This is a genomic window from Aequorivita vitellina (assembly GCF_022008365.1).
In the GTDB taxonomy this organism is placed as follows: Bacteria; Bacteroidota; Bacteroidia; order Flavobacteriales; family Flavobacteriaceae; genus Aequorivita; species Aequorivita vitellina.
On sequence record NZ_JAIRBA010000007.1, the window covers coordinates 1 to 57671 of the forward strand.

Annotated in this window: 65 protein-coding genes (1 of these 65 running past the window's edge); 14 read left to right on the plus strand and 51 right to left on the minus strand. The window is 38.2% G+C overall.

Annotated elements, in window-relative coordinates; translation table 11 throughout:
* Positions 1-204 precede the first annotated feature (204 nt).
* The 3 genes from K8089_RS05135 to K8089_RS05145 all read right to left on the minus strand — a co-directional run bounded on the left by K8089_RS05135 (position 205) and on the right by K8089_RS05145 (position 3710).
* Positions 205-2451 (minus strand): DUF7619 domain-containing protein, encoded by a 2247-nt coding sequence (locus K8089_RS05135; protein WP_237602217.1) that lies wholly within the window; start codon positions 2449-2451, stop codon positions 205-207.
* Positions 2448-2699 (minus strand): hypothetical protein, encoded by a 252-nt coding sequence (locus K8089_RS05140; protein ID WP_237602218.1) that lies wholly within the window; start codon positions 2697-2699, stop codon positions 2448-2450. The genes K8089_RS05135 and K8089_RS05140 overlap by 4 nt, the downstream gene beginning before the upstream one ends.
* Before the next feature lie 270 nt (positions 2700-2969).
* Positions 2970-3710, minus strand: a complete 741-nt coding sequence (locus tag K8089_RS05145; RefSeq protein WP_237602219.1) for a hypothetical protein — start codon at positions 3708-3710, stop codon at positions 2970-2972.
* Between the two features lie 317 nt (positions 3711-4027).
* Between K8089_RS05145 and K8089_RS05150 the strand changes: the two genes are divergently transcribed.
* The 3 genes from K8089_RS05150 to K8089_RS05160 all read left to right on the plus strand — a co-directional run bounded on the left by K8089_RS05150 (position 4028) and on the right by K8089_RS05160 (position 6429).
* Positions 4028-5785: a T9SS type A sorting domain-containing protein gene (locus K8089_RS05150; RefSeq protein WP_237602220.1), complete on the plus strand. Its 1758-nt coding sequence runs from the start codon at positions 4028-4030 to the stop codon at positions 5783-5785.
* Between the two features lie 116 nt (positions 5786-5901).
* Positions 5902-6129 (plus strand): hypothetical protein, encoded by a 228-nt coding sequence (locus K8089_RS05155; protein ID WP_237602221.1) that lies wholly within the window; start codon positions 5902-5904, stop codon positions 6127-6129.
* Positions 6130-6429, plus strand: coding sequence for a type II toxin-antitoxin system RelE/ParE family toxin (locus K8089_RS05160; protein ID WP_237602222.1), 300 nt, complete (start codon positions 6130-6132; stop codon positions 6427-6429).
* A 2-nt stretch (positions 6430-6431) separates the two neighbouring features.
* Here K8089_RS05160 and K8089_RS05165 read toward each other — a convergent pair whose 3' ends face one another.
* Entirely contained in the window at positions 6432-7502 is a 1071-nt protein-coding gene (locus K8089_RS05165; protein WP_237602223.1) for an RluA family pseudouridine synthase, read from the minus strand.
* Positions 7489-8115 carry a PASTA domain-containing protein gene (locus tag K8089_RS05170; RefSeq protein WP_237602224.1) on the minus strand — a complete coding sequence of 209 codons (627 nt, stop codon included), beginning with the start codon at positions 8113-8115 and terminating at the stop codon, positions 7489-7491. Before K8089_RS05170 ends, K8089_RS05165 begins: the two co-directional genes overlap by 14 nt.
* Positions 8116-8322: 207 nt before the next feature.
* Here K8089_RS05170 and K8089_RS05175 point away from each other — a divergent pair, with 207 nt between their 5' ends.
* The 4 genes from K8089_RS05175 (at position 8323) to K8089_RS05190 (ending at position 13611) form a co-directional block, all read left to right on the plus strand.
* Complete coding sequence (locus K8089_RS05175; RefSeq protein ID WP_237602225.1) at positions 8323-9297, plus strand: D-alanine--D-alanine ligase; 975 nt, start codon at positions 8323-8325, stop codon at positions 9295-9297.
* Between the two features lie 184 nt (positions 9298-9481).
* Entirely contained in the window at positions 9482-10597 is a 1116-nt protein-coding gene (lpxB, locus tag K8089_RS05180; RefSeq protein ID WP_237602226.1) for a lipid-A-disaccharide synthase, read from the plus strand.
* Positions 10598-10641: 44 nt separating this feature from the next.
* On the plus strand, positions 10642-11226 hold the full coding sequence (locus tag K8089_RS05185) for a C40 family peptidase (protein WP_237602227.1): 585 nt from the start codon (positions 10642-10644) through the stop codon (positions 11224-11226).
* 360 nt (positions 11227-11586) lie between these two features.
* Positions 11587-13611 (plus strand): ComEC/Rec2 family competence protein, encoded by a 2025-nt coding sequence (locus K8089_RS05190; RefSeq protein WP_237602228.1) that lies wholly within the window; start codon positions 11587-11589, stop codon positions 13609-13611.
* Positions 13612-13638: 27 nt separating this feature from the next.
* On the opposite strand, the gene K8089_RS05195 is transcribed toward K8089_RS05190, so the two are convergent.
* The 4 genes from K8089_RS05195 to K8089_RS05210 form a co-directional block, all read right to left on the minus strand.
* Positions 13639-14172 (minus strand): thioredoxin family protein, encoded by a 534-nt coding sequence (locus tag K8089_RS05195; RefSeq protein WP_237602229.1) that lies wholly within the window; start codon positions 14170-14172, stop codon positions 13639-13641.
* 84 nt (positions 14173-14256) lie between these two features.
* Positions 14257-16047 (minus strand): peptide MFS transporter, encoded by a 1791-nt coding sequence (locus K8089_RS05200; RefSeq protein ID WP_237602230.1) that lies wholly within the window; start codon positions 16045-16047, stop codon positions 14257-14259.
* Between the two features lie 35 nt (positions 16048-16082).
* Positions 16083-17486, minus strand: coding sequence for a peptide MFS transporter (locus K8089_RS05205; protein ID WP_237602231.1), 1404 nt, complete (start codon positions 17484-17486; stop codon positions 16083-16085).
* Between the two features lie 26 nt (positions 17487-17512).
* Positions 17513-19693, minus strand: coding sequence for a S9 family peptidase (locus tag K8089_RS05210; RefSeq protein ID WP_237602232.1), 2181 nt, complete (start codon positions 19691-19693; stop codon positions 17513-17515).
* 480 nt (positions 19694-20173) lie between these two features.
* Here K8089_RS05210 and mgtE point away from each other — a divergent pair, with 480 nt between their 5' ends.
* Complete coding sequence (mgtE, locus tag K8089_RS05215) at positions 20174-21490, plus strand: magnesium transporter (protein WP_237602233.1); 1317 nt, start codon at positions 20174-20176, stop codon at positions 21488-21490.
* Positions 21491-21535: 45 nt separating this feature from the next.
* On the opposite strand, the gene K8089_RS05220 is transcribed toward mgtE, so the two are convergent.
* The 36 genes from K8089_RS05220 to rpsL form a co-directional block, all read right to left on the minus strand.
* Complete coding sequence (locus K8089_RS05220) at positions 21536-22450, minus strand: dimethylarginine dimethylaminohydrolase family protein (RefSeq protein ID WP_237602234.1); 915 nt, start codon at positions 22448-22450, stop codon at positions 21536-21538.
* Positions 22451-22511: 61 nt separating this feature from the next.
* A complete protein-coding gene (locus K8089_RS05225; protein ID WP_237602235.1) occupies positions 22512-23798 on the minus strand; it encodes a citrate synthase in 1287 nt (428 codons plus the stop codon).
* Positions 23799-23977: 179 nt separating this feature from the next.
* Positions 23978-25264, minus strand: coding sequence for a phosphopyruvate hydratase (gene eno, locus K8089_RS05230; protein ID WP_237602236.1), 1287 nt, complete (start codon positions 25262-25264; stop codon positions 23978-23980).
* Between the two features lie 79 nt (positions 25265-25343).
* Positions 25344-26465 (minus strand): glutamine-hydrolyzing carbamoyl-phosphate synthase small subunit, encoded by a 1122-nt coding sequence (carA, locus tag K8089_RS05235; protein WP_237602237.1) that lies wholly within the window; start codon positions 26463-26465, stop codon positions 25344-25346.
* Between the two features lie 137 nt (positions 26466-26602).
* A complete protein-coding gene (gene rplQ, locus K8089_RS05240; protein ID WP_237602238.1) occupies positions 26603-27100 on the minus strand; it encodes a 50S ribosomal protein L17 in 498 nt (165 codons plus the stop codon).
* A 147-nt stretch (positions 27101-27247) separates the two neighbouring features.
* Positions 27248-28240, minus strand: coding sequence for a DNA-directed RNA polymerase subunit alpha (locus tag K8089_RS05245; protein WP_237602239.1), 993 nt, complete (start codon positions 28238-28240; stop codon positions 27248-27250).
* Positions 28241-28261: 21 nt separating this feature from the next.
* Positions 28262-28867 carry a 30S ribosomal protein S4 gene (gene rpsD, locus K8089_RS05250; RefSeq protein WP_237602240.1) on the minus strand — a complete coding sequence of 202 codons (606 nt, stop codon included), beginning with the start codon at positions 28865-28867 and terminating at the stop codon, positions 28262-28264.
* Positions 28868-29011: 144 nt separating this feature from the next.
* Complete coding sequence (gene rpsK / locus K8089_RS05255; RefSeq protein WP_237602241.1) at positions 29012-29413, minus strand: 30S ribosomal protein S11; 402 nt, start codon at positions 29411-29413, stop codon at positions 29012-29014.
* 11 nt (positions 29414-29424) lie between these two features.
* Positions 29425-29799: a 30S ribosomal protein S13 gene (rpsM, locus tag K8089_RS05260; RefSeq protein WP_026452614.1), complete on the minus strand. Its 375-nt coding sequence runs from the start codon at positions 29797-29799 to the stop codon at positions 29425-29427.
* Between the two features lie 3 nt (positions 29800-29802).
* A complete protein-coding gene (gene ykgO, locus K8089_RS05265) occupies positions 29803-29919 on the minus strand; it encodes a type B 50S ribosomal protein L36 (protein WP_009779203.1) in 117 nt (38 codons plus the stop codon).
* Positions 29920-29963: 44 nt separating this feature from the next.
* Complete coding sequence (gene infA / locus K8089_RS05270; RefSeq protein ID WP_026452613.1) at positions 29964-30179, minus strand: translation initiation factor IF-1; 216 nt, start codon at positions 30177-30179, stop codon at positions 29964-29966.
* Between the two features lie 2 nt (positions 30180-30181).
* Positions 30182-31525: a preprotein translocase subunit SecY gene (secY, locus tag K8089_RS05275; protein ID WP_237602242.1), complete on the minus strand. Its 1344-nt coding sequence runs from the start codon at positions 31523-31525 to the stop codon at positions 30182-30184.
* Positions 31526-31536: 11 nt separating this feature from the next.
* On the minus strand, positions 31537-31989 hold the full coding sequence (gene rplO, locus K8089_RS05280) for a 50S ribosomal protein L15 (protein ID WP_237602243.1): 453 nt from the start codon (positions 31987-31989) through the stop codon (positions 31537-31539).
* Positions 31990-32001: 12 nt separating this feature from the next.
* Positions 32002-32181 carry a 50S ribosomal protein L30 gene (gene rpmD, locus K8089_RS05285; protein WP_237602244.1) on the minus strand — a complete coding sequence of 60 codons (180 nt, stop codon included), beginning with the start codon at positions 32179-32181 and terminating at the stop codon, positions 32002-32004.
* Positions 32182-32192: 11 nt separating this feature from the next.
* Entirely contained in the window at positions 32193-32717 is a 525-nt protein-coding gene (rpsE, locus tag K8089_RS05290; protein WP_237602245.1) for a 30S ribosomal protein S5, read from the minus strand.
* 8 nt (positions 32718-32725) lie between these two features.
* Positions 32726-33082 (minus strand): 50S ribosomal protein L18, encoded by a 357-nt coding sequence (gene rplR, locus K8089_RS05295; protein ID WP_237602246.1) that lies wholly within the window; start codon positions 33080-33082, stop codon positions 32726-32728.
* An 11-nt stretch (positions 33083-33093) separates the two neighbouring features.
* Positions 33094-33636, minus strand: coding sequence for a 50S ribosomal protein L6 (gene rplF, locus K8089_RS05300; RefSeq protein ID WP_237602247.1), 543 nt, complete (start codon positions 33634-33636; stop codon positions 33094-33096).
* A 15-nt stretch (positions 33637-33651) separates the two neighbouring features.
* Positions 33652-34053, minus strand: a complete 402-nt coding sequence (gene rpsH / locus K8089_RS05305; RefSeq protein ID WP_237602248.1) for a 30S ribosomal protein S8 — start codon at positions 34051-34053, stop codon at positions 33652-33654.
* A 96-nt stretch (positions 34054-34149) separates the two neighbouring features.
* On the minus strand, positions 34150-34419 hold the full coding sequence (gene rpsN, locus K8089_RS05310; RefSeq protein WP_237602249.1) for a 30S ribosomal protein S14: 270 nt from the start codon (positions 34417-34419) through the stop codon (positions 34150-34152).
* Positions 34420-34422: 3 nt separating this feature from the next.
* Positions 34423-34974, minus strand: a complete 552-nt coding sequence (gene rplE / locus K8089_RS05315; RefSeq protein WP_237602250.1) for a 50S ribosomal protein L5 — start codon at positions 34972-34974, stop codon at positions 34423-34425.
* Positions 34975-34976: 2 nt separating this feature from the next.
* On the minus strand, positions 34977-35291 hold the full coding sequence (gene rplX, locus K8089_RS05320) for a 50S ribosomal protein L24 (protein WP_237602251.1): 315 nt from the start codon (positions 35289-35291) through the stop codon (positions 34977-34979).
* 13 nt (positions 35292-35304) lie between these two features.
* A complete protein-coding gene (rplN, locus tag K8089_RS05325) occupies positions 35305-35673 on the minus strand; it encodes a 50S ribosomal protein L14 (protein WP_237602252.1) in 369 nt (122 codons plus the stop codon).
* A gap of 2 nt (positions 35674-35675) precedes the next feature.
* Complete coding sequence (rpsQ, locus tag K8089_RS05330; RefSeq protein WP_237602253.1) at positions 35676-35939, minus strand: 30S ribosomal protein S17; 264 nt, start codon at positions 35937-35939, stop codon at positions 35676-35678.
* Positions 35940-35954: 15 nt separating this feature from the next.
* Positions 35955-36146 (minus strand): 50S ribosomal protein L29, encoded by a 192-nt coding sequence (rpmC, locus tag K8089_RS05335; protein WP_237602254.1) that lies wholly within the window; start codon positions 36144-36146, stop codon positions 35955-35957.
* A gap of 11 nt (positions 36147-36157) precedes the next feature.
* On the minus strand, positions 36158-36577 hold the full coding sequence (gene rplP / locus K8089_RS05340; protein WP_237602255.1) for a 50S ribosomal protein L16: 420 nt from the start codon (positions 36575-36577) through the stop codon (positions 36158-36160).
* Positions 36578-36595: 18 nt separating this feature from the next.
* Positions 36596-37321: a 30S ribosomal protein S3 gene (gene rpsC / locus K8089_RS05345; protein ID WP_237602256.1), complete on the minus strand. Its 726-nt coding sequence runs from the start codon at positions 37319-37321 to the stop codon at positions 36596-36598.
* Positions 37322-37325: 4 nt separating this feature from the next.
* Entirely contained in the window at positions 37326-37736 is a 411-nt protein-coding gene (gene rplV, locus K8089_RS05350; protein WP_237602257.1) for a 50S ribosomal protein L22, read from the minus strand.
* 6 nt (positions 37737-37742) lie between these two features.
* A complete protein-coding gene (gene rpsS, locus K8089_RS05355; protein WP_111813945.1) occupies positions 37743-38021 on the minus strand; it encodes a 30S ribosomal protein S19 in 279 nt (92 codons plus the stop codon).
* A 3-nt stretch (positions 38022-38024) separates the two neighbouring features.
* Positions 38025-38849, minus strand: coding sequence for a 50S ribosomal protein L2 (gene rplB / locus K8089_RS05360; protein WP_237602258.1), 825 nt, complete (start codon positions 38847-38849; stop codon positions 38025-38027).
* Between the two features lie 26 nt (positions 38850-38875).
* Positions 38876-39166 carry a 50S ribosomal protein L23 gene (rplW, locus tag K8089_RS05365; RefSeq protein ID WP_237602259.1) on the minus strand — a complete coding sequence of 97 codons (291 nt, stop codon included), beginning with the start codon at positions 39164-39166 and terminating at the stop codon, positions 38876-38878.
* Between the two features lie 7 nt (positions 39167-39173).
* A complete protein-coding gene (gene rplD / locus K8089_RS05370; RefSeq protein ID WP_237602260.1) occupies positions 39174-39803 on the minus strand; it encodes a 50S ribosomal protein L4 in 630 nt (209 codons plus the stop codon).
* Positions 39803-40414, minus strand: a complete 612-nt coding sequence (rplC, locus tag K8089_RS05375; RefSeq protein WP_237602261.1) for a 50S ribosomal protein L3 — start codon at positions 40412-40414, stop codon at positions 39803-39805. Before rplC ends, rplD begins: the two co-directional genes overlap by 1 nt.
* A 200-nt stretch (positions 40415-40614) precedes the next feature.
* Positions 40615-40920: a 30S ribosomal protein S10 gene (gene rpsJ, locus K8089_RS05380; RefSeq protein ID WP_010181931.1), complete on the minus strand. Its 306-nt coding sequence runs from the start codon at positions 40918-40920 to the stop codon at positions 40615-40617.
* An 11-nt stretch (positions 40921-40931) separates the two neighbouring features.
* Entirely contained in the window at positions 40932-43061 is a 2130-nt protein-coding gene (gene fusA / locus K8089_RS05385) for an elongation factor G (protein ID WP_237602262.1), read from the minus strand.
* A 3-nt stretch (positions 43062-43064) separates the two neighbouring features.
* Positions 43065-43541 (minus strand): 30S ribosomal protein S7, encoded by a 477-nt coding sequence (rpsG, locus tag K8089_RS05390; RefSeq protein ID WP_237602263.1) that lies wholly within the window; start codon positions 43539-43541, stop codon positions 43065-43067.
* A 92-nt stretch (positions 43542-43633) separates the two neighbouring features.
* Positions 43634-44008 (minus strand): 30S ribosomal protein S12, encoded by a 375-nt coding sequence (gene rpsL, locus K8089_RS05395; RefSeq protein WP_014782632.1) that lies wholly within the window; start codon positions 44006-44008, stop codon positions 43634-43636.
* Between the two features lie 187 nt (positions 44009-44195).
* On the opposite strand from rpsL, the gene K8089_RS05400 reads away from it, so the two are divergent.
* The 5 genes from K8089_RS05400 to rlmB all read left to right on the plus strand — a co-directional run bounded on the left by K8089_RS05400 (position 44196) and on the right by rlmB (position 51885).
* Positions 44196-45893 carry a POTRA domain-containing protein gene (locus tag K8089_RS05400; RefSeq protein ID WP_237602264.1) on the plus strand — a complete coding sequence of 566 codons (1698 nt, stop codon included), beginning with the start codon at positions 44196-44198 and terminating at the stop codon, positions 45891-45893.
* 120 nt (positions 45894-46013) lie between these two features.
* The gene (locus K8089_RS05405) at positions 46014-49112 is read left to right on the plus strand and encodes a SusC/RagA family TonB-linked outer membrane protein (protein WP_237602265.1); all 3099 of its coding nucleotides are present in this window, start codon (positions 46014-46016) and stop codon (positions 49110-49112) included.
* A 20-nt stretch (positions 49113-49132) separates the two neighbouring features.
* The gene (locus K8089_RS05410) at positions 49133-50569 is read left to right on the plus strand and encodes a RagB/SusD family nutrient uptake outer membrane protein (protein WP_237602266.1); all 1437 of its coding nucleotides are present in this window, start codon (positions 49133-49135) and stop codon (positions 50567-50569) included.
* A 21-nt stretch (positions 50570-50590) separates the two neighbouring features.
* Positions 50591-51016 carry a hypothetical protein gene (locus K8089_RS05415; protein ID WP_237602267.1) on the plus strand — a complete coding sequence of 142 codons (426 nt, stop codon included), beginning with the start codon at positions 50591-50593 and terminating at the stop codon, positions 51014-51016.
* A 128-nt stretch (positions 51017-51144) separates the two neighbouring features.
* Entirely contained in the window at positions 51145-51885 is a 741-nt protein-coding gene (gene rlmB / locus K8089_RS05420) for a 23S rRNA (guanosine(2251)-2'-O)-methyltransferase RlmB (protein WP_237602268.1), read from the plus strand.
* 2 nt (positions 51886-51887) lie between these two features.
* Here rlmB and K8089_RS05425 read toward each other — a convergent pair whose 3' ends face one another.
* A complete protein-coding gene (locus K8089_RS05425) occupies positions 51888-52685 on the minus strand; it encodes a rhomboid family intramembrane serine protease (RefSeq protein WP_237602269.1) in 798 nt (265 codons plus the stop codon).
* Positions 52686-52775: 90 nt separating this feature from the next.
* Here K8089_RS05425 and K8089_RS05430 point away from each other — a divergent pair, with 90 nt between their 5' ends.
* Positions 52776-54053 (plus strand): replication-associated recombination protein A, encoded by a 1278-nt coding sequence (locus K8089_RS05430; RefSeq protein WP_237602270.1) that lies wholly within the window; start codon positions 52776-52778, stop codon positions 54051-54053.
* Here the strand turns inward: K8089_RS05430 and K8089_RS05435 are convergent.
* The 5 genes in view from K8089_RS05435 to K8089_RS05455 are tightly spaced (at most 49 nt apart) and all read right to left on the minus strand, a layout consistent with a single transcriptional unit that may run on beyond the window.
* Positions 54050-54835: a hypothetical protein gene (locus K8089_RS05435; protein ID WP_237602271.1), complete on the minus strand. Its 786-nt coding sequence runs from the start codon at positions 54833-54835 to the stop codon at positions 54050-54052. The two genes, K8089_RS05430 and K8089_RS05435, sit on opposite strands and share 4 nt — an antisense overlap.
* On the minus strand, positions 54832-56247 hold the full coding sequence (locus tag K8089_RS05440) for a DUF5723 family protein (protein ID WP_237602272.1): 1416 nt from the start codon (positions 56245-56247) through the stop codon (positions 54832-54834). Before K8089_RS05440 ends, K8089_RS05435 begins: the two co-directional genes overlap by 4 nt.
* A 3-nt stretch (positions 56248-56250) precedes the next feature.
* Positions 56251-56796, minus strand: coding sequence for a hypothetical protein (locus K8089_RS05445; RefSeq protein WP_237602273.1), 546 nt, complete (start codon positions 56794-56796; stop codon positions 56251-56253).
* A gap of 49 nt (positions 56797-56845) precedes the next feature.
* Complete coding sequence (locus K8089_RS05450) at positions 56846-57535, minus strand: YjjG family noncanonical pyrimidine nucleotidase (RefSeq protein ID WP_237602274.1); 690 nt, start codon at positions 57533-57535, stop codon at positions 56846-56848.
* A protein-coding gene (locus K8089_RS05455) for a DUF7033 domain-containing protein (protein ID WP_237602275.1) crosses the window boundary here: on the minus strand, positions 57525-57671 show its 3' end. The gene runs 1149 nt beyond the window's last position; 147 of the gene's 1296 nt are visible here — the last part of the coding sequence; its start codon lies beyond the right edge, outside the window; its stop codon occupies positions 57525-57527. The genes K8089_RS05450 and K8089_RS05455 overlap by 11 nt, the downstream gene beginning before the upstream one ends.

The window sequence follows — 57671 nt, forward strand, 5'->3', positions numbered from 1 at the left end:
CCCTTTTTAAGGGAGGGGTGCCCGAAGGGCGGGGTGGGTAATCCTGCAACAACTCCAACTTTAGGACAAAACCCCTTCCGGCCACCGATTCAAAACTATGATTAAAATTGAAAATTCGTCCGGGGGCCACCTTCCCCTTTTCGAAGTCTTGAACTTTTTATTTTAAATAATTTAGAAGGGGAAGGAGTTCACGGAGAGATATTTTTATTTCTTAACAACTCGCAGTACTCGGCTTCCATCCCCTACAACAACCCGCACAAAATAATTCCCAGCACTAAGCCCAGAAACATCTACTTGTTCACGGTTGCTGTTTCCTTTTGAAGTAAGTAAAGTCTGCCCCAGCACGTTCATTATTTCAATTGAAGAAATTGAAGCCTCAGCTTGAATGTTAAGAATATCACTGGCAGGATTAGGGTATGCAACAATCTTTAAAGTTTCAAAATCAGAAACGTCCAATTCATCAACAAATCTCGTGTAAACAGTATTGGTTACAATCGCAGCATTAAAGTCGAAGTAAATGTCTGCTTTATTCGCAACAACATCGTCCAATTGAACAGTGGGAAGCGGTTTTACCTTAAACGCAACAAATCCTTGGCTGCCCTCAGGATCGGACGAAGCCGTAGGCAAGTTGATGTCGTCAAATATAAAATCAATTGAACCATTTACAAGCTGGGTTTCCATAGCGTGGCTGGCATCGAGAATCTTAAATGTTGTCCAGTCCAGCTTTTCATCCAGCGCATCCTGTACTCGTACATTGATGGCACTTGCAGTTCCCATATTCTGAAAACGCACTACGTAATGTAAATACTCGTCGGCATCATCAATTAATACCTGATAACCTTCCAGCACTTGCTTATCGTTTGGATCAAAACTGTTTACTGCTATTTGGTTTAACTGAAAAACATTATCATCAGGCGCGGCATCACCACTCACGGGGTTTACTTTTGCAATATATGGCAGCACATCGCCTTCTTCCACTATCGGTGGCTGTTCCACCTCAAAAATCACTTCAATAGTTCGGGTTTCAAAAGGGTTTAAGTTGCTGTAATCCCAAGAAATGGTATTTCCGTTTATGGAAGTTTCCGCAGGGGTCGCCTCTGCGTAAGTTACCAAGGTTCCATCAAAATCCAGTTCCACATTGCCACTTAGTTGGGTGGTGCCCACATTTTCATAAACCAGTTTATATCGAGCCTCAAACCCAGGGCGGGCAGCATTTAACGGCACAAAAGTAACGGCAACGTCATTAGCGGTGGTTGTGGGCGCAATACAAAAATCTGCAATCTCTGTTTGGTTAAAACCTACAAAAGTGTCAACCTCTTGCGCCGGACTTAAGGTAAAATAAGGCGAAAGTCCCAAAACAGTTGTGGTATAAGTGTTCTCTGCAACAGTAAGATTATAATCACCAGTGTTTATAGTAGTAGTCGCAAAGTTGTTCGTACCATCCGTGGTGTTTACAAGCAAACCGTCAATCCCAGCATCGCCCCCATCGCAGCCGTTGTTTTCGTCATCGTATTTTACGGTGCCTGTTATATGGTTTAGGTCACCGTTGGCTATTGTGCAGTCTTCAACAAAGGTTGCCAGAGGTGGAATATCGGTAAAGGTTGCGGCGGCGTATTGGGCATCTTCTACGCAGATAAATTGGAGGTTGGGGTTGTTTAGCAATGATAAAGTAGAGGTTGAACAACTTCCACTAAAAATTTCGTTGTTGCCGTTTTTTAAATTGACATACGTTAAGCTTAGGTTATTTACACCTTCTACTTTACATAAATTAGAATTATTGCTTAAATCTATTTCTTGAATTAAGGAATTAGAAAACATAATCTCTCTTAAAACCAAGTTTGAAGAAACATCAATATTAGATATTGGATTATTGGAAATATTTAATACTCGAAGAGTATTATTCTGAGAAATATCAATATTAGTAATGTTATTTTGGTTGGCCCATAATGTATTGAGGTTTGAAAGTGATGTAATGTTAATTGATGAAATTTGATTATCATAACATGATAAGAAAAATATATTCGGATGTTGACTTAAATTCAAAATAGATATATTGTTTTTATGGCACGATAGCCATTCCAAATTAGTATTTTGACTTAAGTTTAATTCGCTAAGATTGGCCTCATAGCAATAAAGAAGATTCAAATCAGGGCATTGTGTTACATTTAAAGAATTTAATGGATTCTTTTCGCAACTTAACTCTAATAGATTTATATTTTGTGAAAAATCCAACTGTGTTATTTGATTATTAAAACAAATAACTTGTTCAATAAGAACATTTCCGGAAAGGTCAAGTTCCGAAATTGAATTATTAGCACAACTTAAAGTTATTAAATCTACATTTTGTAAAACATTTAATCCTGTCAATTGATTCCCCCCACAATACAATTCTTCTAATTGAATATTCTGCGAAATATCTAATTCAGTTAATAAATTCTGTTCAATGTTCAAAAAGTTAAATTTATAAATGCCTCAATTCCCGTCAAATTTTCTATTCCTTTATCTCTCAATTCGGTTAGGTAACCTAATTGTGTAACTACCTCCGCCTCACTCACCTGTATCTCCCCATCCCCATTGGTATCAATAACAGGGTTATGGTTTAGCAGCGCATTTTTAAAATTGGCATCGGGTATGTTTACTATCTGTGCGCTGGCAAAAAAAGAAGAAAGAAAAATCAGGGTGAGTAGTAGGTGTTTCATGTAATTATTGGGTTAGCGTTTAAATTTAAAAACAAAAGCCACAGACCCTTGTTTATCAGGCACAATATATATATATATATATACAAAATAAAAAACTTATTTTTTAAAAAAACCATCAACAAGGTTCCCCGCCCTGCAAGGGAGCGCTTGTCCCGAACTTGTTTCGGGAGGTGGCTGCGAAGCAGACGGGGTCGGTACAACACACAACGGAGAACTGAGAACCGAAAACTGAGAACCGAAAACTGAGAACTGAGAACCGAAAACCGAAAACTAAACAACCCCAATCCCAACAGCCCCCTTAGCAAACGACTTATAAAACTTATCTGATGATTTTTGATGAAACTGTACCTTCACAACCCCAAATATCAAACTCCCTTTTTTAGGCATCTCACCCACTTCAAGTACCAACTCACGCGCTTCATCCTCCTTTGCTACCACTAAAGTCTCTTCAGCGATGATAAACCGAAAGCTATCATTCTTTAAATCGTACTCCAAAACACCGTAATTAATAAAGAAATGAGTGCTTCCTTTCGGAAACTTCAACCTTTGAGGATCAAACGAACTAGCTTTTAACACCCCAGTGTTGGTGTCAAAAGCAACTCCTGATCCAAAAATATCCCACGAATTTGGGCCTTGTGTAAATCTAAACTCACTTAGCAGTTCTCTTCCCATATCACAATTAAGCCCACGCCCCGCAATCCGCTTCCCCTCAAGGGTTTCATCATAAGTCCTAATCTCCATAAAGAGCTGCATCAACCTCTGGTGCAATTCCCCATCTTCAATCTCCTTAAAAAAAGGAAACATCGCATCCTTAAATTTTTTGGTGAATTTACTGCATAAGGTCATCTCCTTATTTCTATCCCGAATCCCTTGCATTTTTGGATTATTTTTTATACTTTCACTTGTAAATCCACCCCCAGCTTTCCGTTGACACTGTTTTCCTTTTCGGATATAGTAGTTAATCCCGTTATACGTTCCTACTATTGGTGGAAACCCGTTTTTTGAAGCCATAACATATTAGTTTTAAGAGATACACATTACTTTTAACTATGTGAAAATAAAAACTTCTTACCAATTTTCCAAATATATATGTGGACTTTATATGGACTATATGTTAACAATATGTTGACTATATGTGGTACACACCCCTAGTATACCTCTACTTTATCCCTACTTTCTCCCTATCCACCTTCTCCCTTTCAATAACGCTTTCCTAATTAAAAAAGTAGCTGTATATCTTCAAATCATTAAGACAACCACGGCAAGACTCTTGAAAAACCCAATTTTTATCAATAGCTTTATAAAAAATAATTTCAAACAACAACCAGATGAAAAAAACAACTACCTTACTTTCTCTTTTATTCTTAGGAATAATTGCCACAGCCACCGCCCAGCAACAGGGCAAAAAAGCAAGCCTAAATGAAGACGGCACTATTGCCGTTGAAACTGTGACGCTACCTGAAAACTATCATAACAATGAACAAACACGAGTACTCGATAGAATTTGGCGCTTCGGCGAGCCGGCACATCCGAACATTAAAAACAGTCGCGGCGTAACCTTGGCCGATATAAACAACGACGGTATTGACGAAATACTCTACGGAATTTGGAATACCCTCTACGCACTTAAGGGCGATGGTTCCCTTCTTTGGGAAAAACCTGTTAGCGGTATCATCCTGCTTCCGCCATCAGTAGCAGATTTAGATGGTGATGGCACGCTCGAAATTATCTTAAACACTGGAGGCGTGCCCAATGCAGGCCGGGTTTATTTAATCGATCCCGTGGGCAACGATCTTCCCGGATGGCCCTTAAATTTTGACGACCACTGGATGATAAACGCCCCCGCAATAGCCGATGTAGATGGTGATGGCACACTCGACATCGTTACTGGTGAGCGCGTAGCTAGTGCGCAAGGTTTTGTTCACGCCATAAAAATGGACGGCACCCCCATCAATGCCAATTGGCCAGTGGAGGTACTTGCTACCCCTGCTTTTACCCCTTCAATTGGAGATGTTGATAATGATGGAAATGCAGATGTTGTTATTGCCGCGTCTTCCGCAGGTATGTATATTTTTGATAACCAAGGACAAGTTTTTCCCGGATTTCCGGTAGTTGACCCAAATGTGAAATATTCATACCAATCCCCCATGCTCGCAGATCTTGATGACGATGGCGACTTAGAAATTATAGGAAGCAATCACGGCGACAACCCTGGTTTTTACGTAATGGAACACGATGGTAGCTACAAAGCTGGCTGGCCAATTGCCACTAGCGAATGGACCTACTCTCCTTCCACCGTTTGGGACGTGGATAATGACGGAACTTTTGAAATATTTATGTCGGATAGAAATACCAGCGGCACACAGGGAGAAGAGCTTCCTGTTGTTTATGGGCTCGATCCCGATGGTAACAACCTTCCCAACTTCCCAATAGAAAAATACGGAGGTACTGAAGGGGTTATTTCCATTGCAGATGTTAACGCAGATGGCGACTTAGATTTAATCTTCCCAAGTATTATGACCGATGCAAACGGATTTGGTTATATTCATGCATACGCCATGGATGGCAGTGGCGAAATTGATGGTTTTCCGTTGCGCACTCGCGGCTTTACCTTTTTAAACGGTGCTGTTTTGGGCGATGTTGATAACGACGGACTTTTAGACTTGACGGCAAATAGCTACACTTTAAATTTTGGCGCGGGCGTTGATTCTACCTTCGTAAATGTTTACAATCTTAACGTGCCGTATAACCCAAATACTATTGTAAGAAATGGTTACAAAGGCAACAACACCCGCGATGGTTTTGTTGAATTAGGGCCCATTGCTGGGGTTTCGGATTTAAGCGCCGAAACTACAATTAGTATTTTTCCAAACCCTTCCGAAGGAATTCTGACATTTAAAATTCCGCAATCAATTTTAAATGCAAAGGTGAAAATCTACAGCATAGACGGAAAAGTGGTTTTTTCGGAAGAAAAAAACTTAGAAACAACTTCTAGTTATAACCTGAAACATCTAAAAGGCGGCTTATATTTCGTTTCCATTTCTGATGGGAAGAATACTTTCACTGCCAAATGGGTGAAGAATTAAATAGATTTAAATTATTTTAAAACACGAAGTCCCTTTTCCTTGTTTGGAAAAGGGACTTGTTTTTTAATGAAAACTACATTTTTAAATTTCTTATATTTGAATAAAACCACTTTGCCATGACCACAATCCACATTGAAGAAGAACTGAACTTAGATAAAACCTATTTTAAAACAATTGAGGAATTTCAGCTGTATTTGATGATGCGTGAAAAAGACCAACCTGAGAATTATTCACTAAGCGATGCGCATAAAAAGATACTTGATGATCGTGTTGCAGAAGCTGATGAAAATCCGGATGGTTATGTTTCTCTTCAAGAGTTTAAAAACTCTTTTAAAGAGAAGTAAATGTATCAATTGCGAATTCGAAATATTGCTCATGAAGATGCTAATGAAATCTTTGATTACTATGGCAACATAGATTCTACTTTAGCCATACGTTTTTTAAACTCGCTATATTCTGAACTTGATGCAATTGCTGAAAATCCAGAACTATTTCAGAATAAATATAAAAATATACGAGTCCGCTATTTACAAAAATTCCCTTTTGGCATTCATTATAGAATAGTTGACAAAGAAATAATTGAAATATTATCCTTTATTCACACCAGCCGAGACCCAAAAATTTGGAAAAAAAGAAATAGCTAATGCTACTCAATCACATGCTGCGAATAATTCCGCCACTTTTCAATACCAGCCTCCATATCTTCGGGAATTGGGCTTTCAAAACGCATAAATTCATTGGTTGTAGGATGCACAAATCCAAGGGTACGCGCGTGTAACGCCTGACGCGGCAAAACTTTAAAACAGTTATCTACAAACTGTTTGTACTTAGAAAACGTAGTTCCTTTTAATATCTTCTCGCCCCCATAGCGTTCATCGTTAAAGAGGGTATGCCCAATGTATTTCATATGCACACGGATTTGGTGCGTTCGGCCTGTTTCCAACCGACAAGAAACCAAAGTTACGTACCCCAAACGTTCCAAAACCTTGTAATGGGTAACTGCAGGTTTTCCCTTTTCTTCTTCGTCGTTTTCGTAAACGGTGTTTTGCAATCGGTTTTTAGGATGACGCCCAATATTGCCTTCTATTGTCCCTTCATCATCTTCCACATTTCCCCAAACCAAAGCTATGTATTCACGCTCAGTGGTTTTATCAAAAAACTGCTTGGCGAGATGCGTCATCGCTTCTTCGGTTTTTGCAACTACCAATAATCCGCTTGTATCCTTATCGATTCTATGAACTAGACCAGGTCTATTGCTTGGACCTGCCCCGAGGGGAGTCGAGGGGTTATTCGGAAGGTTTTCAAAATGATAGGTTAAGGCATTTATAAGCGTTCCGCTGTAATTTCCGTGGCCCGGATGCACCACCATTCCTGCGGGTTTATTTACTACAAGTACAGCTTCGTCTTCATAAACAATGTCTATCGGGATGTTTTCAGGAACAAGTAAAAACTCATACGGCGGATGCTCAAAAAGAACCGTAACCACATCATTGCCTTTTACTTTATAATTGCTCTTTACCGCCACGCCATTAACGTGAATATTACCTGCAACAGCGGCTTTTTGAATTTTGTTTCGCGTAGCTTTTTCAATAAGGTTCATCAGGTATTTGTCAACCCTAAGTGCGCCCTGCCCTTTGTCTGCCGTAAAGCGATAATGTTCGTAAAGATCATCACTTCCACCTGTTTCGTCCATTTCTTCTTCGTTAAAATTCATCATTGCCTTCTTCCTGAATTAGAGTATTCTCCGGCTTTATTTTTAAGGAATCCTGTTTCTGTATTTGGTTTTCCGATTGGTCACCCACTATTAGATCTATCACCGAAGTCTTTTGTATCAAGGTGCCGGGCTCGAGTCTTTCGCCTTTAAAACGCATTTCCAATACGTTGTCGCTAATATCGGGTCGATAACTTATTTTGCCAACTTTAAAACCCATCGCCAAAAGAGTGGGTTCAGCTTGACGACGCGTACGGCCCAAAATATTGGGGACTTCAATTTTTCGGTAGCCAGACGGATTTAAGGTTAAGTACAACTTCCTATTTTCCTTCACAAATTTACCCGGCTTCGGAATCTGTTCTATTACCGAATATCGCGGATAATCAGGGTTGTAATTCGCCGAATCTAAAATCTCATACCGAAGATCCATTTCATCTAACTTTTCCTCTACTTTGTCTAATGATAGTTTTGCCAAATTGGGCACTTCTATTTTTTCATTGTGGTTGGTACTCATGCGCAACCACCACAGGGTTAAAAATCCTAAAACAAGAATGGCAACGATAGCCAAAAGCAACTGCTTTAAAAATGCTTTGGAAAACACGAATTGGAAAAATGTCATAGGCTTATTTCTTTATGCACAAAAATATAAAGTTCAAAGGTAGTATCTTTTGGTGAAATCGATCCCGAAGCATCGGGAGAAATTTAAATGCTTTGTCAACATATAACTGATAACTCATAACAGACAACGCTAAGTTTTTAATACTTTTGTAAACGCAGTTTTTCCTCCTTTGCTATAAAGGCTTCGGTGGATAAATAATAATTTGTTATGGGTAAAAAACGTATTGCCGTAGCTATGGGCGGATATTCCAGCGAATTTGAAATTTCAATAAACAGTGGTGGCATCGTTTGTAACGCCCTCGATAAAAACAAATACAAAATATACCCAGTCCATATTCTGGAAGAAGGCTGGTATTTTGTTGCTGATGACGGCAAGAAACACCCTGTAAATAAAGCAGATTTCAGTTTTAATGACGGCACCGAAACCATTCGTCCCGATGCCGTTTTTAACACCATTCACGGCACCCCCGGCGAAGATGGTTATCTTCAAGCCTATTGGGAACTGCTGGGTATTCCACACACAAGTACCGACTATTACTCGGCAGCCTTGAGTTTTAATAAACGCGATTGTCTTTCGGTTTTAAAAAATTTTGGCGTGATTGCGGCAAATTCATATTTTGTAAATGAAGGCACTGCTATTAATGTGGAAGAAATTGTAATTCGAACAGGCTTGCCCTGTTTTGTAAAACCAAATAGATCGGGTTCTAGTTTTGGTATTAGCAAAGTGAACGAGATGTATGAAATAATGCCCGCAATTGAAAAGGCATATACCGAAGATTCCGAAATAATTATTGAAACAGCCCTGGTAGGCGTAGAAGTTTCTGTAGGTGTTTATAATAAAGGTGAAGAAGTAATTGCGCTGCCGGTAACCGAAATAGTTTCAGAAAACGAATTCTTCGATTACGAAGCTAAATATCTGGGGAAATCGCAGGAAATTACGCCCGCTAGAATTTCAGAAGAAGAAACCGAAATGGTGCAAAAAGAAGCCATCCGTATTTATAAATTATTGAATATGAAAGGCATCACCCGAAGCGAATTTATAATAGAAAAAGGAAAACCTTATTTTCTAGAAATAAACACCAACCCCGGACTTTCAGCAGAAAGCATTATTCCAAAACAAGTACGGGAAGCCGGAATGACGTTGACAGATTTTTTTAATATCTTAGTGCAAAATGTGCTATAATTGTTAAAGATTGCAGGTTTCAGATTTAAAAAAACTCGACAACTCATAACTGACAACTGACAACTCATAACTGATAACTGACAACTGAAAACTGAAAACTGACAACTGAAAACTGAAAACTGACAACTGAGAACTGACAACTGACAACTGACAACTGACAACTCATAACTCATAACTTTTTTGAATGAAATACTACCTCATCGCAGGCGAGGCTTCGGGCGATTTGCACGGTGCCAATTTAATGAAAGCTTTAAAAAACGAAGATCCCAATGCAGATTTCCGTTTTTGGGGTGGCGATTTAATGAAGGCAACGGGTGGGGTTGAAGTAAAACATTATCGCGATTTAGCGTTTATGGGCTTCGCCGAAGTTATATTGAATCTCGGCACCATTCTAAAAAACATAAAACTTTGTAAAAAAGATATTGCCGCCTATAATCCAGATGTAATTATTTTTATCGATTATCCGGGTTTTAATCTTCGCATTGCCAAATGGGCGCGGCAAAAAGGATATAAAACACATTATTATATATCGCCACAAATCTGGGCTTGGAAGGAAGGTCGTATAAAAGACATTAAACGCGATGTGGATGCCATGTACGTAATCTTACCTTTTGAAAAAGATTTCTACGAAAAAAAACACAACTTCCCCGTTCATTTTGTTGGCCATCCATTAATTGACGCAATTTATAAAAGGAAACAAGTTATACCCGAAACCTTTAAAAAAGAAAATGGCCTGGATGAACGGCCAATTATTGCGCTGCTTCCCGGAAGTCGAAAGCAGGAAATAACAAAAATGCTGGAGATAATGATTTCCGTGGCAAAAGATTTTAAAGAGTATCAGTTTGTAATTGCCGGTGCGCCAAGCCAAGAAAAGTCGTTTTACGAAACTTTCGTCAGCACCAAAAACGTACATTTTGTAACCAACAAAACCTACGATCTTTTAAGCATTGCAGACGCTGCATTGGTTACTTCGGGTACTGCTACTTTAGAAACGGCACTGTTTAAAGTTCCACAAGTTGTTTGCTACAAAGGCAATAGAATTAGTTACGAAATTGCTAAGCGCGTTATTAAATTAGACTATATTTCGTTGGTAAATTTAATTTTAAACAAAACGGTTGTCACCGAACTTATTCAGACTGAATTCAATAAAAAAAGACTGGCCGCAGAACTCACAAAAATTTTAGATCCCTACAATCGGGCTACCATGTTTTTGGATTATTACGAATTAGAAAAAGCACTCGGCGGACGCGGTGCAAGTGAAAACACGGCCAAACTTATTTATTCAGCAATCGAGAAGTAATTTAAATTTCATATTTTTAAACACTAATTCACAATGCTTTTTAAATGAAAAACCTGCTGCTTCTTACTTTTTTTGCATTATTCCTTATTTCCTGCGGAAGCACGAAAAATACAGGTAAAATTCCCGAAGCTATTATCGGCAAAAGCGAACCTTCAGTTAAAAAGGTGGCAATGCATAAAAACCACAAATTTGCTGGCAGAAAAACCAATAGTTCTGCGGAAACTAAAATAGTTGAAGAGAGCCCAAAGGAAATTAAAAAAGAAATTATTGCATACGCCAAAACCTTTCAAGGTACGCGTTATAAATATGGCGGCACTACCGAAGCTGGAATGGATTGCTCAGGTTTAGTGTGTACTGCTTTTGAAAAGGAAAACATTTCACTGCCACGAATCTCACGCGATATGGCAACCAAAGGAATTCTTATTTCTTTTAAGGATATTGAAGAAGGCGATTTGGTATTCTTTAAAACCAGCCGCAGAAATACAATAAATCACGTAGGTTTAGTAGTTGAGTCGAAACGCGGCGAAGTGAAGTTTATTCACGCTACTACAAGCGCCGGCGTTATCATTTCTTCGCTCGATGAAGCATATTGGAAAAAGGCCTTTGTAGAAGTAAGACGGGTTATATAAAATTGATTTTTGTATCTTAGAGTGCATTTTAAGCAATGGAAACTACAGCATTGTAAAAAAGTTGATTGCAAAAATCAACGACACCCGAAGCTATGACGTTCTTGAAAGCGTGCTGCGTTTGTTGTAAATTTACGACGAAGAAGGTGTGTCTGTTTTAAACGATGCACAAATAGCAACTATTGAAGAAACGCGCGAGGACTACAGAAATGGTCGCATTTTGACCAATGTAGAAGTAAAAAAAGAAATATAGAAATTGTTTAATAAATAATCTGGGACAGCAACCAAGACCCAGATTCCTAAAAATTGTAAATGCAAATTCCCCCCAGTTAATTTTAAGTATTCATCTTAAAATCTTGGGATATGAAATTCATAAACTTCGCAGTTGTAAAGTTTTCGACTTTCGTCGTACTGGGAATCCTTACGGCATACTTCTACCCTATTCCCGCTATTTTAATTTACTTTGTTTTAGCTCTTTTATTTGGGGTTTTTCTGCTTTGGTTCTGGACCAGAAAACAATTAATTCAAAATATTTATTTCGGAATTGCGGCTTATCTCTGCTTTTTTGCAATTGGGTATTTTAGCTATCAAATAAGGCTGCCACAATTTCAACCAAAACACTTTTCGCATCTAATTGTTGATGACAATCCTGAAATTATTCAGTTAAAAATCAACCAATCTATAAAGCCCGATCAATTCAATTTAAAATATTTCGCCACAGTGAACGCCATAAATGGCATACCTGCGAACGGCAAAATTTTACTGAATATTTCAAAAGATTCATTACAAGAACCGTTTTCTGCAGATGAAATTTTATTGGTTTACGCCAGCATTTTCGAAATTCCAAAACCACTAAATCCACATCAATTTGATTACTCAAAATATATGAAAAATTTAGGTGTGTACGGGCAAATTAAAATTTCGGAAAAAGCGGTTTTAAAAACTGTCGATGGTTCAAAAACACTGTTCGGAATAGCGCAAAACTTTAGAGCTAAAATTGTTCAGAAGCTTCACAAAACAAAACTACAAACTGACGAACGCGCAATTATACAAGCCCTTGTTTTAGGTGAAAAGAATGACATTGAAAAGAATCTGTACAATGCGTACGCAGCGGCCGGGGCCGTTCATATTTTAGCGGTATCGGGGCTACACGTTGGTATTTTATACCTTATTCTTTCCTTCCTTTTTAAACCATTTCTGCAATGGAAATTCGGCCTTTTTTTTCAAGCAATATTAATAGTACTTCTACTTTGGGGATTCGCGCTTCTTTCGGGGCTTTCGCCTTCGGTAACCCGTGCGGTTACTATGTTTAGTTTTTTTGCTGTTGCCAAACTTTTTAATCGGGAAACGAATTCATTAAACACTTTGTTCCTTTCGTTTTTAACACTATTAATAATTAATCCGTTGTGGTTGTTTCAAGTTGGATTTCAGTTGAGTTATTTGGCGGTATTTTTCATTGTTTGGCTGCAACCGCTTTTTTATAGAATAGGATACTCCAAATATCGTTTCGTACGCAAAATATGGGCCATTGTAACGGTAACCTTATGTGCGCAGATTGGTGTTTTGCCTTTAAGCTTGTATTATTTTCATCAGTTTCCCGGCTTGTTTTTGTTGACCAATATTGTAGTGCTACCATTTTTAACCTTGCTGATGTGCGGCGGCATATTGATTGTAATATTAGCCGCTTTTCAAATTTTACCGCATTGGTTAGCCGAAGCCTATAACTATGTAATTGAAGGGCTCAACACCTTTATTAATTGGGTGGCAGTGCAGGATGAATTTCTATTTAAAAGCATACATTTTTCAGCATTAAAGGTTTTGGGAGCCTATCTAGTGATTATTGCGATAGCACTGTTTTTAAAGAAAATGAAATATCGCAGATTAATGTTTTCGTTATTGGCTATTTCAGCGTTTATCACAATTTATATTTACGATGAATACAGAACCTCGGCCAACCAATTAATGGTTTTTCAGAAAAGCAGACAGACGTTGATTGGTTATAAAAACGGGAAGGATTTTGTTGTTTTCAAAAATGATTCAACAACAAATATTTCTGAAAACTATCCTATAAAATCGTTTAAAACGGCTATCAATATTGATAATTATTCCGAAGAAAAGCTGCCGAAACTATTTCAGTATAAAGGTAAAAACATCCTGGTTTTAGATAGCTTAGGAATTATTCCGAAGCAAAAAAATACACACACAATAATACTAACAAACAGCCCAAAAATAAACTTGAATAGACTCATAGACAGTTTAAAACCCCAACAAATTATTGCCGATGGCAGCAATTATTTTTCGTACGTCGCTCGCTGGGCAGAAACCTGTAAATTAAAAAAGCTCCCGTTTTACCATACTGCAAAACAAGGAGCTTTCCCAATAGATTAGCCCGAATATGAAACCGAAATGGCTAAACTAAAATGTAGGTTTAAAATTTTTCTGATATGCCGCCCACGCCTCGGCTGTTGTAATTTTTAAATAATCGTCTGAATGAATCATTTTTAAAAATATTTCAAGCTGTGGCGGCGTTCTGTAGCCCGGAACAGCTTGAATTAGTTCGCCATTTTCTTTAAAGAAAACAACAGTGGGATATGCATTAACCTTTAAGGCGTGTGCGAAGAGATGTTGCGAATTTCTTCCTTTTCTATTAGGGTCGAAATTTGGGTTTGTGTAGGTAAAATCGTTAAACGTTACTTCCTCGGTTCCTTCGGCGTTAAACTTAACCGCGTAGTAATTTTTATTTACATATTCAATTACGTCTGCATCGCTAAAAGTATTTTTATCGAGCATTTTGCACGGGCCGCACCAAGTGGTGTAAACGTCCATAAAAATCTTTTTAGGTTCCTTTTTTTGCGCCTCCAATGCTTCATTCATCGTCATCCAATTAATTTTTTGAGCATTGATGATGGGTGCGGAAAGTATAATAAAAAGTAGTAATAAATATTTCATTCTAAGTGCTTTAAATAATTTTGTGTGTTTAAACAAAAAGCGTTCCATAAAAAGGAACGCTTTTTTATTATAAAGTATTGTGTACTAACGAATGCCGTGCATTAATTTTTTCAATACAGGATTTAATAACATTGAAATAATACCAACGGCAATAGGTATTAATGTAAATATTAAAAAGAACGTGCCCATGGAATATTCCGAGGAAATTTTATCGATCATTCCTCCCATTGTATTCGCAGCTTTTTGCCCCACGGCAATGGCAAGATACCAAACCCCAAACATAAATCCAATCATTCGCGCCGGAACTAATTTACTTAAATATGACAATCCTAACGGCGAAAGACAAAGCTCGCCCATGGTGTGCATTAAGTATGCTAAAATTAAGAATACCATACTCACTGAGGCGGTCATTGCACCCGGTGGAATATCGGAAGCACCATACGAAAGAATGGCAAAGCCCAAGCCCAAAAGCACGAGGCCAATACCATATTTTACGGCTGCACTGGGATTGTATTTACTTTCCCACCATTTTGAAAATAATGGCGCCAAAGTAATAATAAAGAAGGAGTTTAATATACCGAACCACGTGGCATCTACTTCTAGTTCTGTTTGAGAAAATTTATCTACCAATCTAAATACAACCAAGCCCCAAATACCAATAAAAGCAATTACTAGCGCGACGTTAGACAATGCAATACGGTGATGTGTTTTTTTAACCAATAAATATATAACCCAAGAAATTATTATTAAAGGTACGGTAGTTAAAAGCGCATCGACGATTTTAAAAATAATGGCAGAATCTCCTGTTAGATTTCTATTGGTATAATCCTGCGCAAAAAGCGTCATTGAACCTAAAGATTGTTCAAAGAATGCGAAAAAGAAAACCGTAAAAAGACCAAATATAGAAACCGCAATTAATCTATCTCTTACAATTGGGAGATAACGCGCAATACGGGTTACCAATAAAATAAGAAACATAGCTAAAGCAGCTAGAACAACCACATTAGTTCCATTCATTCCCCAAAGTTCAAAAGGCACTAACGATTTTGAATAGATAGTCTCCAATGGATCATTAAACAGATAGAGCAAGCCACCAATGGAAGATAACACAATGAGCACATAATCGAACATTGTAAAAGGATTGAGCTTAATTGGCGCTTCCGCTACTTCATCTTCGCGTAATTCAGGTCCTTCTTCATTTATATTTTGCGGAATTCCCACTTCGTGAACTTTTGAAGGTTTTGCGCCAATGTTTCCAAAGATTTTATGCGCCAACAAAAATTGAAGCATTCCCAAAAACATAAAGATTCCAGCTAGACCAAAGCCCCACGACCATCCGTAATTTTCGGCTAAATAACCACAAAGCATCATCCCGAAAAAAGCACCAGCATTTACCCCCATATAGAAAATGGTATACGCTCCATCTTTTTTAGATTCTTTGCCTTTATACATTTCAGAAATGATAGAGGTAATATTCGGTTTAAAGAAACCAGTACCAATAACTAAAAGCGCGAGCCCTAAATAAAATGAAGATGTTGTTTCCATTGCCATAGCGGCGTGGCCTAAGGTCATAACAATACAACCAATAACCACGGCCATTCTATAGCCGGTAAGTTTATCTGCTATCCATCCCCCAATTATTGGCGTTAAATACAACAGCGATGCGTAAGTACCTATTAGTGCCAACGCGTGTTCTCTTGGCCAATCCCAACCGGGGTTGTCGCTCATAAGCGGTGCTGTTAAGAACAACACCAGCAGGATTCGCATTCCGTAGAAGGAAAAACGCTCCCACATTTCGGTAAAGAAAAGTATAAAAAGTCCTGCAGGATGCCCTAAAACTTTGTCCTTAAATAGATTTTCAATATCGGTATTCATGACTCTGAATTTTGGTTAGATAGTTTCTAAAAATATTAATTGGCTTTGTTGATGTCTGGGTCTGCAAGCTCAAATGGCTCATTGTCATGCATTTCACGCTCATTGTCCTCCGCACCGTGTGTAAGATTTTCCAATTTCTTTCTAATTAATAATACCAACAATCCAAAAATAACACAGAAAATAGCGATTCCAGTAAACACCGTGTATTCACCCAAATTTGATGCAGATTCGCCTAAAAGACCAGCTACTTTGTTTCCAAGACCAGTCATTGCGAAATATACCCCCATCATAAGAGAAGCGTACTTCAATGGCGCCAATTTTGTAATGTATGAAAGTGCAACTGGTGATAAACAAAGCTCTCCAACGGTATGGAATAAATATGCCGCAACTAACCAGTACATAGCTGATGAACCATCGGTATTATATTGAGCTGCTGCGCCAGTCATAAAAAAGAAACCAGTACCCATAATTATCAAACCGAGACACATTTTAAAAAGCGATGTTGATACTTTTCCTTTCAACTTTCTATGCGCCCAATATGCGGCAACACTTGTACCTAAAAGAATTATGAATAGTGCATTTAACGATTGGAACCAAGAGGCAGGTACTTCCCAGCCCATTAACATTCTATTTGTTTTTTCGGAAGCATAAATATTCATTAAACCTCCAGCTTGTTCAAAGGCACCCCAGAAAACGATTACCAACACAAAAGAGATGAACAACACAATCATTCTATCTTTTTCAATCTTGTTAAGTGGTCTTTTCATTGCAGCTTTTTCTTCCGGATCAATCGATTTATTGGTATTGTTTCCTACGTATTTTAAGTGTTTCTGACCAACAAGATATTGTATAAGCCCTAGTGCCATACCTATAGCCGCAAGTCCAAAACCGTAATGCCATCCATAAACTTCCCCTACATAACCAACTATTATACTAGATAGAAAGGCACCCACATTTATACCAATATAAAATATGGTAAACCCTTTATCTCTTCTAATATCGCCAGGCTTGTATAACCCACCTACCATAGTTGAGATATTTGGTTTTAACATACCAACCCCAGCCACGATAAGTCCTAGACCTGTATAAAACGCCCACATATATTCAAAAGATAGAATACCATGACCAGCTACAAGTAAAATACCTCCAACAAGAACAGATTGTTTTTGACCTAAAAATTTATCTGCAATCCATCCTCCAGGAATGGAAGCTACATAAACAAACATGGTGTACCAACCGTAAACCGATAATGCTTCGGCATTTGACCAACCCAATCCTGGATTGCCACCATTGGATTCTGCTACTAAGTAAAGTACTAAAATAGCTCGCATTCCATAATAGGAAAAACGTTCCCACATTTCGGTAAAGAACAAGATGTAAAGACCTACCGGGTGACCAAATAATTCCTTTTGCTTTTGATATTGTAGTGCGTCTGACATAAGATTTATTATTAGTTGTTGTTGTTTTATAAATTTTTCTTGATGAAATCTGTCATTAAAGTATATAAATGCAATCTGGTATTACCTCCGTAAATACCGTGATTTTTATCTGGATAAATGCGCCAATCAAATTGTTTATTGGCTTGCACTAAGGCTTCAATTAAACGCATGCTGTTTTGCACATGTACGTTATCGTCAGCACTTCCGTGCACTAACAAATACTTCCCTTTTAAACCATCTACGTGCGAAATTGGTGAATTTTCATCGTAACCCGAAGCATTTTCTTGCGGGGTTTGCATATAGCGCTCGGTATAAATACTGTCGTAAAATCTCCAGCTGGTTACCGGAGCAACAGCAATAGCCATTTCAAAAGTATCGGGTGCTTGAAACAATGCGTTGGAAGACATAAACCCTCCGTAGCTCCAACCCCAAATGCCGGTACGCGAAGCATCAATATACGGCAGATCGCTTAGTTTTTTAGCAACGGCTATTTGGTCTTCCACTTCGTATTTCCCCAATTCTTTTTGAGTCATTTTTTTAAAATCCCTTCCTTTAAAACCGGTTCCACGTCCGTCAACACACACCACAATAATATCTAAATCATTGGCCAGCATTTCGTGCCAGTAATCATTGGTGCCCATCCAACTGTTTGCTACGTTTTGAGAACCTGGCCCCGAATATTGATACAGAAACAATGGGTATTGTTTGGTTTCATCAAAATCCAAAGGTTTAATCATATACATATTTAAGTCTTCACCGTTAATCTTTATAGTTGAAAACTCTTTGGGTGAAATTTTATAGGAAGCTAAACGGTTTTTTAAATCGTTGTTGTTTTTTATTTCGCGAAGCAATTTCCCTGTTTTTGCATCGTGAAGTGTATAAACATAAGGAGTGCTAGCATTTGAAAAAGTATTTATAAAATACGAATAATCTGCACTAAAATCTGCTGCATTTGTTCCGGTTTGTTGGGTTAATCGCGCTTTGTTTTTGCCTGAAGGTAGTATAGAGTACACATCGCGGTTTATGCTCCCGTTTTCGGTGCTTTGGTAATACACCCGGCCGGTGTTTTGATCGAAACCGTAATAGGCCGTAACTTCCCACGGACCTTTGGTTACTTGATTTAGTAGTTTTCCGTCTTTATCGTATTGGTAAATATGGTTCCAGCCATCCTTTTCACTTGTCCAGAAAAAACTATTGTCGTTTAAAAATGTAAGATTGTCCGTAACATCAACATACGCATCGTCCTTTTCGGCTAAAATTAATTTTGAAGTATTGTCTGAGGCATTAACGAAAACCAAATCGATTACATTTTGATGGCGATTGGCTAACTGTACGCTCAAAAAGTTGTTGTCTTGAGTCCAGAGCAATCTTGGAATGTAATAGTTGTTGTATTTTGAAAGATCCACTTCCGAAGTTTTTTCAGTACCAAGATCGTAAAGGTGCAATGAAACTTTAGAATTTGCCTCTCCTGCTTTTGGGTATTTAAAAGTATCTGCCGTAGGATACAACTGGTCGCCGTACAAATCCATATTAAACTGTGGCACATCGGTTTCGTCAAATTTTATATAAGCCAGTTTGTCGCCATTTTTGCTCCACTCAAAAGCGCGCACAAAGGCGAATTCTTCTTCATAAACCCAATCTGTTAAACCGTTGATGATACTGTTCTTTTTACCATCGCTGGTAATTTGTTTTGTTTCGCCAGTATTTAAATTTTTTATAAATAGATTATTTTCAAATCCATAAGCAACTTTACTACCGTCGTCACTAAATGTAGGCTCTTGTATTTTATTGGTCGAAACTAAACTGAACTGTTTAGATGCCACATCGTAAACGTAAAAAGTACCACGCGAAGAACGTCTATATATTTGTTGCAATTGTGTTGTAAAGAGAATTTTTGATTCATCTTTACTGAATTCATAGGAAATTACGTAGTCAATTCCCTTTAAATCATTAGTGTTTAAAAGCGTTCGCACTTTTTCACCACTTTTGTAATCAAAAACATCTACAGTTGACGCCTTGTTTTGTCTATCGTAATTTAAAACAGCGTATTCCTTTCCGTTATTCATGGAATGCAAGGCGTCTAAACCTTGGGTTCGGAAGGCTCCGCTCCAAATTTCTTGGAGGGTTATGTTCTGTTGTTGCGCTTGAATGGAAGGAAGTGCCGTTAAAAACAGCAATAAAAAAGGTAGGGAGATTAATCTTTTCAAAGTGTTAAAATTTTAATACGCCAAGTTTACTAATTTTTTGTGAAAGTGAAGGTCGTTTTTCTGTTAAATAAGCCCTTCAAGTCTATTTAATACTAATAACAATTAGTTGCAATGGCTTACAAACTGCACACTGTGTAAAGAATTTTGAATAACTCCCTCAAGATAAAGGCTAAAAGCGTTTTTTAGGAAGTTTTTTAGAAGAATTTCAATTTTATAAAATCCATCTATTTGAATCAAAAATTTTAGCATTTTATAAATTCCATGACGGTTTTAGGCTTTAAAATTGATTGATGAGATACTTTTAAAATTGAATTTTGTCCTTTATTATGCGAAAACATCTACTTCGCAGCCTGTAAATGTGAACTAATTGCGCCAAATGTAAATTGAATAAACAACTTCATATTACTTTTAAAAAGTATATTTATGTGGCGATAGTAATTCAATTTTACTTGCAACAAAAAATGCTTAAAAAAGTACGTTATGGTAAATTTTCAAAACCTACATCCAGCAGATATTGCTGAGCAATTAAGAGATTTAGACAATAATGAACGCAACTTGTCTTTTTTAAGGCTTTCGTCTGTACGTAAAAGTGAAGTATTTCGGTTTTTAGAACCACGCGTTCAAATTAAAATTATTAAAGCGCTTGGCAACAAAGAACTTTCCGAAGTACTCAATAATCTACCTCCCGACAACAGAACCAAGCTTTTTGAAAATTTTCCAGACAACCTTATAAAAACCTCCATAAACCTTCTTAACAATGAAGAAAGAGAAATTGCACTTAGCCTAATTGGTTACCAAAAAGATAGTACCGCTAGATTAATGACGCCCCATTATATACAAACCACAGCCGATAAAACAGTTTCGCAAGTTTTGAAGCACATTAAAAAAGTAGGTAAAAAAGCGGAAACCTTAAATTTTGTGTATGTGGTAAATGATGACAATAAATTAATAGATGATTTAAGAATTGGCGAATTGCTCCTTGCCGAACCAGCCACAAAAATATCTGAACTTATGGATAGGCAAGTATTGGCAATTACAACCACCACTCCTATTGAAGAAGCAGTTGAAATTTTTGATAAATACGATCGTGCGGCTTTACCCATTATAACTGAAAGCGGGGTTTTAGTTGGTATTGTAACTTTTGACGATATTCTAGATAGAGTACAAGAGCTAACCACCAAAGAAATTCACAAATTTGGCGGCACCAAAGGATTAGATATGTCATACACCCAATCAACACTATTAGATCTTGTGAAGAAAAGAGCTAGTTGGTTGGTAATTCTCTTTTTTGGCGAAATGCTCACCGCTTCGGCCATGGGTTTTTTTGAGGGTCAAATTGAAAAAGCCGTAGTGCTGGTTTTATTTGTTCCATTAATTATTTCCAGTGGCGGCAACTCTGGCTCCCAAGCAGCCTCACTTATTATTAGAGCTATGGCATTAAAGGAGATAAAACTAAAAGACTGGTGGTATGTTATGAAGAAAGAAATACTCTCTGGTCTAATTTTGGGAACCATTTTAGGCTCAATTGGGTTTTTGCGAATTTTCTTGTGGCAGGAAACCGAACTATATAATTATGGTGAATTTTGGTTTGAAGTAGCCCTCAGCGTATCAGTCTCCCTCGTATTTATTGTTTTATGGGGAACACTTTCTGGCTCGTTAATACCCTTTATTTTAAAATGGTTTAAACTAGATCCGGCAACGGCATCAGCACCTTTTGTTGCTACCTTAGTAGATGTTACGGGAATTATTATTTTCTTCTCTGTGGCAGCTTACTTTTTAGCAGACAAACTGCTGTAATTAATATAGAACTTTAACCTGAAAACTTTCTTAAAACAATCTAATTTAATCCCGAATTAAAGGCATTGTAGTACAACGCAGCAAACCTTCCTGTTTTGCTATTTCGGAATACGGCACTTCTTCAACTGTAAAGCCTTGCTCGCGAAGCCAAGTGTTTAACCTCGTAAAGTTTTTTTCTGAAATAACAACCTCGGGCGAAATAGAGAATACATTGCTATTCATGTTATACATTTCTTGTTTGGTAATATGAAAACAGTTTTCTTTTCCGAAGAAATTTACCAGCCATTCATATTCTTCTTCAATCAAAAAACCTTCTTTATGAATAATAGCCTTCCCTTTACCCAAAGGTTGAAAGCAACAATCTAAATGCAGTGCATTTTCTTCGGCAACGGTATTACTTTTTTTGAGATTAAATGACTTTATCTTTTTATGCGGAAACAATTTTTGTAGATGTTCCACAGCGTTCATATTTGTACGAGCCGTGATAAAACTATCGTAGTCGTCGCCGTAATAGCTTCCCACGAAAATATAGTCGCCCCATGGCATTACATCGCCGCCTTCAATATGGGCGTTTTCTGGGAATTCAATAATTTTTGAAGGATCAATTTTATTTATTACATGTTCAATAGCGCCTATTTCCATAGAACGATCTTCAAGAATGTTCGCTATTATAAATTTATCTTCAATAACAAAGGCAATATCTCGCGAAAAAATCTGATTGTAATCTTTAATTGAACGGGGGCGATATACTTCTACATTGTACTTTTTTAAAACTTCGGCCACGGCATCCATCTCCCGCATCATATCTTCATCTTTGGGGTAGGTTCCTGCTTTAATATGTTCGGCAGATTTGGGGTCGTAGGCTTCTTCAAACTTGGGCACGGGGCCATTGCTATCTGCTCTGCCTAAAACTACGGCGCGCAATCTTGAAGTTTCATCGTTAATGTGTAGGTGGATCATGTTGCAAATATAGAAAAAGCACCTCGATACCGAAGTGCTTTTAAAACTATTAAAATAAGGGTTATCTTTTTTCTACAGGAATAAAGTCGCGACGTGTTTCGCCAATATATATTTGGCGCGGTCTTCCTATAGGTTCTTTGTTAAGGCGCATTTCTCTCCATTGTGCAATCCAACCAGGCAAACGCCCTAAAGCAAACATTGGGGTGAACATTTCAACAGGAATGCCAAGGGCTCTGTAAATAATTCCTGAATAGAAATCTACGTTTGGATATAATTTTCTTTCTACGAAGTATGGGTCTTCCAAAGCTTCTTTTTCCAATGCTTTCGCAATATCAAGAATTTCATCGTCTATCCCTAAATCTTCTAGAACTGCATCTGCTGCTTTTTTTATGATTTTTGCGCGTGGGTCAAAATTCTTATAAACTCTATGCCCAAAGCCCATTAAACGGAACGGATCGTTTTTGTCTTTGGCTTTTGCCATAAATTTCTTCGTGTCGCCACCATCTTGTTGAATAGCTTCAAGCATTTCAATAACCGCTTGATTTGCCCCTCCGTGAAGTGGTCCCCACAAGGCCGCAATTCCAGCAGAAATAGAAATAAACAAACCTGCGTGAGACGAGCCTACAATTCGCACGGTAGATGTAGAACAATTCTGTTCGTGATCTGCGTGAAGTATTAATAGCTTGTCTAATGCTTCTAAAATAATATCGTTAGTTGCGTAATCTGCACTTGGTTTTTTGAACATCATTTTAATGAAGTTGTCCACATACCCCAAAGAGTCACCGCCATAGTCTAGCGGAAGCCCCATGCGTTTTCTGTACGTCCAAGCAGTTAAAACCGGGAATTTCCCAAGAATTTTCACAATGGCTTTGTACATATCTTCTTCGCTATCAACATTTACTGAAGAAGGGTTAAACGCAACCAATGCCGAAGTTAGTGACGACAAAACCCCCATTGGGTGTGCCGATTTTGGAAAGCCATCTAATATTTTTTTCACATCCTCATCAACATGAGACTGCGCCTTTATGTCTGAATGAAATTTATTGAGTTGTTGTTCAGTTGGTAAATTACCAAAAATAAGAAGATAACACACCTCTAAAAAGTGTGCTTTTTCGGCCAGTTCTTCAATGGTGTAACCTCGATAACGAAGCACTCCTTTTTCACCATCCAAAAAAGTTATAGCACTTTCGCAAGCGCCGGTATTTTTATATCCCGGGTCTAGAGTAACAACGCCGCCGGTATCTGCACGAAGGCTCTTTATATCTATTCCTAATTCATTCTCAGTTCCCTCTACAATGGGGAATTCATACTTTTTACCATCTATCTCGAGGGTCGCCATCTTTGCCATAAAATATAGTGTGTTTTTTAATTTATTCAGAAATGCTAAATTACAAAATCTCAAGCGATTTTTTTAACAATTGTGCGTAATCTTAGGTTAAAAAAACCTTAAATAATAGGTGATGACAGAATTTAATGAATTAAAAAAACCTCGCAATTTGCGAGGTTTTTTAAAAGGTTTCTTAAATACTATATTTTAAACGCATTTTGCTGCGGAAAATAAGCAATATCGCCCAATTGTTCTTCAATTCGAAGCAGTTGGTTGTACTTCGCCATTCTATCGCTTCGTGAAGCAGAACCTGTTTTAATTTGACCGCAATTTAACGCCACGGCTAAATCTGCAATTGTGTTATCCTCGGTTTCACCACTTCGATGGCTCATAACTGAAGTATAACCCGCATTGTGCGCCATATTTACAGCAGCAATGGTTTCAGTAAGTGTACCAATCTGATTCACTTTTATTAAAATTGAATTTGCAATATTTTCCGAAATACCTTTTGAAAGTCTTTCAACGTTGGTTACAAATAAATCGTCACCTACCAACTGTACTTTATGGCCAACTTTTTCGGTTAAATATTTCCAACCTTCCCAGTCGTTTTCATCCATTCCATCTTCAATTGAAATAATTGGGTATTTTTCGCACAATTCAGCCAAATAATCTGCCTGTTCTTTTGAAGTGCGCACCTTTCCTTTTTCGCCTTCAAATTTGGTATAATCGTATTTTTTCTTCACATAAAATTCAGCAGCAGCACAATCTAAAGCAATCATTACGTCGTCGCCCAATTTGTAGCCAGCCTTTTTGGTAGCGATAGCTATCGTGTCTAAAGCATCCTCTGTGCCATTTAATGTTGGTGCAAAACCACCTTCGTCACCAACTGCCGTACTTAACCCGCGATCGTGCAATACTTTTTTAAGATTGTGGAAAATCTCGGAACCCATTTGCATAGCGTGAGTAAAATTCTGAGCTTTCACGGGCATCACCATAAATTCCTGAAATGCAATTGGCGCATCACTGTGCGAACCGCCATTTATAATATTCATCATTGGCACAGGTAGCGTTTTGGCGCTCACACCGCCCACATAACGGTACAATGGCATTCCCAATTCGTTAGCAGCTGCCTTTGCACAAGCTAAAGAAACGCCAAGAATTGCATTGGCACCAAGTTTCGATTTGTTTGGAGTGCCATCTAAATCGATCATCGTTTTGTCTATAAGCTCCTGTTCAAAAACAGAGATTCCCAGAAGCGTACCGGCTATTTTTCCCTGTACATTTTCAACAGCTTTTAATACGCCTTTGCCCATATAGGCTTTTCCGCCATCGCGAAGTTCCACAGCTTCGTGCTCGCCAGTAGAAGCTCCCGAAGGCACTGCGGCACGGCCCATAAAACCGTTTTCGGTAATTACGTCAACTTCAATAGTTGGATTACCTCGGGAATCGAAAATTTGTCTGGCGTTGATATCTATTATGATGCTCATCTAATTATTATTTATTGTTATTGAATATTAAATATTGAAAGACCCCAAAGGTGTGTGAAACCATTGGGGTCTAATAATGTTATACTGTTTGAAGTTTATGCTTTTCAATACTCTCGATAAACTGATCGAAAAGATACGAAGCATCGTGCGGACCTGGGCTAGCTTCTGGATGATATTGCACCGAAAAGGCCGGTTTGTTTTTTAAACGAATTCCTGCGGCAGTATGATCATTTAAATGTTCGTGTGTTATTTCAATGTTTGAGTTAGCTTCGGCTTCTTCTCTATTAATAGCGAAACCGTGGTTTTGCGAAGTTATTTCACCTTTACCTGTAACTAGATTCATTACTGGGTGGTTTATGCCTCGGTGCCCGTTGTGCATTTTATAGGTTGAAACGCCATTGGCCAAAGCCAACATTTGATGCCCCAAACAAATACCGAACATGGGTAATTCTTTCTCTAATATAGTTTTTACAACTTCAATGGCACTGTGAAGCGGCTGTGGATCTCCGGGCCCGTTTGATATAAAATATCCATCGGGAGTAAAGGCTTCCATTTCAGCAAAACTGGCGTTGTAAGAAAACACTTTAATGTAGCAATCACGCTCTGCAAGTCTGCGAAGAATGTTTTTCTTTATACCTAAATCTAAAGCCGAAATTTTGTATTTAGCGTTTTCCTTTCCGAAGAAATACGGTTCCTTCGTAGAAACTTTTGAAGCGAGCTCTAAGCCATCCATATCTGGCACGGCGGCTAATTGTTCTTTTAATCCTTCAATATTATCAACATCGGTAGAAATTACGGCGTTCATTGCACCGTTATCGCGAATGTAACTTACCAAAGCCCGTGTATCTACATCGCTAATGGCAAGCAGATTGTTTCTGTTTAAAAATTCTTCTAATGAATCATCGGCTGCGGGACGGGAATAATGGTAGCTGAAATTGCGCACCACCAAACCAGCGATTTTAATTCCTTCAGATTCCACTTCGTCTTTATTAACGCCGTAATTCCCAATGTGGGCGTTGGTGGCAACCATAATCTGTCCGAAATAGGAAGGATCAGTAAAAATTTCTTGGTAGCCGGTCATTCCAGTGTTGAAACAAACTTCGCCAAAGGCTGTGCCTTCTTTGTTTCCAACTGCTTTTCCGTAGAAAATAGTTCCGTCTGCTAATAAAATAAGAGCTTTTTTTCGTGTTTGGTATTTCATTCTTTGAAGGTTTCAACCCCTCGACAAGCGAAAGGTGGCATTTATTAGGTTTCTCAAAAATCTTTGCAAAAATAGTATAAAAAAAAGGGATAAACGAAAACGCTTATCCCTTTGTTATTTATTGAATTAGAATTCATTTATTCCTCTTCTTTTTTAGCTTCTTTCTCGGCTTTTGCTGGTGCGGCTTTCGCAGCAGGAGCAGCAGCAGAAGATCCGCCTCCACGGCGACTTCTACGAGTAGATTTTTTCTTGGTAGCTTTGCCGGCGTTGTAAAGTTCGTTGAAATCAACAAGCTCTATCATTGCCATATCTGCGTTATCACCTAGACGGTTACCCAATTTAATAATACGGGTGTACCCTCCCGGACGGTCACCAACTTTTGGCGCAACAGTTCTAAAAAGTTCTGCAACTGCATCTTTTTGACGCAATTTTGCAAAAACCAATCGACGGTTGTGTGTAGTATCTTCCTTAGACTTAGTTACCAATGGCTCAACAAATTGTTTTAAAGCTTTTGCTTTTGCAACAGTTGTGTTTATTCTTTTGTGTTCTATTAAAGAACTCGCCATATTAGCCAACATTGAGTGTCTATGGGCCGTTTTTCTACTTAATTGATTTATTTTTTTTCCGTGTCTCATGACATTTTTATTTTCATCATCTTGCTACAAAATCCGTTCTTCGGAGAGCAAATTATGATGGATTATTAATAGATTTGAGATGTAAGATGTGAGATATGAAATAACAGAATAAATCTAAAATCTCATATCTAAAATCTCACGTCTATATTAGTCTTTATCTAATTTATACTTTGCAAGATCCATCCCGAAGTTTAGGCCTTTAACACTTACAAGCTCTTCAAGCTCGGTTAGTGATTTTTTACCAAAGTTGCGGAATTTCATCAAGTCGTTTTTGTTGTAAGACACGAGGTCGCCCAAGGTATCAACTTCTGCAGCTTTCAAACAGTTTAGTGCACGAACCGAAAGATCCATATCTACTAGTTTTGTTTTAAGCAACTGACGCATGTGAAGCGATTCTTCGTCATACGTTTCAGTTTGTGCAATCTCATCTGCCTCTAGTGTTATGCGCTCATCGCTGAACAGCATAAAGTGGTGGATTAACGTTTTTGCAGCTTCGGTTAAAGCATCTTTTGGGTGAATTGAGCCATCAGTAACGATTTCGAATACTAATTTTTCGTAATCTGTTTTCTGTTCTACACGGAAGTTTTCAATACTGTACTTCACATTTTTAATTGGGGTGTAGATAGAATCTGTAAAGATGGTTCCCAATGGAGCGTTCGCTTTTTTGTTCTCTTCAGCAGGAACATAACCGCGACCTTTTTCGATAGTGATTTCCATATTAAGGTTCACTTTCTTATCCATATTGCAAATAACCAATTCTGGATTCAATACTTGAAATCCTGAAATGAATTTTTGGAAATCACCTGCTTTCAACTGTTCGTTTCCAGAAATAGAAATAGTAACGGTTTCGTTATCTATTTCGTCTATCTGTCTTTTAAAACGAACTTGTTTTAGGTTCAAAATAATTTCAGTAACATCTTCCACTACTCCAGCAATGGTAGAAAATTCGTGGTCCACACCTTCCATGCGAACTGAAGTGATGGCGAATCCTTCCAAAGAGGAAAGTAATACACGTCTTAATGCGTTACCGATGGTAAGTCCGTAACCTGGTTCTAAAGGACGAAATTCAAATTTCCCTTCAAAATCGGTAGAATTTACCATTATAACTTTATCAGGCTTCTGAAAACTAAATACTGCCATAATTGACTTTCTGTTTTTTTATTATTTAGAATATAATTCTACAATCAACTGTTCGTTGATGTTTTCTGGAATTTGGATACGTTCTGGGATAGAAACAAAAGTTCCTTCCTTTTTTTCACCATTCCAAGAAATCCATTCGTAAACGTGGCTTGCATTATCCAACGAGTTGTTTATAGCCTCAAGCGATTTTGATTTCTCTCTTACGGCCACCACGTCTCCAGGTCTTAACTGGTATGATGGAATATTTACTTTTTCACCATTAACGGTGATATGGCGGTGAGAAACTAATTGTCTAGCTCCAGAGCGACTTGGAGAAATTCCTAATCTGTACACTACGTTATCTAAACGAGACTCACACAATTGTAACAATACGGTACCGGTAATTCCGGGTGCTGCAGTTGCTTTTTTAAACATATTTCTGAACTGACGCTCCAAAATACCATACGTGTATTTTGTTTTTTGCTTTTCAGCAAGTTGGATTGCGTATTCAGATTTTTTACCGCGGCGACGTGTGTTACCGTGTTGCCCTGGTGGGTAATTTCTTTTTTCAAAAGACTTATCGTCTCCGAAAATTGCTTCCCCGAATTTACGGGCTATTTTAGTTTTTGGACCAGTATATCTTGCCATTTCTAGGTTTAAATTTTGAAGGAAAACTAAATTAAGGTCTTATTCTTATCCTTTAGCTTCTATATGCCTTCGATTGATATTTATTAATAAAATTTGAATTACGACTGAAAAATAATTCAATCGTAATTCAAAAATTGTATGTAATTATACTCTTCTTCTTTTAGGAGGACGACATCCGTTGTGCGGCATTGGGGTAACATCGATAATTTCGGTTACCTCAATTCCGGCATTGTGGATAGAACGTATGGCAGATTCTCTACCATTTCCTGGACCTTTTACGTAAACTTTAACTTTACGCAAGCCAGCGTCGTGTGCAGTTTTAGCACAGTCTTCTGAAGCCAATTGAGCTGCATACGGTGTGTTTTTCTTAGATCCACGGAAGCCCATTTTACCAGCTGAGGACCAAGAGATAACATCTCCATTTTTATTTGTTAACGACACGATAATGTTGTTGAAGGAAGCCGTAATATGTGCTTCACCAACAGATTCAACATTAACCTTGCGTTTTTTAACTGATTTTGTAGTCTTAGACGTTGTCTTTGCCATAACTCTAGGTTTTATTTAGTTGCTTTTTTCTTGTTAGCAACAGTTTTACGTTTTCCTTTTCTTGTACGAGAGTTATTCTTAGTACGTTGTCCTCTTAACGGAAGACCCGATCTGTGACGAATACCTCTGTAACAACCAATATCCATTAAGCGTTTAATGCTTAATTGAACTTCACTACGTAATTCACCTTCGATTTTGAAAGACCCTACAGCGTCACGAATAGCTCCGATTTCATCATCGTTCCATTCGCTTACTTTTTTGTCTTCGTCAACTCCGGCTTTGTTCAGAATATCTTGGGCACGGCTTTTACCAATTCCGAAGATATACGTTAACGCGATTACACCCCTTTTGTGCTTCGGGATATCTACACCTGCGATTCTTGCCATAACTTATCCTTGTCTTTGTTTGAACTTTGGGTTCTTTTTGTTAATTACATATAATCTGCCTTTTCTGCGTACAATTTTGCAGTCGGCACTTCTTTTCTTTACGGATGCTCTTACTTTCATCTCTTTTCGTTTTTATATTTCAATGAACCGTGAGGTCCGTTGCATTAATATCTGTATGTTATTCTTGCCTTAGTTAAATCGTAAGGGCTCATTTCAAGCTTCACTTTATCTCCTGGCAACAATTTAATGTAGTGCATTCGCATTTTACCAGAAATGTGTGCGGTTACTATGTGACCGTTTTCTAATTCAACACGGAACATAGCGTTTGATAGTGCTTCCACTATACTTCCGTCTTGTTCTATTGCGCTTTGTTTTGCCATAATTATGCTACTGCTTTTCTATTTTTACCACTTTTCATTAAACCATCGTAATGACGATTTAACAAGTATGAATTAACTTGTTGCATTGTATCGATAGCTACACCAACCATGATTAATAGTGAAGTACCACCGTAGAATAATGCCCAACCCTGTTGAATGCCCATCAACTTAACAACGAATGCAGGGAAAATTGCAATCAATGCTAAAAAGATAGAACCTGGTAGGGTTATTTGAGACATAATTCGGTCTAAATATTCAGCGGTTTGTGATCCTGGTTTAATACCGGGTATAAAACCACCGCTACGTTTAAGATCGTCTGCCATTTTGTTAGTTGGCACCGTAATAGCAGTATAGAAATACGTGAATATTATAATTAATACTGCAAATACAAGATTGTACCAGAATCCGAAGATATCGCTGAAGGTAGCTTGAATACTTTGTGATAAATCACTATCATTTAGACTAGCTACTGCAGATGGAACAAACATTATTGCTTGCGCAAAGATAATAGGCATTACTCCAGAAGCGTTTAACTTTAAAGGAATAAATTGACGTGCTCCAAATATGTTTTTTTCAAAACCACCCGTTGCTGTTCTTCTTGCGTATTGTACCGGAATTTTTCTTACCGCCATTACCAACATAATTGATAATAGAATAATTACAAACCAGATAACCAATTCAATAAGTATCATAATCAAACCTCCGTTTGACTCCATTACTCTTGAAACAAATTCCTGAGCAAACGACTGAGGCAAACGTGCAATAATACCAACCATAATTAATATGGAGATACCGTTACCAATACCTTTATCTGTAATTTTTTCACCCAACCACATTGCAAATATCGTTCCAGTTACTAAGATAATTACAGATGAAACATAGAACATTAAGCTCTGTCCCATAACAAAAGCTTCTGCTGGCACTCCCATTGCTGGAAGACCTGCAAGATAACTTGGTGCTTGTACCAAACATATACCGATGGTTAACCAACGCGTAATCTGATTGATTTTTTTACGACCACTTTCACCTTCTTTTTGTAATTTTTGAAGATATGGTACTGCAATTTGCATCAATTGAACAACGATCGAGGCAGAAATATAAGGCATAATACCCAATGCAAAAACAGAAGCATTGGCAAAAGCCCCTCCTGTAAATGCGTTAAGCAATCCGCCAATTCCACCTGAATCAAATTTACCAGCAAACTGTGCTAACATATCTGCATCAATACCCGGAAGTACAACTTGCGCACCAAAACGATACACCAAAAGCATTCCTAAGGTTAGAATAATGCGGTTACGCAACTCTTCTATTTTCCAAACATTTTTTAAGGTTTCGATAAATTTCATCCTTGCTGTTGTTACAATGTTACTACTTCGCCTCCGGCCGCTTCAATAGCTTCTTTTGCCGAGGCAGTAAACTTGTGTGCAGATACTTTTAGTTTTGCCTTAATCTCTCCTCTTCCTAAAATCTTAACCATTTCGTTCTTTCCAGCAAGACCTAAACCAAAAAAGGTTTCGAAGTCTACGGTATCTTTTATTTTTTTGTCGTCAACCAATTGTTGTAGGGTATCGATGTTGATACCTTTGTACTCCTTTCGGTTTATGTTTGTAAAGCCAAACTTAGGAACACGACGTTGTAGTGGCATTTGACCACCTTCAAATCCAATTTTCTTGGAATATCCTGAACGTGATTTTGCTCCTTTATGTCCGCGGGTGGCAGTACCACCTTTACCGGAACCTTGTCCGCGACCTACTCGCTTGCCTTGATTTTTCACCGATCCTTCGGCGGGTTGTAAGTTACTTAAATCCATTTTCGTGTTTCCTTATTTAGTTTCAACTGAAACTAAGTGATTAACTTTATTGATCATACCAAGAATGCTTGGCGAGTCTTCATGCTCTACGGTCTGTCCCATTTTGTGTAGGCCCAGTGCTTCCATAGTTAGCTTTTGGTCTTTCGGGCGTTTAATAACGCTTCTTACCTTTGTTACTTTAATTTTTGCCATCGCTCTGATATTTATCCTTTGAATACTTTTTCAAGTGAAATTCCTCTTTGGTCTGCAATAGTTTGTGCACTTCGCATTTGCAATAGCGCATCAAAAGTTGCCTTCACCACGTTATGTGGATTAGAAGATCCTTGAGATTTTGAAAGTACATCGTGTACTCCAACAGCCTCTAGTACGGCACGTACAGCACCACCGGCAATTACTCCTGTACCAGGTGCGGCCGGTAGCAAGTTTACACGAGCTCCACCGTATTTTCCTTTTTGTTCGTGTGGAAGGGTTACCTTATTAAGAGGTATGCGAACTAAGTTTTTCTTAGCATCTTCAATAGCTTTTGCTATCGCGCTAGCTACATCCTTGGATTTCCCAAGTCCGTGGCCTACCACTCCTTTTTCGTCACCAACAACTACAATAGCTGAAAATCCAAAGGCACGACCACCTTTAGTCACCTTGGTTACACGTTGTACACCTACCAAACGGTCTTTTAATTCAAGACCTCCTGGTTTTACTAATTCTACGTTTTTATAATCTTGATACATAATACTACTTAGAATTTAAGGCCACCTTCGCGTGCGCCTTCAGCTAATGATTTTACTCTTCCGTGGTAGAGGTAACCGCCCCTGTCAAATGCGATGGTTTCAACACCTGCTTTAACAGCTTTTTCTGCGATTGCTTTTCCTACCATTTTTGCAGCTTCAACTTTGTTTACTTTTGAAGCGTCAATGTCTTTATCTCTTGAAGATGCAGCAATAATGGTTCTTCCATTTACATCGTCTATAATTTGAGCGTATATTTCTTTGTTGCTACGGAATACAGCCAAACGTGGACGACTTTCTGTCCCCTCAACGGTTTTTCTGATTCGCATGCGTAAACGCTCTCTTCTTTCGTATTTTGATAATGCCATAACTCTATTTGTTATGCAGATTTACCTGCTTTTCTTCTTAATTGTTCACCTACAAACTTAATACCTTTTCCTTTGTACGGTTCTGGTTTGCGGAAAGAGCGAATTTTTGCCGCTACTTGCCCTACCAGTTGCTTGTCGTGAGAAGTTAGTTTTACGATTGGGTTTTTTCCCTTATCAGATACAGTTTCAACTTTTACCTCTGGCGCGATGTCCAAAACAATATTGTGTGAAAAGCCTAAAGCCAAATCTAATTTTTGTCCTTGGTTGCTAGCGCGATAACCCACACCTACCAATTCTAATTGTTTGGTCCATCCGTTGTTTACGCCTTCAATCATATTGTTTACTAAAGATCTGTATAGACCGTGTTTTGCAATATGGTCTTTTGATTCTGAAGGGCGTTCAACAATAACTTGATTATCTTCTACTTTTACGCTTACCTCAGAAAACTCCTGAGATAATTCGCCTAATTTTCCTTTTACGGTAATTACGTTGTCTTTTACATCAACTGTAACTCCTTGTGGGATTGCTACCGGGTTTTTACCTATTCTTGACATTTCTTTGTCTATTTTTTAGTAAACGTAACACAATACTTCGCCACCAATATTCTGCGCTTTGGCTTGTTTGCCTGTCATAACTCCCGAAGAAGTTGTAACAATTGCAATTCCAAGACCGTTTAGAACGCGCGGAAGCTCTAATGAACCTGCATATTTACGTAAACCTGGTTTACTAATTCTTTGAATTTTCTTGATTACCGATTCCTTGGTAAGCTTGTCGTATTTCAACGCAATTTTGATAATACCTTGTGGGGTACTTTCGTCATCAAATTTGTAGCTTAAAATGTAACCTTGATCAAAAAGGATTTTTGTAATCTCCTTTTTTAGATTAGACGCTGGAATCTCTACTACGCGATGTCCGGCTTTTGCAGCATTTCTAACACGTGTTAGATAATCTGAAATTGGATCTATATTCATTTATTTGAATTTGCGGATGTGGTTTTCAGATTCCCGAACTATCGGGGCTGAACCTTCAACCAGTTTATACTTTTTGTTTTGAGCAGTAACCTGCTCTTACCAAGATGCCTTACGCACCCCTGGAATTAACCCAGAATTAGCCATTTCACGGAACATAACACGTGAAATACCAAAAGTTCTCATATACCCTCTTGGTCTTCCGGTTAATTTACAGCGGTTGTGTAAACGAACTGGTGACGAATTTTTTGGTAGTTTTTGTAAACCCTCCCAATCGCCTGCTTCTTTTAAAGCTTTGCGCTTGGCGGCGTATTTTGCTACCATTTTTTGTCTCTTCACCTCGCGGGCTTTCATTGATTCTTTAGCCATCTCTTAGTTCTTTTTAAAGGGTAATCCCAATTCTTGTAATAATGATTTCGCTTCTTTATCGGTGTTTGCTGAAGTGATGAATGTAATATTCATTCCTTCAATTTTCTTCACTTTATCGATATCGATTTCTGGGAAGATAATTTGTTCGGTAATTCCCAAAGAGTAATTTCCTCTTCCGTCAAAACCTGTTGCTTTAATTCCGTTAAAGTCTCGTACCCTTGGCAAAGCTGAAGTTACCAATCTATCTAAAAATTCGTACATACGCTCTCCACGCAACGTAACCTTAACGCCAATTGGCATTCCTTTACGTAGTTTGAAGTTTGCAACGTCTTTTTTAGAGTTTGTTGAAACTGCTTTTTGCCCGGTTATCTTTGTAAACTCATCAACCGAATAGTCAATAAGTTTTTTGTCTGCTACTGCTGCACCCACTCCGCGGGAAACAACAATACGTTCCAATTTTGGTACTTGCATGACGTTTTTGTAACCAAATTCGTCAGTAAGGGTGTTCATCACCCTGCTATTGTACTCTTCTTTAAGTCTTGGTGTATATGCCATAACTATATTGCTTGATTCGATTGTTTTGAAAACCGTACTTTTTTACCATCTTCGGTTTTGTACCCAACACGAGTTGCTTTTCCAGATTTTGGATCAACCAATGATAGGTTTGAAATATGGATAGGAGCTTCCTTTTTTACGATTCCGCCCTGAGGGTTTTTCGCACTTGGTTTTTCATGTTTTGAAACCATGTTCACTCCTTCTACGATTGCTTTGTTTTTGTCAAGGATTACTTTCATCACTTTTCCTTCAGAGCCTTTGTGGTCTCCTGCAGTAACTACTACCGTATCTCCTGATTTTATTTTAAGCTTTGTCATCTTAGTTTTCATATTAAAGCACCTCTGGTGCCAATGATACTATTTTCATAAATTGCTTGTCGCGAAGTTCTCTTGCTACCGGGCCGAAAACACGTGTACCTCTCATTTCACCTTGTGGGCTTAAGAGTACACAAGCATTATCGTCAAAACGGATGTAAGAACCATCAGGTCTTCTAATTTCTTTTACAGTACGTACTACTACTGCTGTAGAAACCGCTCCTTTCTTAATGCTACCATTTGGTGTTGCTTCTTTTACAGAAACTACAATTTTATCACCAATAGACGCATACCTTCTTTTTGTTCCGCCTAACACGCGGATGCAAAGTACTTCTTTGGCACCGGTATTATCTGCGACTTTAAGTCTTGATTCTTGTTGTAACATAATTACTTCGCTCTTTCAATTATTTCTACTAATCTCCAACATTTGGTTTTACTTAAAGGACGTGTTTCCATGATCTTTACAGTATCGCCTTCGTTGCAATTGTTTGTTTCGTCGTGCGCAACGTACTTTTTAGTTTTTGTTACGTACTTTCCGTACATAGGGTGTTTTATTTTTTTAACTTCTGCAACTACAATGGATTTGTCCATTTTATTGCTAGTTACCACGCCTATACGTTCTTTTCTTAAGTTTCTTTTAATTTCTTCCATCTTTCAGCTGTACAATTATTGCACTTCTCTATTAGTTAGTTCCGTCGCGATTCTTGCTATCTCCCTTCTTTGGGATCTTAGTTGAATTGGATTTTCCAACGGTGAAATGGTATGTGCCATTTTAAGGTCTGTGTAAGCCTTTCTAGATTCAGCAAATGCTTCTTGTAGTTCTGCCGTTGATGCTTTTTTAATTTCTGATTGTTTCATCTTTTAAAAAATTATGCTTGGAAATCCCGAGACATTACAAATTTAGTTTTAACGGGAAGCTTTTGGGCTGCAAGGCGCAATGCTTCTTTTGCTGTTTCAACAGAAACCCCAGATACTTCAAAGAGCATTCTTCCAGGTTTTACTACAGCAGCGTAATATTCAACCGCACCTTTACCTTTACCCATACGTACTTCAAGAGGTTTTTTAGTAATTGGTTTGTCTGGAAAAATCATAATCCAGATAGAACCTTCTCTTTTCATAAAACGAGTTGCGGCAATACGAGCAGCTTCAATTTGTCTGGCTGTAAGAAATTCTGATTCCAACGATTTTATACCGAAGGTCCCGTACGCCAATTGGTTGCCACGACCGGCATCGCCTTTCATACGGCCTTTTTGGTGTTTACGGTATTTTGTTCTTTTAGGTTGTAACATTTTCTTTTATTTAAAAAATTACTTTCTGCGACGTGCTTTGTTGCCACCGCGTCCTGAAGCGCCTTTACCACCACTCTTTTTGCCGGTTGATAAACCAACAAGTGGAGAAAGTTCTCGCTTTCCATATACTTCGCCTTTCATAATCCATACTTTAACACCCAATCTACCATAGGTAGTGTGTGCCTCAACTAAAGCGTAGTCAATATCGGCTCTAAAAGTTGATAAAGGAATACGACCCTCTTTGTAAGATTCTGAACGTGCCATTTCTGCACCGTTCAAACGTCCTGAGATTTGTACCTTAATACCTTCAGCATTCATTCGCATTGTTGCCGCGATTGCCATTTTAATAGCACGACGGTATGAAATACGACTTTCAATTTGGCGTGCAATACTTGCAGCTACTAAAAATGCATCTAATTCAGGTCTTTTAATCTCGTGGATGTTGATCTGTACTTCTTTATCTGTAATTTTTTTAAGCTCCTCTTTTAACTTGTCTACTTCCTGACCACCTTTACCGATGATAATACCGGGACGGGCAGTGGTTATAGTAACGGTTACAAGCTTAAGCGTACGCTCAATAATTACTCTACTCACACTAGCTTTACTTAAACGCGCGTGAACATATTTTCTAATCTTGTCGTCTTCGGCTAATTTATCGCCGTAGTCGTTGCCTCCGTACCAGTTGGATTCCCAACCTCTAATGATACCTAAGCGATTTCCGATTGGATTTGTCTTCTGTCCCATTTAATTACTTGCTTTGTGTGTTATCGTTAGCTGCCAATACCAGTGTTACGTGGTTGGAGCGTTTTCTAATTCTATGCGCGCGACCTTGTGGTGCTGGACGTAGTCTTTTTAACATTGTTCCACCGTCCACACGGATTTCCTTAACAAAAAGATTTGCATCTTCTATTGAAGCATCTTCGTTTTTTTGTTGCCAGTTATTGATGGCAGACAAAAGAAGTTTCTCCAATTTACGTGAAGATTCTTTTGAACTAAACTTCAAAATGTTAAGTGCTTTGTCTATTTTCTCACCACGTACCAAGTCTGCCATTAAACGCATTTTTCTTGGTGAAGTGGGGCAATTGTTCAATTTAGCCATGTAAATATTTTTCTTGGCTTCCTTGATTGCTTCTGCTCTTTCTCTTTTACGAACTCCCATGGCCTCTTATTTTTTACCTTTGTTTTTAGCACCTGCGTGACCACGGAATGATCTTGTAGGTGAAAATTCTCCTAGTTTATGCCCAACCATGTTTTCTGTTACATATACAGGAACAAATTGGCGTCCGTTATGAACTGCTATGGTTTGGCCAACAAAATCGGGAGTGATCATAGAAGCGCGTGACCAAGTTTTGATTACGGTTTTCTTGTTATCATCAACGTTTTGTTGAACTTTCTTGTCTAGTTTATAATGAACGTACGGTCCTTTTTTTAACGATCTTGCCATAACTTATTTCTTTCTACGTTCTAAGATATATTTATTACTTGCTTTAGTTCTTGAACGGGTTCTGTAACCTTTAGCAGGCACACCGTTTCTAGAACGTGGATGTCCTCCTGAAGCTTTACCTTCACCACCACCCATTGGGTGATCCACCGGGTTCATAACAACTGGTCTTGTTCGTGGTCTTCTACCTAACCATCTGCTTCTACCAGCCTTACCTGAAACTAGCAATTGATGGTCGCTATTTGAAACGGCACCAATAGTAGCTAAGCAGCCAGCCAAAACCAACCTGGTTTCGCCAGAGGGAAGTTTAACGGTAGCATATTTTCCTTCACGAGCCATAAGCTGTGCAAATGCACCAGCACTACGTGCCATAATTGCTCCTTGTCCGGGACGAAGCTCGATGCAAGAAATAATAGTACCTAATGGAATAGCTGAAAGTGGCATAGCGTTTCCTATCTCGGGTGCTACCGCATCGCCAGAGAGAACATTTTGCCCCACTTGTAGTCCGTTTTGTGCAATTATATATCGCTTTTCACCATCTTGATAGTTTAAAAGCGCGATAAACGCAGTACGGTTTGGATCGTATTGAATACTAGCAACGGTAGCAGGGATTCCTGCTTTGTCGCGTTTAAAATCGATAATTCGATATTTTCTTTTATGACCACCCCCTAAGTAGCGCATGGTCATTTTTCCTTGACTGTTTCTACCACCAGATCGTTTATTCGGAGCAAGTAAAGACTTCTCCGGCTTATCGGTTGTAATGGCGTCAAAACCATTTACAACCCTAAAACGCTGACCTGGGGTGACTGGTTTTAATTTTCTTACTGACATTTGTGTCTAATTAAATCTAAGTTTCCTTAGATGTTACTGTAAAAATCTATTGTATCACCTTCCGCCACCTGTACGATTGCTTTTTTGTAAGCATTCGTTTTACCAGTTTGGACACCTGTTTTTGTATAACGGGTTTTTCTATCCGGGCGGACATTCATTGTGCGAACTTTTTCAACAGAAACTCCGTAAGCAGCTTCTACCGCTTTCTTGATTTCTACCTTATTCGCCTTTGGGTTCACTACAAAGCCAAACACATTTCTGTCTTCAGCATCTTTGGTAGCTTTTTCCGTAATTATAGGTTTAATTAAGATGTTCATCTTGCTTCTATTTACTTAAGTTTGTTTCAATTCCTTCCAAAGAACCTTCAAATAGCACTACACTATTTGCATTCATAATTTTATAAGTACTTAATTGTGAGTTTGTTACAACCTCCGTACCTTTCAAATTGCGAGAGGACAAATATACATTATTATTTAAGTCTCCCAACACAAATAAAGATTTTTTGTTATCAAGCCCTAAACTCTTTAAAACCGCAGTAAAATTTTTGGTTTTAGGAGCGTCAAAATTGAGGTCTTCTAATACAACAATTGCTTTATTGTTAGCCTTCATCGATAAGGCCGATTTACGTGCCAAACGTTTAAGGTTCTTGTTTAATTTAAAAGAGTAGTTACGTGGACGCGGTCCAAACATTCTACCTCCTCCTTTAAATATACCAGACTTGATACTACCTGCACGGGCAGTACCAGTTCCTTTTTGTTTCTTTATCTTTCTAGTAGAACCAGAGATTTCTGCGCGTTCCTTTGCTTTGTGAGTTCCTTGTCTTTGATTGGCAAGGTATTGTTTCACATCTAGGTAAACCGCGTGATTGTTAGGCTCTATCCCGAACACATCTGCAGAAAGTTCAACTTTCCGGCCTGTGTCTTTTCCGTTTATATCTAATACAGCTACCTTCATTATTTCTCGATCATTACATAAGCGTTTTTATGGCCAGGAATTGCTCCTTTTACCACAAGTAGATTCTTTTCAGGAACTACTTTTAAAACTCTCAAATTTTCAACTTTTACTCTTTCATTGCCCATTTGACCTGCCATTCTCATTCCTTTAAAAACTCTTGCAGGATATGATGCAGCTCCAATAGAACCTGGTGCGCGTAAACGGTTGTGCTGACCGTGTGTGGCTTGCCCAACACCGCCAAAACCGTGACGTTTTACAACTCCCTGGAAACCTTTACCTTTTGATGTACCCGCAATATCAACGAATTCACCTTCAATAAAATGCTCCACAGTTATTGTGTCACCTAATTTGTATTCTTCTTCAAAATTCTTGAATTCGGCGACTTTGCGTTTTGCAACGGTTCCTGCTTTTTTGGCATGCCCTTCGGCAGCTTTAGTTACAGTCTTCTTGTCATCGAAACCAAGCTGAAGAGCGTTGTACCCGTCAACCTCTTTGGTTCTGACTTGGGTGACAACACAGGGTCCTGCTTCTATAACGGTGCACGGAATGTTCTTTCCGTTCTCGTCAAAGATGCTGGTCATCCCTATCTTTCTTCCAATTAACCCAGACATATTTAATTATTTATTGATTATTACTATTTTTTATTGTGATATGCGAATAATCGCGATATACCCTTTAAAGCAAACGGGATCAAAATAAATTCGATCCCGAATGTTACTTTGTTTTCCGTTTTTCCCCAACCATCGTTGAGGACATTTTTAACCTTTACACGATCCCAAAGCTAGTTCGGGATGTAAATCAAAGTTTATAACTAAACTTTGATTTCCACTTCTACCCCGCTTGGCAACTCTAACTTCATTAGAGCGTCAATTGTTTTTGAAGAAGAACTGTAGATATCCAAAAGTCTTTTGTACGAACTTAATTGGAACTGTTCCCTACTTTTCTTGTTCACGTGCGGAGAGCGCAATACGGTAAAGATTTTTTTATGTGTTGGTAAAGGAATTGGCCCTGTTACTACAGCTCCAGTACTCTTTACAGTCTTTACGATTTTTTCAGCAGATTTGTCCACCAAATTGTGATCGTAAGATTTTAGTTTTATTCTTATTTTTTGACTCATTGCTGAAATAATTATTCGTTAGCGGTTCCTCTTGCTGCTGCAATTACACTTTCTGAAATATTAGAAGGTGTTTCGGCATAGTGTGAAAATTCCATAGTTGATGTAGCACGACCTGAAGACAATGTTCTTAATGTAGTTACATAACCAAACATTTCAGAAAGTGGCACTTCAGCTTTAATAACTTTTACACCAGCTCGATCTCCCATACTTGTAATGGTACCTCGACGTCTGTTAAGGTCACCAACAATATCGCCCATATTTTCTTCTGGCGTAAGTGCTTCCAGCTTCATAATAGGCTCTAAAATAACAGCCCCAGCTTTTTTAGCAACTTCTTTAAATCCTAGTTTTGCTGCCAATTCAAAAGACAAAGCATCAGAATCCACTGGGTGGAAAGATCCGTCTTTTAAAGTAACTTTCATACTATCAACTTCAAAACCTGCAAGTGGTCCATTTACCATAGCTTGTTTGAAACCTTTTTCAACCGAAGGAATAAATTCTTTTGGTACGTTACCACCTTTTACAGCGTTTACGAACTCTAAACCTATTTTACCTTCTTCAGCTGGTTCTAGTGTAAATACAATATCGGCAAATTTACCGCGACCACCAGACTGCTTTTTATAAACCTCTCTGTGATCTGCAACTCTTGTTACAGCTTCTTTATACTCTACTTGTGGCTGTCCTTGGTTTACTTCTACTTTAAATTCGCGACGTAAACGATCTACAAGAACATCTAAGTGAAGTTCGCCCATTCCAGAAATAATTGTTTGTCCAGAAGCTTCGTCTGTACGCACTTGGAAGGTTGGATCTTCTTCTGCCAGTTTTGATAAAGCCATTCCTAATTTATCAACATCTGCTTTGGTTTTAGGCTCTACCGCAACCCCAATTACAGGGTCTGGGAATTCCATACTTTCCAAAACTATAGGATGCTTTTCTGCAGAAAGTGTATCACCGGTTTTAATATCTTTAAAACCTACACCAGCTCCAATATCTCCCGCCTCAATAAAATCAATTGCATTTTGCTTGTTAGCGTGCATTTGATAGATACGCGATATACGCTCTTTGTTACCGGTACGGTTGTTAAGCACATACGAACCTGCATCTAAGTGACCTGAATAAGCGCGGAAGAAAGCTAAACGACCAACAAAAGGGTCTGTAGCAATTTTAAATGCAAGAGCAGCAAATGGCTCATCTACACTTGGTTTGCGCAATTCTTCTTTTTCAGTATCTGGATTTACACCTACAATACCATCTTTATCCATTGGAGAAGGAAGGTAGCGGCACACTCCATCAATTAAGAATTGAACACCTTTATTTTTAAAGGAAGAACCACATATCATTGGTATGATACTCATATCCATTACAGCAGCACGAAGCGCAGCATGCACTTCATCTTCTGTAATTGAATCTTCGTCTTCCATATATTTTTCTAGTAGGTTTTCGTCATAGGCAGCAACTTCTTCAATAAGTTTACCACGGTACAAACGCACCTCCTCTTTCATATCTTCAGGAATATCTACAACGTCAAAAGTAGCGCCAAAGGTATCATCGTGCCAAACGATAGCACGGTTCTTAACCAAATCTACAATACCTTTAAAATCAGCTTCTTCACCTAAAGGCAAAACGATTGGCACTGCATTGGATCCTAACATATCTTTTACTTGCTGGCATACTGCCAAGAAGTTTGATCCGTTACGGTCCATTTTATTTACAAAACCAATACGAGGTACTTTATAGTTATCGGCCAATCTCCAGTTAGTTTCAGATTGTGGCTCTACACCATCTACTGCACTAAACAAAAACACCAGACCATCAAGAACTCTAAGCGAACGGTTTACCTCTACGGTAAAATCTACGTGGCCGGGAGTATCTATAATATTAAAGTGGTACTCTTTTGTATTTGGCAATGGTTGCGCATTTTCCATCGGAAACTTCCACTTACAAGTAGTTGCAGCCGAAGTAATGGTAATACCACGCTCCTGCTCCTGCTCCATCCAGTCCATTGTTGCAGAACCTTCGTGAGTTTCACCCAATTTGTGGTTTACGCCCGTGTAAAATAGTATACGTTCAGTTGTAGTTGTTTTACCAGCATCAATATGCGCGGCAATTCCTATATTTCTTGTGTATGTTAAATCTCTTCCCATTGTTTAGAATCTGAAATGTGAGAATGCTTTGTTAGCTTCTGCCATTTTATGAGTATCCATACGTTTCTTAACTGCTGCACCTTCTTCTTTGGAAGCAGCAAGAATCTCGCCTGCTAATTTAGCGGCCATGGATTTCTCGTTTCTTTTTCTTGAATACGTTATTAACCATTTCATTGCAGTTGCAATTTTACGGTCTGGACGAATTTGCATAGGAATTTGGAAGGTTGCCCCACCAACTCTACGGCTACGCACCTCTACGTGAGGCATTACATTAGAAAGCGCATCTTTCCAAAGCTCTAACGCAGTTTTTTCGTCGTCTTGTTTTTTTTCATCTACAATGTCAATTGCATCATAGAAAACTTTAAAAGCCACACTCTTTTTTCCATCCCACATCATGTTGTTTACGAAACGCGTAACCAACTGGTCGTTAAACCTTGGATCCGGTAAAAGAGGTCTTTTTTTGGCCTGTTTTTTTCTCATTTGTTGTTTTGTTAATGGTAAACGCTAAATATTTTATCAATAATTGGCGCTAAACCCGTTTTCATTTTTCTTAAAACGCAAGCGTTGCGTTTTTACTTCTTAGGGCGTTTTGCTCCGTACTTAGATCTACGTTGCGTGCGGCCTGCAACACCTGCGGTGTCTAATGCTCCACGAACAATGTGATATCTAACTCCTGGCAAATCTTTTACCCTTCCACCTCTAACCAATACTATCGAGTGCTCTTGGAGATTGTGACCCTCGCCTGGGATGTATGCGTTTACTTCCTTACCATTTGTAAGTCTTACCCTTGCAACTTTACGCATTGCAGAGTTAGGCTTCTTAGGCGTAGTAGTATATACACGCGTACAAACACCACGACGTTGTGGGCACGAATCCAAAGCAACCGATTTACTCTTCTTGGTTATTTTGGTCCTTCCTTTACGTACTAATTGTGAAATTGTTGGCATATAAAATATGTATTATTACTGTTTAAAAATAAAACACCCCTATTTTTAGGGGATGCAAATGTAGAATAATTTTTTTACTAATCAAACCATACTCAATTAATTTTCAGCACTCTTTTAATATTTTTTTTGTTTGCATATGAAATGGCAAGTTGAAACGTTAGTTTTACATCGTAAATTCGCTCTTTTTTTGAAAAATAATTGCACACTTTTTTTACTCCTTAATATATATACCTGTTTTTTCTTCGGAATTCAGGCACAGGAATTGTCGCTCTCCTTAAAAGCAGAGAAGGAAATTCCGGAAGGGGTTGTAGATTCATTGCAACTACCTGCTTCCTATAAAGATTTTATTTCGCTAAAAAATGAAACCGACACCCTACACTTAAAACTACAACGCATGGGTTTTATTGAAAGTGAATTGCTTCAACTTAAAAAAGAAAACGACAGCAGCTATACGGCCGCATTTTTTCTTGGAAGGAAGTACAACAATATAAAGGTGTACTATTCGGAAAAAGATTTTTCAAAAAAAGAACTTCAACACGTAGCCTCACAGATAGACAGCTCCTATTTTATACTTCCTTTTGAAACCATTCCAACCGCGTTAAGAAAACTTACAGCGTATAGAAACGCCAAAGGAAATGCTTTTGCCCGGGTGAGGTTAACTGCGTTCAACAACACTGGAGCCGGAAATTTAAGCGCTACACTGCTTATAGAAAACGGCAAGTTGCGCACCGTAGATTCCATTGTTTTAAAAGGGTACGAAAAATTCCCAAAAAGCTATTTAAAATACTATGCCGGGGTAAGGAAAGGCAAACTTTTTGACCAGAAAAAATTGTTAGCGCAAAACGAAAACCTAAACAGCCTAGGTTTTGTTTCGTCTATTAAGCCACCCGAAGCACTATTCCGGGAAGATTCAACCACCGTATATTTTTATTTGGAAAAAGAAGAGAACAATCTCTTTGATGGAATTTTAGGATTTGCCACCGATGAGGAATCTCAAAAATTGACGTTTAATGGCTATTTAAATTTAGAACTCAACAACAATTTAAACTACGGCGAACAGCTATTAATAAATTACAAATCTGATGGTGAAAAGCAGATTAATTTTAAAACCAAGCTCACCCTTCCCTATCTGTTTAGCTCACCATTTGGGCTCAGTGGCGAATTAATGATTTTTAAAAGAGACAGCACTTTTATCACTACAGAACAACAACTGCGTTCCACCTATCAATTAGACACTCGATCTACTTTATACGTGGGATATAAAGGATACGAATCTAGCAACCTGCTGGATGAAGTAATTGCCGGAATACCAATTGAAGATTTTACATCTCGGTTTTTTATCTTTGGCGGCAACTATAAAAAACCACAAAACCGAAAACTGTTCCCCGTAAAAACAGCAATTTATTTAGATATGGGGATTGGATCCCGCAAACAAAAAAGCGAGTCGGAGGACCAGATTGGCTTTACCTCTGTAATATCCAATATTTTTAATCTTAATTACCGCAATTCCCTGTTTGTTCAAAATAGTACGAGCGCGCTTTTTAGCGACTCATATTTAATAAACGAACTTTTTCGTTTTGGCGGAATAAACAGCATCCGCGGTTTTGACGAAAACAGCATAGACGCATCGTTATTTTCGGTACTAAATACAGAGTATCGCTACCAATTTAACGATGGGGTTTACTTACACAGCATTATAGATGTAGGTTATTTTGAAAATCAGACCATTTCATTAAAAGAAAAGATCTACAGTTTTGGGCTCGGACTAGGCCTAAACACAAAAGCAGGAATATTTCGATTTAACATAGCTAATGGAAATAGGCAAAACACCCCTTTCAATCTTACAAACACCAAAGTACACATCAGTATTTCATCTAAATTCTAAAATACTTAGGCTTAAAACACTGATGCCCGCTAAATAAACCTAAAAATTGGCAGCAAATACTTGTGTAATTAACTTTTTATTATGATTTTTGCCGTTGGCTAATTCAAATAATTTATAAAAATGAGAACAAAGTTTAGTGGAATTTTAACGCTCTTGCTAGCGTTAGTTGTGCAGCTTACCTTCGCACAGCAAAAAACTATTACAGGTACGGTGACGGACGAAACAGGTCTGCCATTGCCTGGTGCAAACGTTATAATCAAAGGAACAAGTACTGGAACACAGTCAGATTTTGATGGAAATTACTCCATATCTGCAAATGTGGGCCAAACACTTACCTTTAGTTATGTAGGTTTTGACACCAAGGAAGTAAAAGTAGGAGCTCAAAATAAAATTGACGTTAACCTACAACCAGGTGAAAGCTTGAGTGAGGTTGTCGTTACTGGGTATTCTACACGAAATCAGACAGTGCAAACTTCAGCGGTAGTTTCAATATCTGCTGCAGAGCTTTCGCAAATGGCGCCAACTACCAGTATTGACAACATGCTGCAAGGTAAGGCGGCCGGGGTACAGGTAACTGCTGCCAACGGGAAACCGGGCCAAGGAGCTTTCGTTCGTATTCGTGGAACGGGATCTCTTGTAGCCGGTGCGTCTTCCCCACTATATATTGTGGATGGATCGCCGATTAGAGAGCAAGATCTTTCTAACATCCCTAATGAAGATATTGAGAATATCACGATTCTTAAAGATGCTGCCACCACAGCTCGTTACGGCTCGCGTGGTGCTAATGGGGTTGTAGTTATCACTACTAAGAGTGGTAATCGTAAGAAAGACGCCGTAATCCGATTTAGTTCTCGTTACGGAACATCTTCTTACATTGACCCAAACTATACGATGATGACGGCTTCTGAAAAAATGCAATACGAAGCAGAACTGTATGCTTTAGGAGTTACCGGTGCTGCTGGTACGCCTGGGGTAACAACCCAGCCTGGGTCAATCGAACGCCAGAAACTTCTAAATAATGAAGTAGATTGGGAGGATTTAATCTTAAAAGACGGAATAATTCAAAACAACAGTGTATCTATTTCTGGGGGCGCTGAAAAAGTGGATTATTACTTTTCTGTATCTAATGATAGAAATACAGGTATCATCGATAATATTGATGGTTTTGAAAGATTAGGAACTCGTTTGAACGTTAACTTTGACGCAAAAGAATGGCTTACCGTAGGAGTAAACGTAGGATACTCAAGATCTATGAGCGATGAGCCAAGAGATAGAAACAATACGCAAAACCCTTTTAGAGGTATGCTTGATTACAACGGCTATGAAACAGAATTCCTTTTAAATGAAGATGGTACTGTACAAGTTGATGATAATGGAAACCCTATCTATAACCCAACACATACAGGCTTCCCAATTAGAGGAGCGTTATTAAGTGAGCCAAGTGAGGACATTGATAACCAAACTATTGGTAGCGTAGACGCCTTAGTTACTTTCAGTAAAAACTGGAGTTATGGTTTTAATGTAGCCGTAAACTGGGGAGCAACCAGAAGGGAAAGCTATTCAAAACCAGGTGGTATTCTAGACGTAATTCTTGAAGGTGCTGGTAATCCAACGGGTAATAAATTTGACGATCAGCAACATAGATTAGATTTAACTGTTAGTAACCGCTTAATGTATAATTTAAGCAAGAACAATCACAACTTAAGTGTTTTAGGATTGTACGAATATAACATGAACGAATTTAACCGTGCTTTCGTAAGAAGCAAAGGCTTCCCTTCGGCGTTACTTACTACACAAACTAATGCCGCCACCCTAGATAATGGCTTTACCAATAGAACCAGATTAACATTGGTTTCTTATGGTGTTTTCGCTGATTACGATTACCAAGAAAAATATTTACTTTCCGCATCAGTTCGTCGGGATGGTTCATCTAATTTCGGTAAAGATGTAAGATTCGGTACTTTCTATAGTGGAAGTTTGGGTTGGAACATTGCGAAAGAAAATTTCTTTTCTATCGACGCCGTAAACGACTTAAAAATAAGAGCAGCTTACGGTACTGTAGGTAATCGGGCAGGTATTAGCCGTTACGCTTCTCAAGGAACTGTAGGTTTCGGTTCATATCCAGGAGGTTCGAGTACAATTCCATCTCGAGTTGCCAACCCAGAACTACAATGGGAAACTACTGAAACCTATAATGTTGGTCTGGAATTAAATATGTTCAATAATAGACTTCGTATGGTGTCTGATTATTTTATCAGAAATACTAAAGATTTGCTTTTCCCAATACCAACAGCTTGGGAAGCAGGTATTATTGGCCTTCCTGCTGATGGTGAACCCAGAGGTATCGCTGGAAACTTAGGTGAAATCCAAAATAAAGGATTAGAAATTTCAATGCAGGCGGATATTTTCCGCAGTACAGATTTCACTTGGACTTTAGGTGGAAATATTATATTCCTAGATACTGAAGTGATATCACTCCCCGATGGAGAAGACATTACACCTGAGTTGGCTTGGAATATTCGCTACCAAGAGGGACGTAAAATTAATGAGCATTTCCTTATTAGATATGCCGGTGTTGACCCTTCAACAGGTAGATCATTATTCTACGGAGCGGATGGAAATACATATTTCTCTACTGATTTACCTACCGATGAAAATGACAATCGAGTATTCCAAGGAAAATCTACTATTGCAGATAAAGAAGGAGGTTTCTTCTCTAATATAATATATAAAGGCTTTGGACTTCGTACAGATTTCGTTTTCAAAGCTGGAAACTGGATTAACAACTTTGTACGTTCAGATCGCGAATCTGATGGGTTAGCTATTACAGACAACCAAGCTACCAATGCCTTTAATTACTGGCAACAACCCGGCGATACTGGTGTTCTTCCTAGCCCAATATATGCTGTTGAGGATGCTACTGTTACAGGGAATTCTGACAGGTTTTTAGAAAAAGGAGATTACATTCGTATGCGTAACATTACGCTTTCTTATTCATTCCCTAGTAAGTATTTGGAGAAAACACCAATTAGTTCTTTAAGAATCTATGCACAAGGACAAAATCTCTTAACTTTTTCAAAATTCTGGGGCGATCCGGAAGTAGGACTATCTTCTGGAGAAAGTATATCTTTTGCAGAAGCAGTTGCGCCAGGTGAAGCTACACTTTACAGCTATCCAAATACCAAGTCAATCCAAGTTGGTTTGGATGTTAGTTTCTAATTTTAAAAAAAATTGATACAATGAAAAAAATAATAAATAAAATAACAGTTTTAGCTCTAATCGTAAGTGTATTTACTTCTTGCGATAGCGAACTAGATCAAGTGCCATTCGATGAATTTGGTACAGAGAACGCATACGTTACAGCTGCAGATTTTGAGAACGCTGTACGAGGTGTATATGCCACGTTAACATCTCCATCTTTTTACGGAGGTAGTGACGCAGGTGGAATGCTTGATGCACCTGATGTATTATCGGATAACGTCACCTTCGCACAAAGAGGACGTGGAACTAGAAGAACTCTTCATAACTGGCAATACGGTGCCTCTGATGAACCAATGGGAGGTTTATATGAACGAGCATACCAATTAATTTATCGTGCAAATGTACTTCTTTCTAAAAGTGAAAATTTTGAAGGAGAAAATAAAGCAAATGTTGTTGCTGAAGCAAAGGCACTCAGAGCTTTAGCACATTTTGACATGATAACCTTTTTTGGCAAAATACCAACTCAATCCGGAGATGCGAACGGTAGTTTAGGAATTGCTTATATGACAGAGCCTGAACCTTTGGAAGAACCAAAAAGAGAAACAGTTGGATTTGTTTATGACCAGTTGGTTATAGATTTAACTGATGCGGCTGCTAATATTAATGAATCGAATGGTCCTGGTAGATTGAGTAAAGATGCCATAAATATTCTTTTATCCAGAGTTTACTTATATATGGGTAAATGGCAAAATGCAATTGATGCTGCCAATCGAGTTACTACTGCAATCGCTCCACGGACAGATGTAGTGGGAGTTTGGGAAGATGAAAACCAAAGCGGTTTGGCCTTTTACATACCTGTTAATCCACCAGTATTAGGAAATACAGTAGGTGTTACTTGGAGTCAAGGTGGTAATAACAACCTGATTCCAGAATATGTAGTATCTTATGAGTTATATAATCTTTTTGCAGAAGATGACATCCGTAAAGAAGCTTATACTTTCCAAGCAACAAATGATAATGATAATCTAGCATTTAACGCTATTAAAAAATTATACAAACGACCAGGAGGTGCGCCAGGTTTGGTGGATATTAAAATATTTCGTGCAGCGGAAGCCGCCTTGAATAAGGCCGAAGCCTTATATAATTTAGGGCAAGAAGGACCAGCAAGAACGGCTCTCGATGCGGTAAGAACAAAACGATACACTACGCCACCAAGTGGAGAAACCGGCACAGCATTACGCGATGCTATTAGATTGGAAAGAAGACTAGAATTTGCTTTTGAATATCAAAGATTTTTTGACCTAAAACGTTGGGGCTTACCTGTAGATCGTGAAAGTTTTGGTGACCTAGCCGATGGTTCTGGAACACCATCTGATCAATTATCCTTGCCAGCAAGTAGTAATAAGTTTCAATTGCCAATCCCCCAGACTGCAATGGATTTAAACCCCAACCTTGTTCAGAACCCTGGATATTAATAATTTTAAAAATCTATCAAAATGAAAAAAGTTAATATATTAATCGTTATTCTAGCTATCGCACTTGTTGCTGTTTCTTGTGAAACTTACGACGATTACGATGAAAATCGTTTGACTACCGTAGGATTTGTAACCTTAACTAAAAACTTAAGCGTTCCTGAAGGCGGTTCAAAAACTGATAGCGTAAAGGTATTTGTTTCTGATTTATCAAATGTAGCCAGAACTTTTTCTGTAATTACAGTTGAACCAGACACCTTACCAACTGCACCTGAAAACTATACGTTTGAAAGCACAGTTACCATTCCAGCAAATACCCGTGAGGTAATGTTTGGTGTTACTGCAATAGACAATTCTATTGACGATACAAGACGTTATTTCCGTATTGCTATTAAGCCAGAACCTAATATTGTTTCTGGAGGTAGATCTCAAATAGGTGTTAAAAATTAATTTTTAATAACCTCAAGTTTATAAAACACCCCTTTTTAAGGGGTGTTTTTTTTACCTGAAATTTAACCAAAGATTACTTGAATATTCTCTTTACCTTTGCCAACACTTATTAATATCAGCACGAAACCATGAACGATAAAACAAATACTATTTTTGGAATCTACCCAATCAAGGAGGCCCTCTCTTCTCAAGTTGTTTTTGATAAGGTTTATATTCAAAAAGGAATAGAAAGCGATAAAATCGAAAGCCTTATAAAAGAGCTGGAGAAAACCAAGGTTACCATAAATATCGTTCCATTCGAAAAATTAAACAGGTTAACCAAAGGAAATCATCAAGGTATTGTTGCTCTTACATCGCCGGTGGCATTTCATTCTTTAGAGTCTGTTGTTGAAAAAGCCTTGGAAAGTGATAAAACCCCATTATTTTTAGTGTTAGACCAAATTACCGATGTGCGAAATTTTGGCGCCATTTTACGCACCGCGGAATGCACTGGTGTTGATGCAGTAATAATTCAAAAGTCGGGAGGCGCTCCCGTATCCGGCGATACTGTAAAAACCTCTGCTGGAGCTATCTTTAAGATTCCGATTTGCAAAGTAGATCATATTAAAGATGCAATATTCTATTTGCAAGGCTCAGGAATTACCACTGTTGCAGCGACAGAACATACATCCAACGAAATTTACGCTGTAGATTTAATTAAACCTCTGGCAATTATTATGGGTTCTGAAGGTAAAGGAGTGTCAAAATCCGTTCTTACGTTGGTTGATGAAAAAGCATCTCTTCCCCTACTTGGCGAGATTAATTCCTTAAATGTTTCCGTAGCCTGTGGTGCATTTTTATACGAAGTAACCAGACAACGACGTCAATAGCCCTAATCAGTTTCGTCTTCTTCTTTATTTTTATAGGTGTAAACTATTTTCACCGTTGGTCTATTTTGGGCTGCCATTTGTTTTATAGTAGGCTGTGGCAGAGCATCTACAGATACAGTTGGTTCAACCGGTTCTTTTGGTAATTCAATAAAGTTTCCATCCTCGTCAAACTGCTTTAAAAACGGATCGTTATCCGGATTATAACCTTCTCTTTCCCATTCGTATTTTTTGCGTTCAATTGGCTTTGTCTTAAATAAAAAGGAGAAGAAAAAACCCACAAAGAAACCCGATAAATGACCTTCCCATGATATTTCGGGATTTACAGGAAACACATACCAGAACATACCTCCGTAGAGAAAAACTACAACTAAAGCCAGCGCAGTTAACTGAAATTGTTTAGAAAAAATTCCTTTAAAAAATAAAAAAGCAACCAGCATATACACTACCCCGCTTGCCCCAATATGCAATGACGAACGACCAATTACCCAAGTAGCTAAACCTGTAAATAACAAACCAAAAAACAATACCCTCCAACGGATGTCTCTATAAAAATAGAAGAGTGCAGCAGTAAGCACAAAAAGAGGCACGGAGTTATTAAAAAGATGTTTTAAACTACCGTGGATAAAAGGACTAAAAATAATACCGCGTAAGCCTTCAAAAGTTCGTGGATAAACCCCAAAATAATTTAAATTGATATTAAACCGCGTTTCAATCCAATATACAACCCAAAGCACCATTACAAAAAGTAATGGGTATAATACCACATCTGCGTTATATTTTAATTGAGTTGCATTATTCATAGCAAAGTGATTACAAAAAACAATCCCTAAATCAAATTTATGATAAATTGTCAGTGAAACCGATTTATTAATGTTGTAATTTTGAAAACCATGAACACACCCCTCGCCGAACGCATCCGTCCTACCACTTTAGAAGGTTATTTGAGCCAGCAACATTTGGTGGGTCCAAAAGGTTCACTTACCTCGCAATTAAACACAGGAATGATACCTTCCATAATTTTATGGGGGCCACCGGGTACAGGAAAAACCACGCTTGCAAATATAATTGCCAATGAAAGCGGCAGACCATTTTATACTTTAAGTGCTGTAGATAGCGGCGTTGCAGCAGTACGTGAAGTAATTGAAAAAGCGAAAAAAAGCGATACCTTATTTTCAACTAAAAATCCTATTCTTTTTATTGACGAAATTCATCGCTTCAGCAAATCGCAACAAGATTCACTTTTGGGAGCCGTTGAAAAGGGTTGGATAACCTTAATAGGCGCAACCACTGAAAACCCAAGTTTTGAAGTTATCCCTGCTCTCCTATCTCGCTGTCAGGTTTATGTTTTAGAATCCTTTAGTCGCGAAGACATGGAAGCCTTGCTAAAACGGGCTTTAAAACAAGACGAAATCCTATCGCAAAAAAAAGTAACTTTAAAAGAAACCGAAGCACTTATTAGGCTCTCTGGAGGGGATGCGCGCAAGCTTCTCAATATATTAGAGTTGGTAGTTCTTTCAGAAAAAACAGAAAAAATTACGATTACTAATGAACTCGTAATGCAGAAAGCACAGAAAAATACCGTGCTTTACGATAAAACTGGCGAACAACATTACGATATTATTTCGGCTTTTATAAAATCCATTCGTGGTAGCGACCCAAATGCCGCCGTGTACTGGCTAGCGCGTATGATTGAAGGTGGCGAAGACATCAAGTTTATTGCGCGCAGGATGGTAATCTTGTCTTCGGAAGATATTGGGATTGCAAATCCAAATGCGCTTTTACTTGCAAATAGCACCTTTCAGGCAGTAGCTACAATTGGTTATCCCGAAGCACGAATAATTTTGAGTCAATGTGCAATCTATTTAGCAACTTCACCCAAAAGTAATGCATCGTACAAAGCCATTGGCGAAGCCCAGCAACTCGTGCGGCAAACGGGCAATCTATCGGTTCCGTTGTCTATTAGAAATGCACCAACCAAGCTTATGAAACAATTAGGTTACGGAAAGGAATACGAATACGCACACAACTACGAAGGTAACTTTGTAGCTCACGAGTTTTTACCAGAAGAAATTAAGGGCACGACATTTTACAAACCGGGTAACAATGCCAAAGAAAATAGTTTGAAAGCATATTTAAAACAGCTGTGGAAAGACAAATACAATTTTTAATCCACAGCTTGGTAAACGGTGGATGAAGAACCATCGTTAACAGTTAAATTTCCAGAAGCATCAAAAGAAGCATCCGAAACTTTTCCCGAAGTATCCATATATTTTACTACCTGCTCCATCACAATTATTTTTCCTTTTAAAAGCAGACCATCTTCAGCGGCGGGAGATTCTTCGTATAACGAATATCCTTCAGCAGATTTTCTAAGTAAGAATGTTTTACCCGAATTTGAATAATTCGAAAACTTTTCTGAAGGCATATTATTTTCAGAATTAGATGAAGGAATTATTTTTACTGGTGTATTTACTTTGGTAGTAACCGTTTGGTGGCTCACGGTATTATTTTTAGTTTGCAATGCAACATTTTTTTGGTTAACCCCAAGTGCTTCAATGCTGTTAAAAGCTTTGCGTAACGCATCTTGGTAGGTTTTATCGTATTCTTTATACTTGCTTTTTCCTTCTTGGCTTCGGTAGATTTCGTTTGCATTACAATCTTTCAAAACAATTTGAAGTTTGGTGCCAAACAAAGTTTTAAGTTCCTCCACGTTGGCGTACAAACCATCGCAGCGGTCTGCACTGGGCTCAGCATTCGCCATATATGCGTTGAAACCGTATTTTTCAAAATAAAACTTGGTCATTGAATTTAGCTTGTAGTCGTCGTTATCTTTTAAAAAATCGAATTTTACCGGAACAATTACGTAGCTGTAATCGCTTAAGTTGGTATTTTGCGAAATGCTGATTGTTGTGAAAAATAGTGCAGCGGCAAGCAATAAATATCGTGTCATTCTTCGTCAAAGATTAAATTAAACCCTAACTGTAAAGATACACTTTTTGCTTTGGCCAAATTGCCATAGCTCATAAGATTATCTGCGGCGAGGTATAAATTTACTATGCCAATGTCTGCCGAAACACCCAAACCTACATTCTTAAACGAATAGGAATCTACCGTATACGTTGCTTTTGCAGATAGAAAATTGGTAACTCTTCGATGGTAAAACAGCGTACCGGCCAACTGCGGCCCCCTGGGCCTAAAGATAGTATAAAGCTGAAGACCCACATTTTGTCTATACAGCTGTTCGCCTCCCATATTTAAACAATCGCAGGCGCCGGAGCTGTTAAACCTACCAAACCCGTAACTAAGAGCGACGTTAAGTTTTAGGGGCCTAAATTGGGTATATGTCGTATTTAAAGTATCTACTGAAACTTCGCGCGCAATGTCATCTTCAAGGTCGTCGTAATAAGGAAACGTAGATTCTCCTTCACTTAAAGGTGGAAAAACGAGGTTTATTCCATCTAAAGTGTAGGTTCCGTGAGCTCGATAGGTTTCTACATCTTTGGTGTGAAAAATAGCGCCAACGTCCAGCGCACTGGCAGAAAGTGTCCATGCGTCGCCAATTTTATAAGTAAAGCCCAAGTCTACTCCTACCCCTAAGTTACCACCAAATAAAGCGCGGCCAAATATTTCACTCGTTACTTCCGAAGAACCATCTAAATCGCGTAACGGGGCATAGCCAGAAGTCTCAACGGTTACATCGGCATTTTGAACAATATGCTCATATATATTTTCGGAATCTGAACCACCCAATCTAGTTGTAAAGGTTCCTGTATTGTTAACGCTTCGGAAGCTAAACATACTGGAGTATATTTTAAATCGTGCTCCCACTGTTAGTTTGTCACTTATTTGTTTGTTGGCACCAAAATGAAAAACCGTCGTTAAATCGCCGGTAGTACTAATTTCACCTAAATTAAAAGGATAGTCCAGATAATCTTGGTTTCCCTCCCAAGCTAGGATCGCCAAGTCTCGCGGAAAATAACTTATAAAATCAAGTTCTTCATAAATTCCGCCGGAAAAATAGATTTCATTCTTTGCGCGCCAACCAAAATTTATAAGTTCTAATTGCAAAGTTGCAGTGAAAAAATCTGAACTTTTCATTTCAAAAATTTTCCGTCGAATTCTGTCGTTTATATCGTCGTTTCCACTTTTAAAAATATCGTAAGCTGTAACTCCCGTGGCGCCACCATTAAAGTGAATTTGCGATAAAAGGGGAATTCCAAAATGTTTTTTCTGCGTAACGTTTAGGCCCGGATTTAACATTAGCGATTGAGGGATATCGTCAAAACCGTAGAGAATTTGCTTATTCTGTGAAATAGCCAAACAGCCCACGAAACACAGTATGTAGGTAAATAAATAATGCATAGTTTAGTTTTCCAGGTAGTAGGTTGTCTTGGATTTTAAATTTAAATTGCCCTCCAGATTTTGGGCCGAAGAATCTATTGTAACCGAAACCACAACTTTATTTGCTTGGGTAAGCCTTAGTATGTCTTCTCCTTCAACAATTTGTGTAAATTCAGTTAATACGGGCGTTGAAACGGTGCCTTGGGAAACCGCGGTCCCTGCCACATAAGCCGTGTCGTTTGTTTCACTTAAAAATTGAAAATCTACTTGAAAATCTCTGGGTATACTGTTGGTAAATTTAAAGTAAAAATCAGCTCGCTTTAAATACTCTTGGAGACTACTGTCGTCTAAAAAACGAATGTCGGTTGTGTCTGAAACCGTAAGAATGGGGTTTGAATTTATGGAATCAAAAAAACGATTTGCCTGCAGATTGAAGTATATTAAATCTAATTCAACTATGGGGGTTAAGGATATTGCTTCGGCTTGGTCAAAATCTGTATCTTTTACACAAGCCGTAAACAGTAAGCATGTACTTACAAGTACAAAAACATATAGGGGTAATTTGTTCATAATTGGGGATAAAGTGCTAATTATAAACGATGATTGAACAATAATAGTATTAAAGGTGCTTTTTTATTTCGGAAAGTTGATTAATTGCGAAGTGTGGAGCAGTAATATTTTCCTTCCGATAATTAAAAAACAAAGTGTGCATTCCAGCGTTTTTAGCCCCTAAAATATCTGCTTCAAAACTATCGCCTATCATTACACTTTTTTCTGAGATAACGGCAGCTTTGTTAAGCGCTGTTTCAAAAATAACAGGGTGCGGTTTTTTTAAACCTGTTTCTTCGGAAGTAGTAACCGTATTAAAATATTTTTTTATGCCGCTATTTTGAAGTTTTAAATGTTGCACTTCCTCAAATCCATTGGTAATTATATGAAGCGTATATTTTTTTGAAAGGTAGTCTAGAACATCGATGGTATCAATAAACAGATGATTGTCAACGGGAAGTTCTTTAATATAGCAATGTGCGATTGTATCTATCGTTTCCAACGGAAATTTTAACTTAAAAATATCAAAAGTTTCGGTTAATCGTCCTCTGCGCAGTTCTACTTTTGACACCTGATTTTCGCGAAATTTTTTCCAGTATTGAAGATTTATTGGTTCGTATTCTTTTAGAAAATCGGTTAAGGGCAAATCAATATTGTGTTTTTGAAAAACCCTTTGAAAGGCCAAACCAGAATTTCGGTCAAAATCCCAAAGCGTGTGATCTAAGTCGAAAAATATATCTGTAATTCCGTTATACTGCATATTCCTGAAGTTTTTCTGAAAAAATTGAACGCCAAACTTTATTGTTTTCTTCTGAAGAAAAATCTTTGTTTGAAAAAATAATTGTAAAGGTACCGTTAACCTTATTAACTTCGGTAATAGCTTGCAAAACAATTTT

Bases quoted from the DNA above. Each gene is read 5' to 3' on its own strand.
- K8089_RS05140 (WP_237602218.1), bottom strand. From the start codon at position 2,699: ATGAAACACCTACTACTCACCCTGATTTTTCTTTCTTCTTTTTTTGCC.
- K8089_RS05145 (WP_237602219.1), bottom strand. From the start codon at position 3,710: ATGGCTTCAAAAAACGGGTTTCCACCAATAGTAGGAACGTATAACGGG.
- K8089_RS05150 (WP_237602220.1), top strand. From the start codon at position 4,028: ATGAAAAAAACAACTACCTTACTTTCTCTTTTATTCTTAGGAATAATT.
- K8089_RS05155 (WP_237602221.1), top strand. From the start codon at position 5,902: ATGACCACAATCCACATTGAAGAAGAACTGAACTTAGATAAAACCTAT.
- K8089_RS05160 (WP_237602222.1), top strand. From the start codon at position 6,130: ATGTATCAATTGCGAATTCGAAATATTGCTCATGAAGATGCTAATGAA.
- K8089_RS05165 (WP_237602223.1), bottom strand. From the start codon at position 7,502: ATGATGAATTTTAACGAAGAAGAAATGGACGAAACAGGTGGAAGTGAT.
- K8089_RS05170 (WP_237602224.1), bottom strand. From the start codon at position 8,115: ATGACATTTTTCCAATTCGTGTTTTCCAAAGCATTTTTAAAGCAGTTG.
- K8089_RS05175 (WP_237602225.1), top strand. From the start codon at position 8,323: ATGGGTAAAAAACGTATTGCCGTAGCTATGGGCGGATATTCCAGCGAA.
- lpxB (WP_237602226.1), top strand. From the start codon at position 9,482: ATGAAATACTACCTCATCGCAGGCGAGGCTTCGGGCGATTTGCACGGT.
- K8089_RS05185 (WP_237602227.1), top strand. From the start codon at position 10,642: ATGAAAAACCTGCTGCTTCTTACTTTTTTTGCATTATTCCTTATTTCC.
- K8089_RS05190 (WP_237602228.1), top strand. From the start codon at position 11,587: ATGAAATTCATAAACTTCGCAGTTGTAAAGTTTTCGACTTTCGTCGTA.
- K8089_RS05195 (WP_237602229.1), bottom strand. From the start codon at position 14,172: ATGAAATATTTATTACTACTTTTTATTATACTTTCCGCACCCATCATC.
- K8089_RS05200 (WP_237602230.1), bottom strand. From the start codon at position 16,047: ATGAATACCGATATTGAAAATCTATTTAAGGACAAAGTTTTAGGGCAT.
- K8089_RS05205 (WP_237602231.1), bottom strand. From the start codon at position 17,486: ATGTCAGACGCACTACAATATCAAAAGCAAAAGGAATTATTTGGTCAC.
- mgtE (WP_237602233.1), top strand. From the start codon at position 20,174: ATGGTAAATTTTCAAAACCTACATCCAGCAGATATTGCTGAGCAATTA.
- K8089_RS05220 (WP_237602234.1), bottom strand. From the start codon at position 22,450: ATGATCCACCTACACATTAACGATGAAACTTCAAGATTGCGCGCCGTA.
- K8089_RS05225 (WP_237602235.1), bottom strand. From the start codon at position 23,798: ATGGCAAAGATGGCGACCCTCGAGATAGATGGTAAAAAGTATGAATTC.
- eno (WP_237602236.1), bottom strand. From the start codon at position 25,264: ATGAGCATCATAATAGATATCAACGCCAGACAAATTTTCGATTCCCGA.
- carA (WP_237602237.1), bottom strand. From the start codon at position 26,465: ATGAAATACCAAACACGAAAAAAAGCTCTTATTTTATTAGCAGACGGA.
- rplQ (WP_237602238.1), bottom strand. From the start codon at position 27,100: ATGAGACACGGAAAAAAAATAAATCAATTAAGTAGAAAAACGGCCCAT.
- K8089_RS05245 (WP_237602239.1), bottom strand. From the start codon at position 28,240: ATGGCAGTATTTAGTTTTCAGAAGCCTGATAAAGTTATAATGGTAAAT.
- rpsD (WP_237602240.1), bottom strand. From the start codon at position 28,867: ATGGCAAGATATACTGGTCCAAAAACTAAAATAGCCCGTAAATTCGGG.
- rpsK (WP_237602241.1), bottom strand. From the start codon at position 29,413: ATGGCAAAGACAACGTCTAAGACTACAAAATCAGTTAAAAAACGCAAG.
- rpsM (WP_026452614.1), bottom strand. From the start codon at position 29,799: ATGGCAAGAATCGCAGGTGTAGATATCCCGAAGCACAAAAGGGGTGTA.
- ykgO (WP_009779203.1), bottom strand. From the start codon at position 29,919: ATGAAAGTAAGAGCATCCGTAAAGAAAAGAAGTGCCGACTGCAAAATT.
- infA (WP_026452613.1), bottom strand. From the start codon at position 30,179: ATGGCAAAACAAAGCGCAATAGAACAAGACGGAAGTATAGTGGAAGCA.
- secY (WP_237602242.1), bottom strand. From the start codon at position 31,525: ATGAAATTTATCGAAACCTTAAAAAATGTTTGGAAAATAGAAGAGTTG.
- rplO (WP_237602243.1), bottom strand. From the start codon at position 31,989: ATGGATTTAAGTAACTTACAACCCGCCGAAGGATCGGTGAAAAATCAA.
- rpmD (WP_237602244.1), bottom strand. From the start codon at position 32,181: ATGGCAAAAATTAAAGTAACAAAGGTAAGAAGCGTTATTAAACGCCCG.
- rpsE (WP_237602245.1), bottom strand. From the start codon at position 32,717: ATGTATCAAGATTATAAAAACGTAGAATTAGTAAAACCAGGAGGTCTT.
- rplR (WP_237602246.1), bottom strand. From the start codon at position 33,082: ATGGCATTATCAAAATACGAAAGAAGAGAGCGTTTACGCATGCGAATC.
- rplF (WP_237602247.1), bottom strand. From the start codon at position 33,636: ATGTCAAGAATAGGTAAAAACCCGGTAGCAATCCCACAAGGAGTTACA.
- rpsH (WP_237602248.1), bottom strand. From the start codon at position 34,053: ATGAATATAGATCCAATTTCAGATTATCTAACACGTGTTAGAAATGCT.
- rpsN (WP_237602249.1), bottom strand. From the start codon at position 34,419: ATGGCTAAAGAATCAATGAAAGCCCGCGAGGTGAAGAGACAAAAAATG.
- rplE (WP_237602250.1), bottom strand. From the start codon at position 34,974: ATGGCATATACACCAAGACTTAAAGAAGAGTACAATAGCAGGGTGATG.
- rplX (WP_237602251.1), bottom strand. From the start codon at position 35,291: ATGACAAAGCTTAAAATAAAATCAGGAGATACGGTAGTAGTTACTGCA.
- rplN (WP_237602252.1), bottom strand. From the start codon at position 35,673: ATGTTACAACAAGAATCAAGACTTAAAGTCGCAGATAATACCGGTGCC.
- rpsQ (WP_237602253.1), bottom strand. From the start codon at position 35,939: ATGGAAGAAATTAAAAGAAACTTAAGAAAAGAACGTATAGGCGTGGTA.
- rpmC (WP_237602254.1), bottom strand. From the start codon at position 36,146: ATGAAACAATCAGAAATTAAAAAAGCATCAACGGCAGAACTACAAGAA.
- rplP (WP_237602255.1), bottom strand. From the start codon at position 36,577: ATGTTACAACCTAAAAGAACAAAATACCGTAAACACCAAAAAGGCCGT.
- rpsC (WP_237602256.1), bottom strand. From the start codon at position 37,321: ATGGGACAGAAGACAAATCCAATCGGAAATCGCTTAGGTATCATTAGA.
- rplV (WP_237602257.1), bottom strand. From the start codon at position 37,736: ATGGGAGTTCGTAAAAGAGAAAGAGCAGAAGCAATCAAGGAAGCCAAG.
- rpsS (WP_111813945.1), bottom strand. From the start codon at position 38,021: ATGGCAAGATCGTTAAAAAAAGGACCGTACGTTCATTATAAACTAGAC.
- rplB (WP_237602258.1), bottom strand. From the start codon at position 38,849: ATGTCAGTAAGAAAATTAAAACCAGTCACCCCAGGTCAGCGTTTTAGG.
- rplW (WP_237602259.1), bottom strand. From the start codon at position 39,166: ATGAACATCTTAATTAAACCTATAATTACGGAAAAAGCTACCAAAGAT.
- rplD (WP_237602260.1), bottom strand. From the start codon at position 39,803: ATGAAGGTAGCTGTATTAGATATAAACGGAAAAGACACAGGCCGGAAA.
- rplC (WP_237602261.1), bottom strand. From the start codon at position 40,414: ATGTCTGGGTTAATTGGAAGAAAGATAGGGATGACCAGCATCTTTGAC.
- rpsJ (WP_010181931.1), bottom strand. From the start codon at position 40,920: ATGAGTCAAAAAATAAGAATAAAACTAAAATCTTACGATCACAATTTG.
- fusA (WP_237602262.1), bottom strand. From the start codon at position 43,061: ATGGGAAGAGATTTAACATACACAAGAAATATAGGAATTGCCGCGCAT.
- rpsG (WP_237602263.1), bottom strand. From the start codon at position 43,541: ATGAGAAAAAAACAGGCCAAAAAAAGACCTCTTTTACCGGATCCAAGG.
- rpsL (WP_014782632.1), bottom strand. From the start codon at position 44,008: ATGCCAACAATTTCACAATTAGTACGTAAAGGAAGGACCAAAATAACC.
- K8089_RS05405 (WP_237602265.1), top strand. From the start codon at position 46,014: ATGAGAACAAAGTTTAGTGGAATTTTAACGCTCTTGCTAGCGTTAGTT.
- K8089_RS05410 (WP_237602266.1), top strand. From the start codon at position 49,133: ATGAAAAAAATAATAAATAAAATAACAGTTTTAGCTCTAATCGTAAGT.
- K8089_RS05415 (WP_237602267.1), top strand. From the start codon at position 50,591: ATGAAAAAAGTTAATATATTAATCGTTATTCTAGCTATCGCACTTGTT.
- rlmB (WP_237602268.1), top strand. From the start codon at position 51,145: ATGAACGATAAAACAAATACTATTTTTGGAATCTACCCAATCAAGGAG.
- K8089_RS05425 (WP_237602269.1), bottom strand. From the start codon at position 52,685: ATGAATAATGCAACTCAATTAAAATATAACGCAGATGTGGTATTATAC.
- K8089_RS05430 (WP_237602270.1), top strand. From the start codon at position 52,776: ATGAACACACCCCTCGCCGAACGCATCCGTCCTACCACTTTAGAAGGT.
- K8089_RS05435 (WP_237602271.1), bottom strand. From the start codon at position 54,835: ATGACACGATATTTATTGCTTGCCGCTGCACTATTTTTCACAACAATC.
- K8089_RS05440 (WP_237602272.1), bottom strand. From the start codon at position 56,247: ATGCATTATTTATTTACCTACATACTGTGTTTCGTGGGCTGTTTGGCT.
- K8089_RS05445 (WP_237602273.1), bottom strand. From the start codon at position 56,796: ATGAACAAATTACCCCTATATGTTTTTGTACTTGTAAGTACATGCTTA.
- K8089_RS05450 (WP_237602274.1), bottom strand. From the start codon at position 57,535: ATGCAGTATAACGGAATTACAGATATATTTTTCGACTTAGATCACACG.